The organism is Epibacterium sp. MM17-32 (assembly GCF_022348205.1).
Taxonomy (GTDB): domain Bacteria; phylum Pseudomonadota; class Alphaproteobacteria; order Rhodobacterales; family Rhodobacteraceae; genus Epibacterium.
This window is the reverse complement of sequence record NZ_JAKRFC010000017.1, coordinates 1-57,671: the sequence shown is the minus strand read 5'-3', so window position 1 is coordinate 57,671 and position 57,671 is coordinate 1. Positions and strand designations below refer to the sequence as shown.

General features: G+C 59.9%; 45 protein-coding genes and 6 pseudogenes (1 of these 51 running past the window's edge). 31 read left to right on the top strand and 20 right to left on the bottom strand.

What is annotated here, in order from left to right:
- Nucleotides 1–440 carry the 3' end of a DMT family transporter gene (locus tag MHM88_RS20130; protein ID WP_027246166.1) on the top strand. The gene continues 496 nt to the left of window position 1, outside the view, so the window shows 440 of its 936 coding nt (coding positions 497–936); the start codon falls outside the window, past its left edge; it ends in the stop codon at nucleotides 438–440.
- Between the two features lie 184 nt (nucleotides 441–624).
- Nucleotides 625–1,725 (top strand): annotated as a pseudogene (locus tag MHM88_RS20125) (IS3 family transposase).
- A 34-nt stretch (nucleotides 1,726–1,759) separates the two neighbouring features.
- Here MHM88_RS20125 and MHM88_RS20120 read toward each other — a convergent pair.
- Nucleotides 1,760–1,864 (bottom strand): annotated as a pseudogene (locus MHM88_RS20120) (transposase); the annotation flags it as partial.
- A 292-nt stretch (nucleotides 1,865–2,156) separates the two neighbouring features.
- Here MHM88_RS20120 and MHM88_RS20115 point away from each other — a divergent pair.
- The 5 genes and pseudogenes from MHM88_RS20115 (at nucleotide 2,157) to MHM88_RS20095 (ending at nucleotide 6,809) form a co-directional block, all read left to right on the top strand.
- Entirely contained in the window at nucleotides 2,157–2,981 is an 825-nt protein-coding gene (locus MHM88_RS20115; RefSeq protein WP_232237207.1) for a universal stress protein, read from the top strand.
- 265 nt (nucleotides 2,982–3,246) lie between these two features.
- A pseudogene (locus MHM88_RS20110) lies at nucleotides 3,247–3,401 on the top strand (integrase core domain-containing protein); the annotation flags it as partial.
- A gap of 71 nt (nucleotides 3,402–3,472) precedes the next feature.
- Nucleotides 3,473–4,376: pseudogene (locus tag MHM88_RS20105) on the top strand (IS3 family transposase); the annotation flags it as partial.
- Nucleotides 4,377–4,421: 45 nt separating this feature from the next.
- Nucleotides 4,422–5,132, top strand: coding sequence for an IS6 family transposase (locus MHM88_RS20100; protein WP_008335478.1), 711 nt, complete (start codon nucleotides 4,422–4,424; stop codon nucleotides 5,130–5,132).
- Nucleotides 5,133–5,369: 237 nt separating this feature from the next.
- Nucleotides 5,370–6,809 carry a hypothetical protein gene (locus MHM88_RS20095; RefSeq protein ID WP_239368551.1) on the top strand — a complete coding sequence of 480 codons (1,440 nt, stop codon included), beginning with the start codon at nucleotides 5,370–5,372 and terminating at the stop codon, nucleotides 6,807–6,809.
- Between the two features lie 560 nt (nucleotides 6,810–7,369).
- On the opposite strand, the gene phnE is transcribed toward MHM88_RS20095, so the two are convergent.
- The 3 genes from phnE to phnC are packed head-to-tail and all read right to left on the bottom strand — an operon-like array spanning nucleotide 7,370 to nucleotide 9,900.
- Complete coding sequence (gene phnE / locus MHM88_RS20090) at nucleotides 7,370–8,188, bottom strand: phosphonate ABC transporter, permease protein PhnE (RefSeq protein WP_057821745.1); 819 nt, start codon at nucleotides 8,186–8,188, stop codon at nucleotides 7,370–7,372.
- A 22-nt stretch (nucleotides 8,189–8,210) separates the two neighbouring features.
- Nucleotides 8,211–9,086 carry a phosphate/phosphite/phosphonate ABC transporter substrate-binding protein gene (gene phnD, locus MHM88_RS20085; protein ID WP_057821746.1) on the bottom strand — a complete coding sequence of 292 codons (876 nt, stop codon included), beginning with the start codon at nucleotides 9,084–9,086 and terminating at the stop codon, nucleotides 8,211–8,213.
- A 25-nt stretch (nucleotides 9,087–9,111) separates the two neighbouring features.
- Complete coding sequence (gene phnC, locus MHM88_RS20080; RefSeq protein ID WP_057821757.1) at nucleotides 9,112–9,900, bottom strand: phosphonate ABC transporter ATP-binding protein; 789 nt, start codon at nucleotides 9,898–9,900, stop codon at nucleotides 9,112–9,114.
- Nucleotides 9,901–10,033: 133 nt separating this feature from the next.
- Between phnC and MHM88_RS20075 the strand changes: the two genes are divergently transcribed.
- Nucleotides 10,034–11,032, top strand: a complete 999-nt coding sequence (locus tag MHM88_RS20075) for an NAD(P)-dependent oxidoreductase (RefSeq protein WP_057821748.1) — start codon at nucleotides 10,034–10,036, stop codon at nucleotides 11,030–11,032.
- Nucleotides 11,033–11,037: 5 nt separating this feature from the next.
- Nucleotides 11,038–11,901, top strand: a complete 864-nt coding sequence (locus tag MHM88_RS20070) for a LysR family transcriptional regulator (RefSeq protein WP_074940723.1) — start codon at nucleotides 11,038–11,040, stop codon at nucleotides 11,899–11,901.
- A gap of 205 nt (nucleotides 11,902–12,106) precedes the next feature.
- Here the strand turns inward: MHM88_RS20070 and MHM88_RS20065 are convergent, their stop codons facing one another.
- A complete protein-coding gene (locus tag MHM88_RS20065; RefSeq protein WP_239368549.1) occupies nucleotides 12,107–15,004 on the bottom strand; it encodes a Tn3 family transposase in 2,898 nt (965 codons plus the stop codon).
- A gap of 125 nt (nucleotides 15,005–15,129) precedes the next feature.
- Between MHM88_RS20065 and MHM88_RS20060 the strand changes: the two genes are divergently transcribed.
- The 8 genes and pseudogenes from MHM88_RS20060 (at nucleotide 15,130) to MHM88_RS20025 (ending at nucleotide 23,929) form a co-directional block, all read left to right on the top strand.
- Entirely contained in the window at nucleotides 15,130–15,681 is a 552-nt protein-coding gene (locus MHM88_RS20060; RefSeq protein WP_057821753.1) for a recombinase family protein, read from the top strand.
- 243 nt (nucleotides 15,682–15,924) lie between these two features.
- On the top strand, nucleotides 15,925–16,683 hold the full coding sequence (locus tag MHM88_RS20055) for an electron transfer flavoprotein subunit beta/FixA family protein (protein ID WP_161353838.1): 759 nt from the start codon (nucleotides 15,925–15,927) through the stop codon (nucleotides 16,681–16,683).
- Nucleotides 16,683–17,609, top strand: a complete 927-nt coding sequence (locus MHM88_RS20050; protein ID WP_161353837.1) for an electron transfer flavoprotein subunit alpha/FixB family protein — start codon at nucleotides 16,683–16,685, stop codon at nucleotides 17,607–17,609. The genes MHM88_RS20055 and MHM88_RS20050 overlap by 1 nt, the downstream gene beginning before the upstream one ends.
- 14 nt (nucleotides 17,610–17,623) lie before the next feature.
- Nucleotides 17,624–19,408 (top strand): acyl-CoA dehydrogenase, encoded by a 1,785-nt coding sequence (locus MHM88_RS20045; protein ID WP_161353836.1) that lies wholly within the window; start codon nucleotides 17,624–17,626, stop codon nucleotides 19,406–19,408.
- Between the two features lie 10 nt (nucleotides 19,409–19,418).
- Nucleotides 19,419–21,053 (top strand): electron transfer flavoprotein-ubiquinone oxidoreductase, encoded by a 1,635-nt coding sequence (locus MHM88_RS20040; RefSeq protein ID WP_239368547.1) that lies wholly within the window; start codon nucleotides 19,419–19,421, stop codon nucleotides 21,051–21,053.
- Between the two features lie 23 nt (nucleotides 21,054–21,076).
- Nucleotides 21,077–21,525, top strand: a pseudogene (locus MHM88_RS20035) (MaoC family dehydratase).
- Nucleotides 21,526–21,580: 55 nt separating this feature from the next.
- On the top strand, nucleotides 21,581–21,889 hold the full coding sequence (locus MHM88_RS23240) for a hypothetical protein (RefSeq protein WP_370687519.1): 309 nt from the start codon (nucleotides 21,581–21,583) through the stop codon (nucleotides 21,887–21,889).
- A gap of 297 nt (nucleotides 21,890–22,186) precedes the next feature.
- A complete protein-coding gene (locus tag MHM88_RS20025) occupies nucleotides 22,187–23,929 on the top strand; it encodes an alpha/beta hydrolase (RefSeq protein ID WP_239368545.1) in 1,743 nt (580 codons plus the stop codon).
- A 314-nt stretch (nucleotides 23,930–24,243) separates the two neighbouring features.
- On the opposite strand, the gene MHM88_RS20020 is transcribed toward MHM88_RS20025, so the two are convergent.
- From MHM88_RS20020 to MHM88_RS19965, 12 genes are all read right to left on the bottom strand, one after another.
- A complete protein-coding gene (locus MHM88_RS20020) occupies nucleotides 24,244–24,855 on the bottom strand; it encodes a TetR/AcrR family transcriptional regulator (protein ID WP_170848854.1) in 612 nt (203 codons plus the stop codon).
- 62 nt (nucleotides 24,856–24,917) lie between these two features.
- The gene (locus MHM88_RS20015) at nucleotides 24,918–26,078 is read right to left on the bottom strand and encodes an ABC transporter substrate-binding protein (protein WP_239368543.1); all 1,161 of its coding nucleotides are present in this window, start codon (nucleotides 26,076–26,078) and stop codon (nucleotides 24,918–24,920) included.
- Between the two features lie 20 nt (nucleotides 26,079–26,098).
- Complete coding sequence (locus MHM88_RS20010) at nucleotides 26,099–27,937, bottom strand: long-chain fatty acid--CoA ligase (RefSeq protein ID WP_239368541.1); 1,839 nt, start codon at nucleotides 27,935–27,937, stop codon at nucleotides 26,099–26,101.
- A complete protein-coding gene (locus MHM88_RS20005) occupies nucleotides 27,934–28,704 on the bottom strand; it encodes an ABC transporter ATP-binding protein (protein ID WP_093455111.1) in 771 nt (256 codons plus the stop codon). The genes MHM88_RS20010 and MHM88_RS20005 overlap by 4 nt, the downstream gene beginning before the upstream one ends.
- Nucleotides 28,701–29,468, bottom strand: coding sequence for an ABC transporter ATP-binding protein (locus MHM88_RS20000; RefSeq protein WP_093455112.1), 768 nt, complete (start codon nucleotides 29,466–29,468; stop codon nucleotides 28,701–28,703). The genes MHM88_RS20005 and MHM88_RS20000 overlap by 4 nt, the downstream gene beginning before the upstream one ends.
- Nucleotides 29,465–30,544, bottom strand: coding sequence for a branched-chain amino acid ABC transporter permease (locus MHM88_RS19995; RefSeq protein ID WP_093455113.1), 1,080 nt, complete (start codon nucleotides 30,542–30,544; stop codon nucleotides 29,465–29,467). Before MHM88_RS19995 ends, MHM88_RS20000 begins: the two co-directional genes overlap by 4 nt.
- Before the next feature lie 4 nt (nucleotides 30,545–30,548).
- Complete coding sequence (locus MHM88_RS19990; RefSeq protein ID WP_093455114.1) at nucleotides 30,549–31,430, bottom strand: branched-chain amino acid ABC transporter permease; 882 nt, start codon at nucleotides 31,428–31,430, stop codon at nucleotides 30,549–30,551.
- Complete coding sequence (locus tag MHM88_RS19985; RefSeq protein ID WP_093455118.1) at nucleotides 31,427–32,542, bottom strand: CaiB/BaiF CoA-transferase family protein; 1,116 nt, start codon at nucleotides 32,540–32,542, stop codon at nucleotides 31,427–31,429. The genes MHM88_RS19990 and MHM88_RS19985 overlap by 4 nt, the downstream gene beginning before the upstream one ends.
- 4 nt (nucleotides 32,543–32,546) lie before the next feature.
- Nucleotides 32,547–33,320: an SDR family NAD(P)-dependent oxidoreductase gene (locus MHM88_RS19980; protein ID WP_093455115.1), complete on the bottom strand. Its 774-nt coding sequence runs from the start codon at nucleotides 33,318–33,320 to the stop codon at nucleotides 32,547–32,549.
- Nucleotides 33,321–33,331: 11 nt separating this feature from the next.
- Nucleotides 33,332–34,468: an acyl-CoA dehydrogenase family protein gene (locus MHM88_RS19975; RefSeq protein WP_093455116.1), complete on the bottom strand. Its 1,137-nt coding sequence runs from the start codon at nucleotides 34,466–34,468 to the stop codon at nucleotides 33,332–33,334.
- Between the two features lie 9 nt (nucleotides 34,469–34,477).
- Entirely contained in the window at nucleotides 34,478–35,716 is a 1,239-nt protein-coding gene (locus tag MHM88_RS19970) for a thiolase family protein (RefSeq protein ID WP_239368539.1), read from the bottom strand.
- Nucleotides 35,717–35,727: 11 nt separating this feature from the next.
- Nucleotides 35,728–36,525, bottom strand: coding sequence for an enoyl-CoA hydratase/isomerase family protein (locus tag MHM88_RS19965; RefSeq protein WP_239368537.1), 798 nt, complete (start codon nucleotides 36,523–36,525; stop codon nucleotides 35,728–35,730).
- Nucleotides 36,526–37,124: 599 nt separating this feature from the next.
- Here MHM88_RS19965 and MHM88_RS19960 point away from each other — a divergent pair.
- The 4 genes and pseudogenes from MHM88_RS19960 to MHM88_RS23235 all read left to right on the top strand — a co-directional run.
- Nucleotides 37,125–37,444: pseudogene (locus MHM88_RS19960) on the top strand (IS5/IS1182 family transposase); the annotation flags it as partial.
- 659 nt (nucleotides 37,445–38,103) lie between these two features.
- Nucleotides 38,104–39,549 carry a coniferyl aldehyde dehydrogenase gene (locus MHM88_RS19955; RefSeq protein WP_161353830.1) on the top strand — a complete coding sequence of 482 codons (1,446 nt, stop codon included), beginning with the start codon at nucleotides 38,104–38,106 and terminating at the stop codon, nucleotides 39,547–39,549.
- Nucleotides 39,550–39,584: 35 nt separating this feature from the next.
- Entirely contained in the window at nucleotides 39,585–41,195 is a 1,611-nt protein-coding gene (locus MHM88_RS19950) for a GMC family oxidoreductase (protein ID WP_239368535.1), read from the top strand.
- Nucleotides 41,196–41,250: 55 nt separating this feature from the next.
- The gene (locus MHM88_RS23235) at nucleotides 41,251–41,580 is read left to right on the top strand and encodes a TetR/AcrR family transcriptional regulator (RefSeq protein ID WP_367022248.1); all 330 of its coding nucleotides are present in this window, start codon (nucleotides 41,251–41,253) and stop codon (nucleotides 41,578–41,580) included.
- Nucleotides 41,581–41,635: 55 nt separating this feature from the next.
- On the opposite strand, the gene MHM88_RS19945 is transcribed toward MHM88_RS23235, so the two are convergent.
- Nucleotides 41,636–42,703 carry a hypothetical protein gene (locus MHM88_RS19945; protein ID WP_239368533.1) on the bottom strand — a complete coding sequence of 356 codons (1,068 nt, stop codon included), beginning with the start codon at nucleotides 42,701–42,703 and terminating at the stop codon, nucleotides 41,636–41,638.
- Nucleotides 42,704–43,002: 299 nt separating this feature from the next.
- Here MHM88_RS19945 and MHM88_RS19940 point away from each other — a divergent pair, with 299 nt between their 5' ends.
- The 9 genes from MHM88_RS19940 to MHM88_RS19900 all read left to right on the top strand — a co-directional run bounded on the left by MHM88_RS19940 (nucleotide 43,003) and on the right by MHM88_RS19900 (nucleotide 54,951).
- Nucleotides 43,003–45,174, top strand: a complete 2,172-nt coding sequence (locus tag MHM88_RS19940) for a ParB/RepB/Spo0J family partition protein (protein ID WP_239368531.1) — start codon at nucleotides 43,003–43,005, stop codon at nucleotides 45,172–45,174.
- Between the two features lie 126 nt (nucleotides 45,175–45,300).
- On the top strand, nucleotides 45,301–45,681 hold the full coding sequence (locus MHM88_RS19935; protein ID WP_239368529.1) for a DUF3768 domain-containing protein: 381 nt from the start codon (nucleotides 45,301–45,303) through the stop codon (nucleotides 45,679–45,681).
- Between the two features lie 115 nt (nucleotides 45,682–45,796).
- A complete protein-coding gene (locus MHM88_RS19930) occupies nucleotides 45,797–46,093 on the top strand; it encodes a hypothetical protein (protein ID WP_239368527.1) in 297 nt (98 codons plus the stop codon).
- Nucleotides 46,094–46,170: 77 nt separating this feature from the next.
- A complete protein-coding gene (locus MHM88_RS19925) occupies nucleotides 46,171–46,554 on the top strand; it encodes a DUF6878 family protein (RefSeq protein ID WP_239368525.1) in 384 nt (127 codons plus the stop codon).
- Nucleotide 46,555: 1 nt separating this feature from the next.
- A complete protein-coding gene (locus MHM88_RS19920) occupies nucleotides 46,556–47,032 on the top strand; it encodes a hypothetical protein (protein ID WP_239368523.1) in 477 nt (158 codons plus the stop codon).
- Nucleotides 47,033–47,136: 104 nt separating this feature from the next.
- Nucleotides 47,137–47,772 (top strand): hypothetical protein, encoded by a 636-nt coding sequence (locus MHM88_RS19915; RefSeq protein ID WP_239368521.1) that lies wholly within the window; start codon nucleotides 47,137–47,139, stop codon nucleotides 47,770–47,772.
- Nucleotides 47,773–48,284: 512 nt separating this feature from the next.
- Nucleotides 48,285–52,682: a strawberry notch-like NTP hydrolase domain-containing protein gene (locus tag MHM88_RS19910; protein WP_239368519.1), complete on the top strand. Its 4,398-nt coding sequence runs from the start codon at nucleotides 48,285–48,287 to the stop codon at nucleotides 52,680–52,682.
- Nucleotides 52,679–53,725 (top strand): toprim domain-containing protein, encoded by a 1,047-nt coding sequence (locus tag MHM88_RS19905; RefSeq protein ID WP_239368517.1) that lies wholly within the window; start codon nucleotides 52,679–52,681, stop codon nucleotides 53,723–53,725. Before MHM88_RS19910 ends, MHM88_RS19905 begins: the two co-directional genes overlap by 4 nt.
- 314 nt (nucleotides 53,726–54,039) lie before the next feature.
- Nucleotides 54,040–54,951, top strand: a complete 912-nt coding sequence (locus MHM88_RS19900; protein ID WP_239368515.1) for a DUF2493 domain-containing protein — start codon at nucleotides 54,040–54,042, stop codon at nucleotides 54,949–54,951.
- A gap of 15 nt (nucleotides 54,952–54,966) precedes the next feature.
- Here the strand turns inward: MHM88_RS19900 and MHM88_RS19895 are convergent, their stop codons facing one another.
- Together MHM88_RS19895 and MHM88_RS19890 are read right to left on the bottom strand one after the other, a co-directional pair.
- Nucleotides 54,967–55,536, bottom strand: coding sequence for a contact-dependent growth inhibition system immunity protein (locus MHM88_RS19895; protein ID WP_239368513.1), 570 nt, complete (start codon nucleotides 55,534–55,536; stop codon nucleotides 54,967–54,969).
- Nucleotides 55,533–57,107, bottom strand: a complete 1,575-nt coding sequence (locus MHM88_RS19890) for a phage minor head protein (protein WP_239368511.1) — start codon at nucleotides 57,105–57,107, stop codon at nucleotides 55,533–55,535. The genes MHM88_RS19895 and MHM88_RS19890 overlap by 4 nt, the downstream gene beginning before the upstream one ends.
- Before the next feature lie 350 nt (nucleotides 57,108–57,457).
- Here MHM88_RS19890 and MHM88_RS19885 point away from each other — a divergent pair.
- A partial coding sequence (locus MHM88_RS19885; RefSeq protein WP_239368510.1) for a DUF736 family protein occupies nucleotides 57,458–57,671 on the top strand: 214 nt, incomplete at its 3' end.

Here is a 57,671-nt window from a genome sequence, read left to right as displayed (position 1 = left end):
AGGGTCGGGTTTTGGCGCTTGGCTCTGCTGCGGGTTATGGTGGCTCCTTCGTAGCGCGCAAACTCGCGATGCAGACCTTGCCTGATCCGCTGGCCGGGGTGTTCATTGGTGCGTTGACGGGATTGGTATGGTTCGTTGGGTGGGGGCTTTTTCGATTGCGTGGCCGGGTAGGGCTTTCATGGAGGTTGCATAAGCCAAGCGGGTGGCAATTGCTGGCTGGTGGTGCGATGACAATCGGACAAGTCGCACTGTTTTTCTCGTTGATGTTCACCAGTGTGACCGTCGTTGCCATCATGTCATCTATCGAGATGTTCTTTGCAGCCTGGCTTGCTGGGCATATCTTCAAAACCGAAAGACGGCCTGGCCCCAGGTTCTACATTGCGGCTGCTCTGGCTGCGACGGGGGTCATCATCCTTGCGATTGCTCCGACGCTTGAGTGAACGCCGAGGGACGGTCAGCTATGTGAAAGGTTGCTGATCAGCTTGTCCATCGCCGCAAAGAAGACGGTAAGTTCGTCTTCGTCAAATCCCTGGGATGCTTGATTTGTTGCAAGGCGGGCCGCCTGCATTGATCCTCGCACACTGAAGTGGTCCGCCGTTATGTTTAGGAAAATGGAGGATCAGAATGGCTACGAAGAGACACAAGCCGGAAGAGAATGTCACGAAGCTGCGGCAGGTTGAAGTGCTTGTCGGGCAAGGCATGTCCCGGGTGGATGCGATCCGCAAGGTTCGCATTACAGAGCAGACTTATTATCGCTGGCGCAAGCAGTACGGGGGTATGGGAACCGACCGGCTCAGGGAACTGAAGCGCCTCCAGAAAGAGAACGAACGGTTGAGAAAACCCGTCTCGGATCTGACGTTGGACAAGCTGATCCTGGCGGAGGCGCCAAAGGAAAACTTCTGAGCCCCGCTCGCTGCCGTGCCTGCATCGATCACGTCCGCACCCGGTTCCATCTGTCAGAGAGACGCGCCTGCCGTGTCCTGGGGCAGCACCGATCCACACAGAGGAAAGTGCCGCATGGCCGTGCCGATGAGGAGCGTCTGGTCGCGGACATGATCGAACTGGCGCGGCAGTATGGCCGCTACGGCTATCGTCGGATCGCCGCTTTTCTGAGACATGCGGGCTGGGAGGCGAACGACAAGCGGGTCGAGCGCGTATGGCGGCGAGAGGGGCTGTAGGTGCCAATGAAGCAACCGAAGAAGGGACGGCTCTGGCTGAATGACGGATCCCGTGTCCGGCTGCGCCCTGAGTATCGCAACCACGTCTGGAGCTATGACTTTGTCCACTGCCGGACGCTCAACATCCTGGACGAGCATAGCCGGGAATGCCTAGCGATCAAGGTGAAGCGCAAGCTGAACTCGGATGACGTGATCGATGCCTTGAGCGACCTGTTCATCATGCGGGGTGTGCCGTCTTACATCCGGTCTGACAACGGCCCGGGGTTCGTGGCTCAGGCCGTTCAGGATTGGATCAGGGCCGCCGACGCCAAGACTGCCTACATCGCGCCCGGGTCACCTTGGGAGAACGGCTACTGCGAAAGCTTCAATGCCAGGTTCCGCGATGAACTGCTCACGGGAGAAGTCTTCTACGGCTTTCGGGAAGCGGAAATCCTGATCGAGCAATGGAGGAAACACTACAATACCAAACGACCACATAGTGCCTTGATATCGCCCACCCGCCCCGGAAACCATCGCTCTGATGGACCCGAGACCGGTCATGCACTAACAATCAAACCGGACCACGCAGGTGGGGCTGATCATGAACTGATCCCATGCTCTCGGCACACAACCGCCTTCGAAATGTCGCTCTCCTGCTTCTTCAGGATCGCGATGATCTGTTCTTCGTTGAACCGTGATCGCTTCATTCTTCCGTCTCCTTCGTTGGGACGGATTCTACCTCAAAACGGAGGAGGAAACGGGTCTCAGGTCAGACATTCCGTTCCTCGACGAGATTGAAGCGAACAAGAAAGGGTGATCAAGCATCCTGCACTCCTCATGAAGCGGAATGTAGGGCTTGTATCACCAGGGGACTGGGCAGCTTGCTTGCCCAGTCTTTTCTTTGTCGGGATGCAGGGCGTGTACTGTTCCTCATAAAATCATAGACTTCTAAGATTGTGATTGCTAGTTTGCCTATGAAGTTCGAATTGTGAGGATAAAATGAGCATCAAGAACATCCTTATTGCACATTCCGGTAGCGCAGGCTTCCCAAGCAGCGTTAAGCACGCGGCAAAAATCGCCGCAAAGCACGATGCATGGCTGACTTGTGTCTATGGGAACGCATCCTCGTATTTCGAGCATGTTCTTGGTTTGACAGAAGATCTTCTCGACAAGCTTGGCAGTGCAAGAAACGAGAAAATTGCAGCAGCACGTGATCTGTTCCAACAGGCGGCTGCCGAGGCAGGCCTTGCAGAGCGGTCCCGCTTTATTATGCCGAATGAGATTGGCAAAATGAACTTGCCAGAGCTGGCGCGAAATTTCGATTTTGTCGTTACCGGCTATCATTCCAACCTACCAACAGATGAGTTTCGGGTCGTCAGCCCGGATATGATCTCATTGCAGAGCGGCCGACCCGTTCTTGTGGTTCCGAATGGATATTCTACGGATCAGCTTGCATCGCATGCACTTGTCGCATGGGACGGAAAGCGTTCTGCGGCCCGGGCGCTCAACGATGCAATGACGATCCTCGAGGAAAAGCCGCGTCGGGTGACAATACTAAGTGTTGGGTCTAGCTTTCCGAAAATGCCGGAGGGGGCGGATATCTTGACGCATCTGAAGCGTCATAATGTCGACGCAGAGCATGTTATCCGTCCAAAAAGCAAGGGCGGTATCGCCGAGGTTATTCAAGAGACGGCCAGAGAACTGGACGCAAAGTTAATCGTGATGGGGGCGTACGAACATAGCAAGTTCTCTCAAGACCTTTTTGGTGGTGTCACGCATGAGGCAACGAGGACCAGTAAAGTTCCGGTTTTTATGTCTCACTAGTACCCTGGCGAGGTATGTTGAGGATTGGTGTCGCTTCCTGCCGGGAATAGTTGTCAAAACTTCGTGGCGGGGCATGGCAATATCAATCACCGCCAAAACGGGCTCGGCCTGTGCAATACTGTTACCGGCCATGGTCGGTCTGCCTTGCGGTGTAGTTTGTGCAAAACCACTGTAGGGACCTGAAACCCGGCTATGATCGCCTACTGCGCAATCTGTGGGCTCCGCAGGCAATCATAGCCTTCAATCAGCGCTATTCCGAAGGTGTAACGGAACGGAGTTCACCAGCCGGGCCATCCTGAGATGGGCCGACCACAATGCCATTCCCTGCACTACATTGACCCCGGCAAGCCACGACAGAATGCGTTCATCAAGTCATTCAACGGCAGCCTGCGTGACGAACTTCTGAATGAGGAGATATTCGACATGACCTGCCCCCCGCGAAATCCCTCACCGTGATGTAGAGTCTGCGCCAACTCTGAAGGAGCAGACACATGCGAAAGAGCCGTTTCACCGAGGCGCAAATCATTGGGATGATCAAAGAGCAGGAGGCCGGAATGCCGACGGTCGAGGTATGCCGCAGGCATGGCCTGAGCACCGCTACGTTCTACAAACTGAAGGCCAAGTATGGCGGGATGGAAGTGTCCGAGGCTGCAAGGCTGAAAGCGCTTGAGGATGAGAACGCCAAGCTCAAACGCCTGCTGGCGGACACCATGCTGGATAATGTCGTGTTGAAAGATCTTTTGGGAAAGAACTGACGACATTGATCAAGCGGTGAGAGGCAGCGCTCCGGGTGATGCGGGATCATGAGATCTCGCAGCGCCGGGCGTGTCGGCTGGTCGGTGTCGATCCCAAAACAGTTCGGCGTGAACGCCCGCCGGACTATGCCGAGATACGCAAGGAGATGCAGGAGATCGCCGGTAAGCGGCGCAGGTTCGGTTACCGCCGGATCGGCTTGCTGCTGGAGCGCAAGGGCATGACCATGAACCACAAGAGCTGTATCGCATCTACCGCGAGGAAGGGCTGTCCGTGAAAAGGCGGCGCGGTCGCAAGCGCGCACGTGGGACGAGGACGCCGATGCCGATCGCGGGACAACCCAATGCGCGGTGGTCCCTGGACTTCGTGTCCGACAGCTTCGGCACCTCGCGGAAGTTCCGGATTCTGGCGGTGATCGACGACTGCACGCGCGAGTGTTTGTGCCATGTAGCAGACACGAGCCTGTCCGGCGCACGGGGCGCCCGGGAGCTCAGCGCTCTGATCCGGATCTACGGTAAGCCCGGCTGCATTGTCAGTGACAATGGGACGGAGTTCACCAGTCGGGCCATGCTGAAGTGGGCAGATCAGAACGAGGTGCCGTGGCATTACATCGATCCGGGCAAGCCGCAGCAGAATGCGTGGCATTGCCAAGTTGATCACGGGGTTCCGTCGGGATAGGCGGTCATCATGAAAACCGTGCCGACAATTCGACGCCTGAAGGGCTTTCGTTTTCCCCGCGAGATCATCTCCTATGCCGTCTGGGCTTACCATCGGTTTGCGCTGAGCACGGCAGATGTCGAGGATCTGCTGGCCGAACGCGGCGTGATGGTCAGCCGGGAAACCGTCCGGAACTGGGTGAACCGGTTTGGCCGCCATTTCGCCGATTGCATCAAGCGCGACAGGCCGGGCGCCAGTGACAAATGGCACTTGGATGAAGTCGTTGTTCCGATCAATGGCGTGAAGTTCTGGCTTTGGCGGGCAGTCGACGCGAATGGGAATGTGCTCGACATTCTCGTGCAAAAGCAACGTAATGCAAAGGCCGCCAGCCGGTTCTTGAAGCGGCTGATCGACCGGTTTGGCGCGCCGCGGGTCGTGATCACCGACAAGCTGCGCAGTTACATCAGGCCGATCCGCAACCTCGTGGCGAATGCTGATCATCGGGCGCACAAGGGCTTGAACAACCGGATCGAAGGATCCCATCGGCCAACCCGCAAGCGAGAGAAACTCATGGGGCGGTTCAAGTCACCCGGACAGGCTCAGAGATTTCTGGACGCACATGACCAGATCAACATGTTCTTCCGTCCCCGCCGCTATCGTCTTACCGCCACATCGTACCGCCACGCCCGATCCGATGCCTTTGATCTTTGGAACGGCTACGCACTCGAGATGACCGCATGACGGGCGCGGAGCAGGCCGCATTCAGCCGGGTGCAAATAAGTTGGCAATGCCCGCGCTCGGAATACCCGTCACGGAAGCTGTGGGATAAGTCCGTCCGGGGAAAGGGGAACCTCGGCCTTAAGCCGATTTGTGCATCAGAGCCCTTGACACTAATAATTAGCTATCTATGTTTTTCCCGGCGATGGTTCCCCGGAAGAGGAGCCGGATTTCATCGCTGCATCAAACTGGAGGAAATTCATGTCACGGACAGCCAATTTGGTCGGCCCGCGTTCGCGGACCGGAATGGTGGTGCTTTGCCTCGCTCTGACCGCGGGCTTCGCCCCGCTCGCGTCGGCGCAGGAGCAGCCCGCCTTCAACGAACATGCGGGAACCCTGCCGGACGGGACGGCATGGCTGATCCGCGTGCCCGAGAACTGGAATGGTCGACTACTCAGGGATCTGGATTTCGCCAGCAACGTTTCGGTCGCGTCAGCGGTCCAGCGGTATGACGACCTGCTCGGTCGTGGCTATGCCTTCGCCGGGCTCGCCCGGCACCCGCTGCGCCTGTGGCAATACGATCCGCAGCGTGAAATCCTGAATCTACAAGCTGTTCAGGACATTTTCACGGACCTGGAGCGCGCTCCTGACATGGTGCTGCAATACGGCTGTTCTGGCGGAGGGCTCGACAGCCTCGCTTCGGCCGAGGATTACCCGGACAGGATCGACGGTGCCGCCGTGCTTGCCGCCCATACGCCGGTCTGGATCATGAGCAGTTTCCTGGATGGCTGGTTCGCCATGCAGACCCTGCTGGGCGAAAGCTATGAGGCCGCTGGGCACGGTCCGGCCAGCGATCTCGCCATCGTCGGCCTGCCCAATGCCGGAGCGGGTGGCGAGCGCAGCCTTGACGCGATCCGTGCGTCCTGGATGGCCGCCATCGAAACGGCGGGCGAAAGCCCGGAGGGCCGCGCGCGGCTGGCGCTTGCCTTCGCCATCGGACAGTGGTCGCCGTGGATGGTCGAGGGGACCGAACTACCCGACACCGCGGATGCCGGCGCCATGGCCGACATGATCGTGGCCTCGGCGCTGCGCATCGGCGGTAATGTTGGCGGGTCCTCGCGGCTTCTGTTCGAAAACGCCGCATCGGGGCAGCAACTTTCCGGGAACGAGGGGGTCGACTATGCCGCCTTCTACCAGAATGCCGCACCCGCGATGGCGCGGACGGTTGAGGCGCTCTACGAACAGGCCGGTTTGGACCTTCAGGCCGACATTGCCAGGATCGACGCCGCCCCCCGCATCGCGGCCTCGGATTATGCGCGCGATTTCTGGGCCGCAGACGGGCGCACGACGACCGGCGATCTGCAGGTTCCGGCGATCCGCATCCACATGCTGGGCGACTGGGCCATTCCCTACACGCTGATGGAAGGCTACGGCGCGCTGGTGCAGGAGCAGGGTACCGGCGATCTGTATCGGCAGTCGCTGGTCCAGGGCACGGGCCATTGCGAGTTCACGGCTGCCGAAAGCACGGCCATCGTCGAGACCCTGGTCGAACGGATCGAAACGGGCGCCTGGCCCGAGACATCGCCCGAGGCGCTGAACGCCGCAGCCGAGGCGCTGGAAACCGGGAGCGCCCCCCGGTTCATCGAACACGGTGATTGGCGCGTGGCAGCCTATAACCGGCCCTGGGTTCCGGCAGAATGAGCCGATGGGGAACTGGCGCTGCGCCGGTTCCCCCACAGGTCCGGTGGCGCAAGTCATTGGTGGACCGTCGCCAACGCGCAGTGGGCATCTCTGGCGAGGGCAAGTGTTCCCATGTCTGGACGACCCCTGCTGCGCAAGCTGGGAATTGACGCGCCTATGCCGAAAGCAGTCATGTCTACGGCCTTTGTGGTGCGGTCTAGCCGCTGGCCCAGATGAAGTCCGCGGATCGGGTCCCAATCAAAATTGCGCGCTTTCTGCGCCTTGACCCCCTGGGGTGTCCCGATCCCCGGTTCGACCGGTTTGTCATCTCTTCTCAGCTTCACGCATTCCGTCAGCGGTTCCGCGCTCAGGAGACAGGGGCCGCGTAGATCTCGTTGCGGCGCAGGAGCGCCCAAGCGGGGGTCGAGTCCGGCTGAGTGCAGAATAGGGCGCTAAGGGTTTTTAGCCCGGATTGCCAGCATAATGACCCTTCGCCGCGCCGTACACGAAGTGGTAAGACCGGACTCTGCTGCAGCTCGCAGCAGGCTGCCGAAGATCCGCTTTTCCCGGGTGACTGTGACTTACTGGAATCGTTTCCGTAGCATGTTGCTGAGTGCGTCAACGATTGTCACGGTGGCCAAGATGACGATCAGAACGGCCGACACCTGGGGATAGTCCAGCAGGCGCAGCGATCCGACGAGTTCGGTTCCGATCCCGCCTGCACCAACCATTCCCATGACGGTCGAGGCGCGGAAATTGTATTCCCACCGATACATTGTGACGTCAGCGAATTGCGGGAAGACCTGGGGCATTACACCATGGGAGATAACTTGAAGAGACGTGGCGCCAGAGGCTTCGGCGGCTTCGATGGGCGCGGGATGCGCGTGTTCGATGGCTTCGGCGAAGAACTTGCCGACCATGCCAATCGAATGCAGGCCCAGGGCCAGCACGCCCGGCAGCATTCCAAAGCCAACGGCGGCAACGAAGATGATGCCCATGATGAGTTCGGGGATGGAGCGTAGCGTGTTCAGCACGAGGCGCGCAGCCTGATAGGCCCATTTGTTCGGTGTCGTGTTCCGTGCCGCAAGAAAGCCGAGCGGGACCGACAGGACGACGGCCAGTGCGGTGCCGGCCACCGACATGGCGAGCGTTTCGATCATTGGCTCGACCCATTGACGCCAGCGGGTGAAATCGGGCGGCACCATTTCGGCGAAGAGCGTGCCGATAGCGGGCAGACCGTCGGCCAGCCGCCCGCCATCGAGCATTCCGGTCAGCCAGAGACAGAGGACAATGATCGCCACGATGCCTCCGATCTGGAGAAGGAGACGCCGCCGCCCTTTGCGATCCGCCGCAAGAATGGTGTCGGCGGTTTGGGGCGTATTGGTCTGGGCAAGGGTCATCGCGGCGTCTCCTCTTTTGGGATCAGTCGGTTTGCAGATTGCTGCGGATATCGCGGATGATGTCGTAATCGGCATCCGTGATCGCGGCGAAACCGTCCGCCTTGAATGGGCCAAGAACCGCATCGCCGACCTCGGTGCCGGGTTCAAGATCAAGAAAGGCGTTGCGGATGCTGTCCTGCAGCTCCTGCGTCATGTCGGTGCGCATGACCCATGGGTACTGCGGAATATCGGCGGAATATCCCAGGATCACCAGATTGTCGGGGTTCACCGTGCCGCGCTCGACGAGGCGTTCAAAGATTGGACGGCTCAGGCCACCGACCTGGGCGTTGCCAAGTTCGACGTTGCGGGCCACGGCGTCATGGGCGCCGGTGAAGTTTTCGTTATAATCCTCGCCAGTCGCGACGTCTTCAAGCAGCATCGTGTATTTCGGGGCGAAGTGGCTTGATGTCGATGCCTGATCGCCAAAGGCGACGTCCACGCCGGACCCTTCGATATCTGCGATGGAACTGATGCCCGCCTCCGCGTTAGCGATGAGGACTGCCTGATAGGTCGTGCTGCCACCGCTGATACGGGCCGCGAAGGGCTCGATATCTAGGTCGCTGCCGTCCATGCGATCCTTTGCGATCGTATAGGAAGCGGGGCCGAAATAGGCGACGTCGATGCGGCCAAACCGCATGGCTTCAATCATCGATGAATAGTCGGTTGTGACGATCAGATCGATGTCTCTGCCGAGCGTCTCTTCGAGATGCGCGGCAAGAGGTTCGTTGTCCTGGATCACGGTCGCCGCGTTTTCGTCGGGCAGAAGTGCCACGCGCAACGTATCAGGATCATGGTCACCGGCGGCGAAGGCGGCGCCAGCCAGCAGAGTCGCGGCGATGGCGTAGGTGGTCGATTTCATCTTTGGGTCTCCTATGATGATGAACTCAAGTCGCATCCTGCCCGGTCGATCCATAGATCTGGGTCAGGACAGTTTCGGAAAGCTGTGTGGGCGGGCCGTCGAAGACGATCTGCCCACCGGCGAGGCCGATGATCCGGTCCGCAAAAGCCTTGGCGTAATCGAGCTGGTGCAGACTGACGATCACCGGAATGCGGTCTTCCTTGCAGATCGAGCGCAGGACGTTCAGCACGCGCTCGGATGAGGCCGGATCGAGCGACGCTACAGGCTCGTCGGCGAGGATCATCTTCGGCTCTTGAGCCAGCGCACGCGCGATGCCGACGCGCTGCTGCTGGCCACCCGAGAGGCTGTCGCAGCGCGTCAGCGCTTTTTCGAAAAGGCCCACGCGTGTCAGGCACTCAAGGGCCAGCCGTCGTTCCTCTTCCGAGAAACCAACAAGGGTGCGCCAGAAGGAATGCCGCCCAAGCCGGGACAAGAGGACATTGTGCATTGCCCCCATCCGGCCGATAAGCTGGTGTTGCTGGAAGATCATCGCCGTATCGCGGCGATGCGCCCGGATGGATTGAGTCGCATCCAGCGTTCCGATCTCCCGTGACAGGACCGCCCCGGATGTGGGCCGCACGAGCAGATTCAAGGTGCGCAGCAAAGTGGATTTGCCCGCGCCTGAAGGACCCAGCAACACCGTCAATTCGCCGTCTTCGAAATCAACGGTCGTCGGCTGCAATGCGACCGTGCCGTTCGGATAGATCACTTCGACCTGGTCCAGGCACAGGATTGGTGCCGCATCCGTCTTCGTATCGCTCCGATCAAAAGCCATCTGCTGCTGTCCCATATCGACCGATTCCCCTTCGTCACCCATTCTGCTACGCGATCAAAGCAACAGAATTATTACATATTGCGATTACCCTCTTGCCTTGATAGCAATGCGAAAAAAGGGAGGGATGACCTCAATGCGCGAAAAAATCATTGTGCCGAACTGGATCGAGGACGAGACACTGGCCACCCTACGGATGGTCGGCGAGGTCATTTCGAATGACAGCACAGAGCCGTTATCGTTCGAACGGCTGAAAGAGGTTTGTGCGGACGCAACTGCACTGATGGCCTTCATGACGGAAGCGGTGGACCGCGCATTTCTCGAAGCCTGCCCGCATCTGAAGATCGTGGCGGGGGCACTGAAAGGCTTTGACAACATTGATGTCACTGCCTGCACGGATCATGGCGTGTTGGTCACGATCGTGCCCGATCTGCTGACCGAACCGACGGCGGAACTCACGCTTGGGCTGATGATCGCTCTGACCCGGAACATGCGGGACGGCGATACGCACATGCGGACGGGCACCTACGCTGGATGGCGCGCGCGCTTTTACGGGGGCACGTTGCAGGGCGCTGTGGTCGGCGTCATCGGCGCGGGGGCTGTCGGGCGCGAAACACTGCGACTGCTATCCGGCTTTCGGGGAACGCGGCTTTATCACGATGTGACGCCACTGGATCCGACAACCGAGAAAGCGCTGAGCGCGCGCAAGGCTGCGCTGGACGAAATCGTGGCCACATCGGATTTCGTTGTTCTGGCGGTTCCTTTGACCGAGGCGACGCTTGGGATGGTCGATGCCGCATTTATCTCCCGCATGAAACCAGGGGCCTGCCTGATAAATCCTGCGCGCGGCAGCCTGGTCAATGAAGCCGACGTCGCATCCGCGCTCGAAACCGGCCATCTGGGTGGATACGCTGCCGACACCTATGAGATGGAAGACTGGGCCAGGCCCGACCGTCCACAGCACGTCCACCCCGCCCTGTTGGCTTCGGAGAAAACCGTTCTGACACCGCATATCGGATCGGCTGTGGTTGAGGTGCGGCGCGCCATCGCAGCCTCGGCGGCGGACAGCATTATCACAACACTCAAAGGCGACCTACCCGAGACAGCGCTGAACCCCCAAGTCCTGAAAGGATAAGTGTGATGCTGAACCTGAGCCTTGTGCGGAGCTTTGTCGGTCTTGTCGAAGCGGGTAGTTTCCATGGCGCTGCGACCCGCTTGAAGATCGCACAACCGACAATTTCCCAGCATTTGCAAAAGCTTGAAGAGGATTTAGGCGTTCCACTGATCGAGCGTAGTCATGCTGGCAGCCGTCCGACACGGCATGGCGAACGCTTCCTGCCTCATGCGCGCCATCTGTTGAAATCTGCTGCACGCGCCGAGACCATCGCGCGCGACGACAGTCTGATCGTTGGGTGCAGTGGCAATATCGCCAGCTACTATATGGCCAAGGCGTTCAAAGGGTTTCTGGACGCGGAGGACTGGCGAGGCCGGTGGGAAATCACCTCGGCACCCAATCCCCGCATCGCCGAGATGCTACTGAGCCGGGAGATCGACATTGCGGCAATGGAATGGCCCCTTTCACACCCGGATGTCGCGGCAGAGCGGTGGCGCAGCGCGGAGATGATCGTGATCCTGCCCACCGACCATCCTTGGGCGGGCCGCCGCGAGATCACCGTCGAGGAGTTCCTCACACTTGAAATGATCGGCGGGGAAAGTGGATCCGGCACCGGCACGCTCCTGCGCGATGTGTTGGGCGACAGGGCCGGCGAACTGCGCACGCGCGCGAATGTCGGATCGACCGAAGCCGTCAAACAGGCTGTCATGTCCGGCTTGGGTGCTTCTATCATTCTCGCCGAAGCTGTAACCCATGAAATTGATACCGGCGCACTGATCGGTATTTCCATCAAAGGAATGGCGATGAAGAAGACATTCTTCACAGCCCGCCTGAAGACGATCAGAGACGACGAAATCGCAACAAAGCTGTCCCGCTTTCTAACTGGCTAGGACCGATCCGCAAACTGGCGCACGACTACATTTGATCTATGTAATGCAAAGCAATCACTCGGTGGCGGTTGGTCAGCACGGATCTTGATCCTGCCCGTTTCACTGAAGCCACCATCCATGCAGATCTCAGCATTGGTCAAAGTGGGCTTGGAGTCAGATTTCGCTGGCTGCTGATGAATGACCGGTGTTGTCGCTGCACGAGGTTTCATGGGTTTTCCATCATCCGCCTCCACCGATATTCACCTGTGAGGATAATATGTGCCCATCCGAGGGGCGAGATATGTGAGAGAAGATATGCGGGTGTATCGAGCCCAGCATTTTGTCGCGCGGCGACCGCAAAACCGAGTTGCTTGGTGTTCCAATAGATGATGATGGCGGTGAGCAGGTTCAGCCCTGCGATGCGGAAATGCTGGCCCTCAGTTGTACGGTCGCGGATTTCGCCTTGGCGACCGATCCGCAGTGCGTTCTTCAGGGCATGATGTGCTTCTCCTTTGTTGAGGCCAATCTGTGCGCGGCGCTGCATATCGGTATCAAGTAGCCAATCAATGATAAACAGCGTCCGCTCGATACGTCCGATTTCACGAAGGGCAATGGCCAGATCATGTTGCCGTGGCCGTGCTGCCAGTTTCTTCAGAAGCTGGCTCGGTTGCATTCTCCCGGAGAGCATCGTCGCGATGCAGCGCAACACGTCCGGCCAGTTGGCGATAATCGTGTTTTCGCGGATGCGGTCACCGGCCAGGCCTTTTAGTTCGTTCGGGACCCCATGACGATCAAAGACATGCAGCCGCTTTGAAGGTAAGTCCTTGATGCGCGGGATGAACCGGTAGCCGAGCAACGAGGTGGCCGCAAAGACGAGGTCTGTGAAGCCGCCCGTATCTGCGTATTGTTCTTTGATCCGTTTGCCGCTCGGGTTCATTAGCAGACCGTCCAGAATGTACGGTGCCTCGTTCACTGTAGCTGGGATCACCTGTGTGGCGAAGGGGCCATATTGATCTGATACATGGGTATAGGCTTTCAGGCCGGGCTCATGGCCGTACTTCGCATTGATCAGATTCATCGCCTCGCCCTGGCGTGTGGTGGGAAAGAACTGACCGTCACTGGAAGCGGTTTCACCAGCACCCCAGTATTTTGCCATTGGCAACCACGCCTGCGCCTCGATCACCATAGCCAGTGCCCGATTGATGGCCTCACTTTCCACGTGCCAGTTTGAGAGCCGGGCCAATTGCTTAAAGTTATGGGTACTGCTCGCCCCGGCCATTTTGCTGAGTCCAAGATTCAGACCCTCTGCGAGAACAACATTCAGCATGCCAAGCCTGTCTTTGCACGGTGCCCCGGTACGCAGATGGGTGAAGGCGTCAATGAACCCTGTGTCATTGGCCACCTCCGTGAGCATATCTGTGATCCGCACTTCTGGCAGGCGACGATAGAGGTCCAGGATCAGGCTATCGGCTTCAGCGGGAACGTCAGCTTCAAGGCGTTCGACGCGCAATCGCCCATCCTCGATGATCCCGCCTGGGAGGGCGCCGTTCCTGACTGCCTTGGCAAGCCTGTGCAGCCCGTCGTCCAGCCGTTGTTTTCGATCTGCAAGCCAGACTTCCGGCTTCAATGGCATCGACAATCCCATAGTCTGCGCGGCCTCGACCGGAACCAGAGCCTGTTTCAGGTCGCTGTAGCGGCGAGAATGAGCAAGCCAGACATCACCGGATCTGAAGGCCTCACGCAGATGGAACAGCACCGCGACAACCCAGAGACGGTCCCGGTTCGTTTCGGGGTCGCTGAGATGCCCTCGCCATTTTGATCGGGGCTGAAGAAATGGCGCAGAGCGGCTTGGAATATCTTGCCTGTCGCGGATCACATCGGCCGCCGCAAGCAAAGGCTGAGCCACACTGGCCCCTGTGATGTCCAATGTTGCCAGCATTCGGGGGGCATAGAGCTTGAACCGATGATACCCCTGCTCGACATAAGCCAGTGCACCCGCCTTGACGGTCTTACTGAGTGACCTTGCTGTTGCAACGAGGTTTTCCAGAGCATCCCAGCCACAAGATGCATCCACGGCACCGGCGATAGCCACCTCATCTCCCTTGGCGATCAACAATGTCGTGCCCAGAGTCTCAAACCCGGCCAGGGTCGCCGCGATCTCCGATTGCGCCGCGGTAACACGGGCATCGCAAATCCTCTTTGCCTCCCGCCAGATTGAGCCAACGATCCGGTCATGTGTTTCGACAACGGTATCTGCGATGGCAGCCGACCACTCAACGACGCAGGTGGCAAGGATGGCCAGTCGTCGATCACTGGTGATGTCCCGCAATCCATCCGTAAAGTAACGTTCCCCCTGGCGGCGAAGGCGTGTGACCCGATGTGCGGGAATGTCGTCCAGGATTGTTGGCGACAACGCGATCCCCTGCAGGAATTCCAGCCGGTCGAGCTGGCGGTTGATATCGGCAGAGTTCTTGCCCACCTCGAATTGTCGCAACCAGATGAAGCGGCTGATCCGGCTATCAGCGTCTTCATTGAGCAAACCGTTAAGTTTGGCTTTCATTTCGAGGTCGAGACGTGCCGCAATGCGAGCCTCGATCCGTTGTTCGGCCGCAACCAATGCGTCAGCACAGTGTCGTTCTATGACCGACAGGCCGGGCAGGACAACCTGTCGCCTGCGGCATTCCTCCACAAACCCGCGAACCAAACCCTCACTCGATTGAGCCGCCTCGGCGTGCTGGTCCAACCACCTCTGCATTTTCTTGGCATGTTTGCCAGCAAACATCTTGTAACCGTACATCTTACGCAGTGAGCCGAGATGTTCTCGTCGTGTCTTCTCACGGGCGGCATATTGCAACAGGTCATCTGGTTTCAGTCCAATTTGAGCGGCTATGAACCGGGACACAGGTTCCGGTATAACTTCGCCAGCCTTCAGCAAACGGCCCGGAAACCGAAAGGCACAAAGCTGAAGCGCAAAGCCGATTTGGTTTTCTGGTCGCCGCCGTGTGCGGATATGTTCAATGTCCTCATCATCCAGGGTGTAATGCCGCAGCAACGCCATCTCCTCTGTAGGGAGATCAAAAAGTGCCGCGCGTTGTCGCGCGGTCAGAACCGCTCGATGTGCCATCGGATTGTTCTTTCGTTAGGAGATGTGGTCTTTGAAAGTAGACATATTGAGACATCACGCTTGCCATGTCTTTTTCAATGTCTCAATATGGTTGTCGCATGAACCCTTAATATATTCGAGACCCCATGGCCAAAGTCGGATATGCCCGCGTCAGTTCAGTCGGACAATCTCTAAACGTGCAGCGTGAAAAACTGAGCGACTGTGACAAACTGTTCGAAGAAAAGCGCAGCGGCACCACCGATGCCCGCCCTCAGCTCAAGCAATGTCTGAATTATGTCCGTGAAGGCGACCAGCTGATTGTAACGCGCATCGACCGACTGGCCCGATCCACTTTGCACCTATGTCAGGTCGCGGAGACGCTGCGCGAAAAGGGCGTCGATCTTGTCGTCCTCGACCAGAACATCGACACATCCGATGCAACTGGTCGTCTGTTGTTCAACATGCTGGGTGCTATCGGCCAATTCGAGACTGAGATCCGGGCCGAACGGCAAATGGACGGAATCAAGAAGGCGAAAGATCGCGGCGTTCAGTTCGGCAAACGGCCTGCGCTCACCAATGATCAGATCGCAGAGCTCCGCGAAAAACGCGCTCAAGGTAAGCTGATCAAAGACCTCATGGCTGAATACAGCCTCTCTAAGGCCACCATCTATCGCTATCTCACCGAAAACGCGGCCTGAGCTCGACTACAGAAGCCCAATCCAGGCTTAACGCCCTATTCTGCACTCAGCCGGACTCGACCCCAAAAAGGCGAGCCACAAAATCAGCTGCATTTGGCAAGTTGAAAACACATTAAACCGGGTTTTCGAAGATGGCAGTGACGTGGTGAACAATCTCTGGAACCTGAACGAAACTACCAAGTGAAGTCGCGTTTCCCATCGGACACTTCCCGATGGCCGAACATCAAAAAAAGGAGCCTCATAATGAAGGTGCTGGTGCCTGTCAAACGCGTGATCGACTATAACGTGAAGGTTCGCGTCAAAGCGGGCGGATCGGGCGTTGATCTCGCCAACGTGAAAATGTCGATGAATCCGTTTGACGAAATTGCCGTCGAGGAGGCGATCCGACTGAAAGAGGCCGGCAAAGCCGAAGAGATCATTGCGGTCTCGGTCGGCGTAAAGCAGGCGCAGGAAACGCTGCGGACAGCTTTGGCCATGGGGGCCGACCGGGCGATCCTGATTGTCGCCGCCGACGATGTGCATACCGACATCGAACCCCTCGCCGTGGCGAAGCTGCTGAAAGCGGTGATCGACGAAGAACAGCCAGGTATCGTTCTGTGCGGTAAACAGGCCATCGACAATGACATGAACGCCACCGGGCAGATGCTTGCGGCGCTCACGGGTTGGGCACAGGCGACGTTCGCCTCCAAACTGGAGATCGACGGCGACAGCGCCAACGTGACCCGCGAAGTCGACGGCGGATTGCAAACTATCAAGGTCAAAATGCCGGCCATCGTCACCGTCGACCTGCGCCTGAACGAACCGCGCTATGCCTCGCTGCCGAATATCATGAAGGCCAAGAAAAAGCCGTTGGACGAAAAAACCGCCGCCGATTACGGCGTCGAAGTCGCCCCGCGCCTGGAAATCGTCAGCACGGCCGAACCCGAGGCCCGCGCCGCTGGGATCATCGTCGGCTCGGTCGACGAACTGGTCGAGAAACTCAAAGAAGCGGGGGCTGTGTAATGGCTGTTCTTCTCCTTGCCGAAGTGAACAATGGCGAATTGTCGCTGGACGCCACCGCCAAGGCCGTGACCGCCGCCAAGGCCCTGGGTGACGTGACCGCGCTCTGTGCCGGGGGCTCTGCCGCCGCCGCGGGCGAAGCCGCCGCCAAGATCGACGGCGTGTCCAGAGTGCTGGTCGCCGAAGACGCAAGCCTCGGCCACCGCCTGGCGGAATCCACCGCTGCGCTGATCGTGTCGCTGGCCGGTGATTACGAGCATATCGTTGCGCCCGCCACCACCGACGCCAAGAACGTGATGCCGCGTGTTGCCGCACTGCTGGACGTGATGGTGATCTCAGATGCCTCGGGCGTGGTTGACGGCAACACGTTCGAACGCCCGATCTATGCCGGCAATGCCGTGCAGACGGTCCGCTCGAACGATGCCAAAAAGGTCGTCACCTTCCGCACCTCGACCTTTGATGCGGCCGGTGACGGTGGTTCGGCCCCGATCGAAACCATCTCGGCGGGTGACAATCCCGGCCTCAGCGAATGGGTCGAGGACAAGGTCGCCGAAAGCGATCGACCTGAACTGACCTCGGCAGGCGTCGTGGTCTCGGGTGGCCGCGGTGTCGGTTCCGAAGAGGACTTCAAACTGATCGAAGCCCTCGCGGACAAGCTAGGCGCCGCTGTCGGCGCGTCGCGCGCGGCGGTCGATTCGGGCTATGCCCCCAACGACTGGCAGGTCGGCCAGACCGGCAAGGTCGTGGCCCCGGACCTCTATGTTGCGGTCGGCATCTCGGGTGCGATCCAGCACCTCGCCGGCATGAAGGACTCCAAGGTCATCGTTGCCATCAACAAGGACGAAGAGGCCCCGATCTTCCAGGTCGCGGATTTCGGACTGGTCGCCGACCTGTTCACCGCCGTGCCGGAATTGATCGAAAAGCTCTGATCTGGAGTCAGAAAATGACCTATACCGCCCCCCTTCAGGACATGCGTTTCGTTCTGCGCAAGCTTTGTGATCTCGACGCGATCAGCCAGTTGCCTGGCCTTGAAGAGGCAACGCCGGATATGGTGGACGCGATCCTCGAGGAAGCCGCCAAATATGCCGGCCTAGAACTGTCGCCGCTCAGCCGGTCCGGCGACCTCGCCGGTCTGGGTTTTGAAGATCGCCGGGTGACCATGCCCGAAGGCTGGAAAACCGTCTACGACATGCTGGTCGAGATGGGCTGGAACAGCCCGTCGGCAAGCCCCGAATACGGTGGCATGGGTCTGCCCTTCGTGGTCAATGCCTGCATCCAGGAGATGTTCCACGGCGCCAACATGGCATTCCAGCTCTGCCCGATGCTGACCCAGGGCGCGATCGAGGCGCTTGAATGCTATGCTTCGGACACCTTGAAAGAGACCTACCTGCCCAAACTGGTGAGCGGCGAATGGACCGGAACCATGAACTTGACAGAACCGCAGGCAGGGTCTGATCTGGCCGCGATACGGTCAAAGGCGGTGCCCGAGGGCGATTGCTACCGGATCAGCGGCCAGAAGATCTTCATAACTTACGGCGAGCATGACCTTACTGACAACATCATCCACCTCGTGCTGGCCCGACTGCCTGATGCTCCGGCGGGCGTCAAAGGCATCTCGCTCTTCGTTGTACCGAAGGTGATGCCAGATGGCGCTCCCAATGACGTGCACTGCGTTTCGATTGAGCACAAGCTGGGTATTCATGCCAGCCCGACATGCACGTTGTCATTTGGAGATAGCGGTGGCGCCGTCGGTTACCTTGTGGGCGAGGTCAACCGTGGACTGGAGTATATGTTCGCGATGATGAACAACGCCCGGCTCAATGTGGGAATCCAGGGCATCGGCGTTGCCGAACATGCCTGCCAGGACGCGGCGGCGTATGCAGCCGACCGCCGGCAGGGCAAGGTTGACGGGGTCGAGGGGTCGGCCGCAATCATTCACCATCCAGATGTTCGCCGCATGCTGGGTATCATGAAGAGCCGCACCGAAGCCGCCCGCATTCTCGCCTACCGCGCCGCGGCGGCGCTGGATTTTGCGCATCGCGCCGTCGACCCCGAGGCCCGGGACCGTGCACAGCGCCGGGTTGATCTACTGATCCCGGTTGTCAAAGGCTGTTCGACCGAGATGTCGATCCAGACCGCCTCGCTTGGCATTCAGGTTCATGGTGGCATGGGCTATATCGAGGAAACCGGTGTAGCACAGCACCTGCGCGACGCCCGGATCACCACGATCTACGAGGGTACCACGGGCATTCAGGCACTCGACCTGACCGGGCGCAAGATCCTGCGCGACCGCGGTGCGGCGGTTCAGGAAATCATCGACGACATGCGATTGAGCGCGGCGGAACTTGCCTGCGAGAGCAGCCCGCACGGTGATTGGACGCTCTTGTCGCGCAGCGTTTCGCACGCTGCCGATACGGTGGAAACCGCTACAAGATGGCTGCTTGATGCGGGTAAGGAAACCGCACATACGCAGGCCGCGTCGGCAATGAACGTGCTAGAGCTCTTCGGCCTTTCGCTGGGCGCCTGGGCCTTGGGCGATGCGGCGCTTGCTGCCGCTGGGGAACCTGCCGCGGGTGGCCAATCCGACCATGCCGGCGCCAAGATCCGGCTGGCGGAATTCTATGCGCAGCAAGTCTTCCCCGAGGCGCTGGCACGGCTGAGCGCGGCGACGGATGGTGCGTCGAGCGTTCTGGCGCTGGCACCCTCTGATCTGCACAGCGTTGCGTGAGGTCATTGAGATGTCTGGATCTGCACGAGAAACGATAGAATATGATGTGGTGATCGTCGGCGCGGGGCCTGCGGGTCTGAGCGCCGCGGTCCGTCTCAAGCAGCTCGACAGTTCGCTTGACGTGGTGGTGCTGGAAAAGGGTTCGGAAGTGGGGGCGCATATCCTGTCCGGCGCAGTACTCGATCCCTCGGGGCTCGAGGCGCTGATCCCCGACTGGAAGGAAAAGGGCGCGCCGCTAAACGTCCCGGTGACCTCCGACAAGTTCTACATGCTGGGCGAGGCCGGTCAGATCCGGGTGCCGGGGTTTCCGATGCCGCCGCTGATGAACAACCACGGCAACTACATCGTCAGCATGGCCAATGTCTGTCGCTGGATGGCCGAGCAGGCCGAGGAGCTGGGCGTCGAGGTTTTCCCCGGCATGGCCTGTTCCGAGCTGGTTTATGACGAAAACGGCGGCGTGAAGGGTGTTGTGGCCGGTGAGTTCGGCAAGGAAGCCGATGGCACACCGGGGCCGGCCTATGAGCCCGGCATGGAGCTGCACGGCAAGTACGTGTTTCTGTCCGAGGGCGTGCGCGGGTCACTGGCCAAGGAAGTGATTGCCAAATACGACCTGTCGAAGGGCAAGGAGCCGCAGAAATTCGGCATCGGCATGAAAGAGATCTGGGAGATCGACCCGGACAAGCACAACGAGGGTGAGGTGACCCACACCATGGGCTGGCCGCTGGGAGGCAATGCCGGGGGCGGGTCGTTCATCTATCACCTCGAGAACAACCAGGTCTATGTCGGGTTCGTGGTGCACCTGAACTACAAGAACCCGCATCTCTTCCCCTATATGGAATTCCAGCGCTTCAAGCATCACCCGATGGTGGCCGAACTGCTGGAAGGCGGCAAACGCGTGGCTTACGGCGCGCGGGCGATCTCTGAGGGCGGGTTCCAGTCGATGCCCAAGATGGTGGCGCCGGGTGTGGCGCTGCTGGGCTGTTCGGTGGGCATGGTCAACGTGCCGCGGATCAAGGGCAACCATAATGCGATGCTGAGCGGCAAGGCCGCCGCCGAGGCCGCGCATGCCGCCATTGAAGGCGGACGTTCCAGCGATGAATTGAGCGACTACGAGACCGAAGTCCGCACCGGCCCCATCGGCAAGGACCTCAAGAAAGTGCGTAATGTCAAGCCGCTCTGGTCCAAGTATGGCCTGCTGGCCAGCCTGACGCTGGGCGGGTTCGACATGTGGACCAACACGCTGGGCTTCAGCCTGTTTGGTACGCTCAAACACGGCAAGACCGACGCCGCCGCGACCGAGCAGGCCAGCACGCACAAGCCCATCGAGTACCCCAAGCCCGATGGCACGCTCAGCTTTGACCGGCTGACCAATGTCAGCTTCTCGATGACCAATCACGAGGAAAGCCAGCCTGCGCATCTGCAGCTGAAAGACCCCAACGTGCCGATGTCCGTGAACATGCCGAAATATGCCGAACCGGCACAGCGGTACTGTCCTGCGGGCGTGTACGAGGTGGTTGAAGACAAATTTGTCATCAACTTCCAGAACTGTGTGCACTGCAAGACCTGCGACATCAAGGACCCCAGCCAGAACATTAACTGGGTCACGCCGCAGGGGGGCGACGGGCCGAACTATCCCAACATGTAACGCAATATCAGGAGAACCGGACTATGAACGAGCTGAACGGATATGACATCGAGGATCTCGAACCGGGCATGATCGCCACGTTTTCGAAAACCATTACCGATGCCGACATCATTCTTTTTGCGGGTGCGTCCGGCGACAACAACGCGATTCACATCAACGATGAATTCGCTAAGACCCCCCGTTCAATGGCCGTATCGCGCATGGATTTCTGACCGCCAGCACCATTTTAGCAGCGATTGCCAACAAACTGCCTGGGCCAGGAACAATCTATATTTCGCAGGCGATGAATTTCGTGGCGCCTGTGCGTCCGGGTGACACGGTTCATGCTGAAGTGGTTGTCAAGGAAATCATGCGAGGGCGCTGCCGCGCCGTCCTGCAAACGACCTGCCGCGTACGGGACCAGGTCGTCGTGGATGGCGAGGCAACGGTCAAATTGACGTCCAGCGCCAAACGGGCCGCCAAGGCCGCTTAACGCGGTGCCGGTAGTGCCGACGTTTCCTGATTCAGTCACCCAGACGGAGACACCTGTGACCGAACGTCCCATCAGCCGCTATTCGGTTCCCGACGTGAATGCGCTTCCCGAGGATCCGAAATCCATGATCCTCGGCATTCAGAAAAAGGGCGGGGGTTATTCCGAATGTGTTTCTGGCCTTTGCGCACCGACCCGCGGACTGCGCGCGTTCATGGCCTATCATGATGCATTGATGGAGAAAGAAAGCGGATTGTCTCAGGCCGACCGCGAAATGATCGTTGTGGCAACCTCCAATGACAATAGCCGCCTGTATTGCCGATTGCTCACGGGGCGATTCTCCGGATCCGCGTCAGGAACCCGATGATTGCAGACCAGGTCGCCACGAATTGTCGCAAAGCGAATATTACACCCCGGCAGGTGGCAATGCTCGATTTCGCGTTAAAAGTGTTCGATAATGCAGTTGCGATCGATGAGTTCGATTTCGAAACCCTACATGGGCACGGTTTCAACGATGAGGATATCTGGGACATCGAGGCATCACGGCGTTCGTCGGGTTGTCCAACAGGATGGCGAATGTCACCTCGATGCGCCCGAATGACGAATTCTACATGATGGGACGCGGATGATGACGCAACAGACAAATTCGACAGACAGCGCTGACATGGCAGAGGCCGCAACGGAAATGCAGGATCTGACGCTGCGCACGATGGCAGTTTTGTCACAGCTCCACGAGCGCGCCCTCAAGAAAGCCAGCGGGTCGGAGTATTCCCTGATGGACACCCAAACGCTTGCCAAAGCCTATGGAACTTTCTGGGGCGACATGCTGCAGAACCCGGGAAAGTTGTTTGATGCACAGATGAAAGCGGGCACGGCAATCTTGTCCTCCTGGCAGGCGATGTTGCGCGACACCGGGGAAGAGGGCAGCGTGCAGGACCGCCGTTTCAGTGACCCCAATTGGGACAAGGACCCGGTATCGCGCATCTATCGCGACATGTTCCTGGCGGTCGAAGACGCGACCAATGACCTGTTGGAAAAGCTTCCAAAAGACTTCAGGGATCATATGCGCGTCAGTTTCTACACCCGGCAGATGCTGAGTGCTCTGTCGCCCAGCAACTACCTGCTGACAAGCGCTCCGGCGCGCAAGATGTTCATCGAAACCGACGGCACGAGTTTCCGAAAGGGGCTGTCCAACATGCTCGACGATCTCGAGCGCGGCGAGGGGCGTCTGGACATCGCTACCAACGATTCAACGGCTTTCCAGGTGGGCGAAAACCTTGGTACGACCGAAGGTGAGGTCGTATTCCAGAACGACCTGATGCAACTGATCCAGTACCATCCGCGCACTCCGGAACAGCATAGCGTGCCAATCCTGTTTGTCCCAGCCTGGATCAACAAGTTCTACATTCTGGACATGCAGCCAAAGAACAGCCTGGTGCGCTACATGCTGGATCGAGGACATTCCGTGTTCGTGATATCCTGGGTTAATCCAACCAGCGAACACGCGGACAAAGATTTTGCCGACTACATGACCCTCGGCCCGCTGGCCGCTCTTGATGCCATTCGCGACATCACCGGAGAAGAAAAGGCCAATATCCTCGGCTTCTGCATCGGCGGCATCCTGGTGACGGCGACGCTGGCTTACCTCGCAGGCATTGGTGATGACCGGGTCAATAGCGCCACAACACTGGCCACCATGGTCGATTTCAAGGACGTGGGAGAAATCGGCGTCTTCATTGATGAGAACCGGCTGGAAGTTCTGCGCGCGCATATGGAAGAGAAAGGTTATCTTGAAGCCTATCACCTGCAGGACATGTTTTCGATGCTGCGCGAGAACGACCTGATCTGGTCGTTCTTCGAGGCGAATTACCTGCGCGGCAGGAAACCTCGCGCTTTCGACCTTCTGTATTGGAACTCGGATTCCACCCGTTTACCGGCGGCGATGCTGCTTTGGTATCTCAAAGAGATCTATCTCGAGAACCGGCTTCGCCAGCCCGGCGGATTGGAAATGAACGGCATCAAGATCGACCTGAGCAAAATAGAAACGCCGGTTTTCGTACTTGCCACGTCCGAGGATCACATCGCCCCCTGGACCTCGATTTATCCAGCGACGCAGATACTCGGCGGCGAGGTTGAATTTGTCCTTGGCGGCTCGGGCCATATTGCCGGAGTCATCAACCCCCCGACCGAACGTGCCAAATACGGTTTCAGAAAAAGCGACACCTATCCGCCAGAACCAGCGAATTTTCTGACCAAGGCCACGGAAATGCCGGGGTCGTGGTGGCCCTACTGGGCGGACTGGCTCGAGGCCAAAGACGGCAAGACCGTCAAGCCTCGAAAGCCCGTCAACCGCGGAAAGTACAAATCCATCGAGCCGGCACCGGGAAGCTACGTTCGGGCGAATTGAGACCGCGTTCCATGACAGGGATATGTGGTCGTTCGGTACTGCCGGAAATCGCCGCGAAACCTGAACGCCATCCCTCGTGAAGCGGAACGACCGGAAATCCTATCCCTATTGAACCAAGCATCAAACGTCTTGCATTCCTCGGCATAATCAAATGGCCGGTAGCGGATACTCCTGTGCATATGTGGGCAGGGCAACGATCTTCGTCAGATTTCACCGAATGAATTGCCCCCCAATCAACCGGCATTCCGAAATCCCGACTGTGACTGGTCTGGTTGTATGCCGAAATTGAGCGCAAAAACACAGCATTGGGTGCGCTAGGCTCGTATTCCATCGCTGACAAGTTCAAGGATCTGGTTGGCAATAACCTCAGGAGGTTCCGAACCGTCAGGGTTGTACCACTCCGGCATCTGGTTGAAGGCCGAGAACAGCACCTGCGCCAGTCTTTTTGTTGAACTTTGGCGGATCGATTTGTCTTCAATGCCGGCCTTGATGATCTCTTCAAGGAAATCCTGACCATCGCGCAGGGTCTGGCGCAGTTTGTCCTGGTTTCTGCCCGTGAGGTTGCGGCGCGCCTCGCGCATCAATGAGGAACCGAAATCACTCACAACCAATGCGGCGTAAGAACGAAAAAACACGCGCAACCTGTCAAGGCCGTTGCCAGTTGATACCTGGGCCGCGTCAAAGCAAAGCTTGACCCCTTCCAGCGACACCAATGAGCACTGCATCAGGATGTCTTCCTTGTTGCGGGCGTAGTAATAGAGTGCAGGCTTGGTCAGATCGAGTTCGGCGGCGATATCATCGAGCGAGGTTTTCTTGTAACCGACTGTCGAAAACAGTCTCGCCGCAACGTCCAACACGGCACGGCGCTTCAGTTCCTGCTGCTCTTCGACGTCTTTTGTCTTTCTATGCCACTGGATTGCAGGCACATGACCCTCGCTTGAAATTGTGCGCCGGGCGAGAATTCTTCCCGCCCGGCATCTTACCAAGTTTAGTAGTCGAGGCCCCGGGCTGCAACTGTCCAGGCGCCGTTTTCAACCTTGGCCAGGATCAGCGTTTCCACCCCCTGGTGATCTTCGGGGCCAAAGCTGATTGTTTGGCCGCCGATCGGATCGACATAGCCATTGATCGCCTCGATCGCAGCCAAGAAGCCTTCGGTGGTCAGTTCGGGGCCTGCCGCTTCAAGCGCCTCGGCCAGCAAATCGATGAAAATATAGCCCAACTGCGCCTGCGGCTCCATTTTTGTCCCATAGGTCTCTGCATAGCTTTCCAGGATGCGTTTGGCCTCGCCTTCCGAGGTCGCGACATCGGCGAAGACGAAGGGCGAAACCAGATAGAGCCCTTCCATTGCACCGTCTGCCGCCTTGGCCACAGCATCCATGTAGGGGACCATGCCCGTGACGAAGATCGGTTCGAAACCGAGCTTCTTCGAGGTGGCAACGGTCAAGATCGTGTCCTTGACGCTGCCGGCGTTGAAGACGATGTCGCAGCCTGCATTCTTCAAGGTCGTGACCGAAGACACCATGTCGGTCTCTGTGGCCGCATGCTCGGTTTTTGCAACGATCTCCATGCCGTATTCATGTAGCTGCTGTTCGACGCCAAGCGTCATCGACTCGCCCGCCTCGTTGGCGATCTGCGACACGCAGGGAGTCACAAACCCGCCATTGTCATGGAAATAGGCTACCGCCGCACGGAACTGCTCGGTATAGTTGCGAAAAAAGGCGTATTTCATCGGGTGCAGCGGCTCTGCCATCTCGGGCGCCGCGGTCATGGGAAACAGGTTGGGAACGCCGGCGTCCAATTGCTGCGGCATGACCGCGAGGTTCATCGGTGTTCCCAGCGCGCCGACCATAGCAAAGACCCTGTCGCGGCGCAGCAGTTTGTTGGCAGCCTGAATGGCGCGCGGCACCTGATACTGCGTGTCCTCGATCACGATCTCAAGCTGGCGACCGTGAATGCCGCCCGCGGCGTTGATCTCGTCCACGCGCATGCGCAGTCCGTTGGCTTCAGGTACGCCCCAGACAGCCAGCGGGCCGCTGAGATCGGTATAGCTGCCAAGCGTGATCTTATCGTCGGTCACGCCCTGCGGACCAGCAATGGCCGCACCGGTGACCAACGCGGAGAGCGCCAGTGCAGTTGCAAAATTCTTCATGATTTCCTCCCTTTCAAGTTTCAGTACATAGTTTCAATGAGGTCTTTGTATTTACGCTCGACCTCGTTGCGTTTTAGCTTCATCGTCGGCGTGAGCTCCTCGTCCTCAGCCGTCAGAAGCACATCGATCAGTCGGAACTTCTTCACTTGTTCCACCGGCGAGAATCCGGCATTCGCACGGTCCACTTCTTCGCCGATCAACTCGATGATCGGCTCACTTTCGCAGAGCGATTTGTAGTTCGAGAACGGTATGCGCTTGTCCTGGGCGTATTTCTCGACTGGTTCCTGGTCGATCATGATCAGCACGGTCAGGTACTTACGCTTGTCGCCGATGATCACGGCATCCGAGATGTAGGGCGAGAATTTCAGTTCGTTCTCCAGCTGCGACGGCGTGATGTTCTTGCCGCCGGCGGTGATGATGATGTCCTTCTTGCGGTCGAGAATGGTCAGATCGCCATTGTCGTCCATCTTGCCGACATCGCCAGTATGAACCCATCCATTCACCATGGTCTCGGCGGTCTTTTCCGGCTGGCTCAGGTAGCCAGAGAAGTTTGACCGCGCGCGTATCAGGATTTCGCCATCCTCGGCCAGTTTAACCTCTACGCCACGCATGGCCCGCCCGATCGAGCCGATTGGAGACTGGCCGGGCACGGTGGCGGTGACGATACCAACTTCGGTCTGGCCATAGGCTTCTTGCACCGAAACGCCAAGCGCGTTGAACCAACTGAGCAGCCGCGCCGAGATCGGTGCCGCGCCTGAGACGATCGTATGCGCCCGCGCCAGACCCAGTTCGACGCGGATGTTTCGCAGTACAAGGAAATCGAGCACTCTGTGCGCAAGGCCAAGGCTCAGCGGCACCTGTTTGCCCTCTGCCAATACCACCGCACGCCGTTCGGCCACTTTCAGCGCCACTTCATAGGCGAAGCGGCCAAAGGCTGTGGCTTCATTCATGATGAAACTGATGCGGGAATAGAACTTTTCCCACACCCGCGGCACCGCGAAGATGAAAGTCGGGGCCACCTCCTGAATATCGGCGTTAAAGGTCTCGCCGCTCTCGGCAATGTTGATGGTGATGCCATGCCGGATCGGGGTCGCGACCGAGATGATGCGCTCGGCGGCGTGGCACAGCGGCAGAAAAGTCAGGATCTCATCACCCGGGCCCAGCGCCATTTCCGGGTGGTTGTCGGCTTGCGCCAGAAAGAACCGGTGCGAGATCATCGCGCCTTTGGGCGCGCCGGTGGTGCCCGAGGTATAGATCAGCGTGGCGATATCCTCGCCGTTGCCGGCATCAATACGGGCTTCGAAGGCGGCATGCATGGCAGGGCCGCCATCGGCGGCAAGCTCGAGGAACGCTTCCCATCCCATGACTTTGTCGTGAGAAAATCGGCGCAGACCTTCCATGTCATAGACAATGACCTTTTCGATGCCGGGAACCTCGTCCTGTACCAGCAGGTATTTGTCGAGCTGTTCCTCGTCCTCGACGAACAACACCTTGGCGCCGCTGTCGTTGAGCTGATAGGCGACCTGTTTTTCCTGCAAGGTCGGGTAGAGCCCGTGGGTGACCGCGCCGATGCACTGGATGCCGAGATCGGAAAACACCCATTCCTTGTTGTCTTCGCTGATGATCGCCACGACGTCGCCGGCATCGACCCCCAAGGCCATCAGCGCACAACCTGCCTGACGGGACCGGTGATAGTAGTCGGTCCAGGTGTATTCTTCCCAGATGCCGAAATCCCTTTCGCGGATCGCGATCGCAGACCCGAATTTCCGGCAGTTCTGCCGAAACAGCTTGGGCAGTGTGTCGCAGCCGTCGATTTCAAAGACGGGCGGGGTCCAGTTTTGTGTAGAGATGTCGTTCATCGCCATGTCTTCCTTGCTTTCCAGCGGCGGTCGCCCCGCGCGCTGTCGGCCTTGATGCCAAGGTAAAATTCGCGGATATCGGCGCTGTTCATCAGCACGTCGCGTTCGCCTTCCATGACGATCCGCCCGGTTTCCAGCACATAGCCGAAATCGGCGGCCGGAAGCGCGACGCTGGCGTTCTGTTCCACCAGCAGCATCGTCATGCCTTCCTCGACATTGATCCGCTTGATGATTGCGAAAATCTCGGAAATCAGCCGGGGCGAGAGACCCAGCGACGGCTCATCCAGCAGCATCAGGCTGGGCCGTGCCATGAAGGCGCGTCCAAGGGCCACCATCTGCTGTTGCCCGCCCGACAGGTAGATCGCCTGCTTGTCGAGAAATTCGCGCAGGACCGGGAACCAGCCCAGCACCTTTTCGAAATCGCGCGCCACCTCGTCGCGGTCCTTGCGGCAATAGGCACCCATCATCAGGTTGTCTTTCACCGACAAAAGCGCAAACACTTCGCGTCCTTCGGGGCTATGGGCCACACCGGTGCGGGCAATCACATCCGGATCCAGGCCGGTAATGGCCTTACCCTTGAATGTGATCTCACCTTTGAACGGGTCGAGCGCCCCCGAGATGGTTTTCAGGATAGTGGTCTTGCCAGCGCCGTTCGATCCCATGACCGTGACCACGGTGCCTTCGCGCACCGAAAGGCTGACACCGCGGATCGCCATGACGCGGCCATACATGGTTTCGACATTGCGGACTTTCAGAACTTCGCTCATGCCGCTTCCCCCCCTAGATAGGCTGCCTGCACATCCGGGTCGTCCTGCACCTCCGAGGCGCTGCCGGTGGCCAGGAAGCGGCCTTCGTTGATTGCCAGAACCTTGTCCGAGACCTTGTTCACCAGCTTCATGTCGTGCTCGATCATCACCACGGTGATGCCCAGATCCTCGCGGATGTCTTCGATCACAAAGGCGGTGTCGTCGGTTTCCTCGGTGGTCAGCCCGCTGGAGGGCTCATCCAGCAACAGGATCTCGGGGCTGGCGACCAGCGCGCGCGCCATCTCGGTTTTCTTGCGCACGCCGTAAGGCAGGTCGGCGACGCGGGCGTGACGGTAGCCTTCGAGATCGAGAAACTCGATAACCTCTTCCGCCTTGCGGCGGTGCTCCAGTTCCTGGCGCAATTGGCCGGGCAGGAAGAACAGCTCGCTCAGCGGCGAGAACCGCCCATGCCGGAACCGGCCGATCAACAGGTTGTCCAGAAGTGAGGCATGCTCGAACAATTCGATGTTCTGGAAGGTGCGGGCGATGCCGTGGTTGATCACTTCGTGGGGCCTGGCCCCCAGCAGGCTTTCGCCACCAAAGCGGATATCGCCTTCCAGCGGGTCATAGATGCGGCAGATCAGGTTGAACACCGTGCTCTTGCCGGCACCATTGGGACCGATGATGGTGAATACCTTGCCCGGTTCCACCGAGAAGCTCAGGTTATCGACGGCTTTCAGCCCACCGAATGCCAGCGACACGTTTTCGACTTCAAGCCAGCTCATTTCAGACGCTCCGTCTTGAGGAAGGTCTTCTGACGTTGGAAGCTGCGGCGCTTGTACATCGGGAAGACGTTGAAATAGTGATGGATTTTGACCCAGCGGCCATAGAGCCCATCAGGTTCGAACAGGATGAAGCCAAGAAGGATCATCCCGAAGGCGAGGCTGTCGAACCCGCCGGATGTGGCTATGGCCCCGGGAAGCAGCACCTTGACCCAACTCAGGACGGTGGGCAGCAGCACGATGAAGAACGCGCCGAAGATGGCCCCGTGGATGGTGCCGATCCCACCGACAACGATCATAAGAAGCAGGCGAATGCTCTCACCCATGCCGAAAGTTTCCGGTGTAATGTAGTAGAACGCATGCGCCAGAAGCCCACCAGCCAGACCGGCGAACACCGCCGACAGGAAGAAGGCATAGGCTTTGTAGAAGGCCACATTCGTGCCCAGCGAACGGGCCGAAACTTCGCTGTCGCGGATCGCGATCAGGGCGCGGCCAGACCGTGTGCGCAACAGGTTGCGCGTCATCAGAATGGCGCCGACAAACAGGGCGAGATTTAACAGGTAGGTCTTCCAGCTCTGGTCGATGGCGATGCCGAAGATGTCGATGCCCGGAACCGGCAGGCCACGATGTCCGCCGGTAAAATCGCCGCCGCCGCCGATCAGCCGTTCGGTCACGATAGCAATCGAAAGCGTAGCGATGGCGAGATACAAGCCATGCATGCGCCCGCAGATGCGCCCGATGGCCAGCCCGACCAAACCAGTGATCAGCGCCGCCAGGGGCAGCGACAGGATCCACGGCACGCCGTAGCGGCTGAGCAGGATGGTATGAGCATAGGCGCCGATGGCAACAAAGGCGGCCTGCCCGAAACTCACTTGTCCCGAGAATCCGGTGAGGATCATCAGACCCAGGCCGGCGATGGCATAGATGTAGACAAACGACAATTCGTCCAGAAAGTAGCCGTCAAGGAACAGCGGGGCGGCAAGCGCGATACACAAGAACAGCAGATACCAGAAAGCCTGTGTGCGGTCGCGAAACAGGCGGATGTCCTGCTTGTAGGATTTGCGGAAAAGAACGCGCATGAGCCTATACCTTCTTTGCGTAGATTTGTGCCAGCAGCCCTTCGGGCCGGATCAGCAGCACGACGAACATGATCAGATAGGCGCCGATGCCCTTGAACGTCGGGAACATGATGTCGAAGAACGGCTCGGTCACGCCGATCAGCAAACAGCCCAGAACGGCGCCGGGGATCGATCCGAACCCGCCGACAATGGCGCCGGCAAAGGCTTTGAAGCCGACAAATCCCATCTGCGTCGAGACCAGCGTGACCGGGCCCAGGAGCAGGCCGGCGATGGCGCCGAAGATTGCGGACATGGCCCAGATGGACGAGGTCAGGCGCTTGACGGGGATGCCCATGTAAAAGGCCGCCAATTGGTTCAGGGACAAGGCCTGCATCGCCACGCCTTGGCGGGCATAGCGGAAGAAGGCGTAAAGCCCGCTGGCCACGATGGCGGTTACCAGGATCGCCAGAACGCTGGACCAGCCAATGATGACCGACCCAAGCGTCAGATTGCCCTCAACCGGGGCAGGCAGCGAATAGTTGCCAAAGCCCCATACAATCCCGGCCACGGCGCGCAGTGCAATTCCCAGCGCCAGCGTCAGGATAAAAACGGTGAACACCGGCTGCCCGGTGAGCCGCCGCACAACAAGCGCGTCGACCCCGTAACCGAACCCGCCCATGAACACGAGCGTCAGCAAGGCCCCCAGCCAATAAGGCAACCCCCAAAGCACGATGAACTGATAGCCTACAAAGGCCCCCAGCATCATGAACTCGCCCTGGGCGAAGTTCACCTGCTCGGTAGCCTTGTAGACCAGCACCAGGCCGATGGCGATCAGGCTGTAGAGACAGCCCTGTGACAGGCCGACCAGCAAAAGCTGTATGGCGTCGGCGAAACTCAGACCGGTCATATGGCGGCCCTCCAATGCTCTAGGATTTCGTTCATTTCGACGAAACCGGCGTCACCGGTTGTCGGAATGTCTGGCGGGGTTTGTGAGAATCGGGGGGCCGGGGCGGGCATTTCGATGCCGTCCACGGTGACAAAGCTCTCGCGTGCCCGGTTGTGCTGGTGTGTGGCAGCTTCGGCCAGTGGCACCACCGGCGCAAAGCAGGCATCGCTGCCTTCCAGCACCTCGCACCATTCGGCCTGTGTCCGGGTCAGGAACAGTTCGGTCAGGGCCTCGCGCATGGCCGGCTGCGCCTCGGGCGCATATTGGTCGGCAAAACGCGGATCATCGCTCAGCCCGGTCAGGCGCAGGAATTCGGTAAAGAACTGTGGCTCGACACAGCCGATGGATATGAACTTTCCGTCGGCGGTTTCGTAACAACGATACCACGCCACCCCGCCATTGATGAAATCGCCAGCGCGCTCGCCGCTCCAGGCCCCACCGGCCGCCAGCCCGTGTTGCATGGTCATCAAGAGGTTGACCCCATCGCACATGGCCGCGTCGACCACCTGACCCTCGCCGGTTGCGCGCGCATGGGTCAGGGCCGCGAGGATGCCGACATTCAGCATCATCGCGCCACCACCCTGATCGGCAATCAGGTTCATTGGCGCGGGCGGGGGCCGGTCGGCCTCGCCCAGCCCATGAACCGCGCCCGTGATCGCGGCATAGTTCAGATCATGCCCGGCAGCCTGTGCCAGCGGCCCGGTCTGTCCCCATCCGGTCATGCGGCCATAGACCAGCGCCGGATTGCGTGCCAGAACCGCCTCTGGAGCGAATCCGAGTTTCTCCATCTTGCCGGGGCGGAAGCCCTCGATCAGAATCTCGGCCCGCTCGATCAGCCCCCAGAGCTTTTCAGCATCATTTGCCTGCCGCAGATCGAGCACCAGACTGCGCCGCGAGCGATTGAACAGGTTGTGTTTCTCATCGATCGGCAAGGGGAAAGCCTGACCGGGGCGCGTGATCCGCACCACTTCGGCGCCCATGTCGGCCAGATGCATGGCCGCAAAGGGCGCAGGCCCGATCCCGGCCATTTCGATGACCCGAACACCTTTGAGGGGACCGTTGCGTGTCAGCATCTCGTCACCTCGCCCGCAGCCGCGTGGCGGCATCCAGACGCAGGGTCGCGCCGTTCATGTAGCTGTTTTCGATCAGAAAAGCGCAGGCATGGGCGAATTCTTCCATCCGGCCCACCCGCTTGGGGGCCTCGACGCTTTCTTCGAGCGAGGCGACGACCTCATCTCCGAGGCTCATCACCATCGGTGTGCCAAACAGTCCCGGCGCGATGGCGTTGATACGGATGCCTTTCGGCCCCAGCTCGCGCGCGGCAGGCAGGTTGAGCCCTATCACACCGGCCTTGGACGAGGCATAGGCAGTCTGCCCGATCTGGCCTTCATAGGCCGCCCCGGACGAGATGTTGACGATCACGCCACGCTCTTCCCCGTCTTCGGGCGGGTTTTCCAGCATCCGCGCGGCGGCCTGGCTCATCACGTTGAACGTGCCCACAAGGTTGATCTCGACCGTGCGGCGAAAGGCATCGAGAGACGCAGGTGCGCCCTCGCGGTCGACCACCTTCATCGGGCTGACCACACCGGCACAGTTGATGGCGACATGCAGCGCGCCAAAGCGGTCGACCACAGCCGAGATGGCCTCGGACACGTGCTCGTCGCTGGTCACATCCACCTGCCGGAACATGGCCCGGTCCGCGCCCAAACGGTCGGCCAGCGCGGTGCCCTGTTCCATGTCGCGGTCGAACATGGCCACCTGTGCACCCAGCCCGTGCAGGTATTCTGCCGTCGCAGCACCAAGTCCCGAGGCCCCGCCGGTCACGATAATGGTCTTGCCTTCTATCTTCATGACCTGGGCCCCTATTTGAACGCCGCCACACCGGTCAGGGACCGGGCGATCAGCAGTTTCTGAATCTCTGTGGTCCCGTCCGGGATCGGCCCGATGATGGCTTCGCGGGCCAGGCGTTCGACGATGAACTCGCGGGTCACGCCGTTGCCGCCATGGATCTGCACCGCCTGCCGCGTGGCGTTCACCGCGATCTCGGTGCCGTACCACTTGGCCATGGCGCATTCCGTGTCGCAGCGTTCATCGCGGTCGATCATGCCGGCGGCACGATGGGTCAGCAGGCGCGCGGCGTCGATCTCGGTTGCCATGGTGGCGATCTTGTCGGCAATCATCTGATGCCCGGCGATCTGCTTGCCATGCTGGTTGCGCTCTTGCGCGTAACGGATCGATTCCTCAAGCGCCCGGCGCGCCAGCGCGATGCCCCACATCGCCATATGCACCCGCGCGCGTTCGAACACGACCAGCGTCTGCTGCAACCCGCGCCCTTCGGCGCCGATGGTGTTCTCAACGGGCACCCGCACCTCATCGAGGAAGACCTGCGAGGTCGACTGTGCATTGAGGCCGATCTTGGGGATGTCGCGGGTTTCGAACCCGTGTTCCTTGCGGTCGACCAGGATATGCGTCAACCCCTCGCCGGTGTTGCAGGTGCAGATCAGGAAATCGGCGAAACGCCCGTTCGAAATCCAGGTCTTTTCGCCCGAAATCACCCAATCGCCGCCATCCTTGCGGGCGCGTGTCTTGACCGCCGCCACGTCCGAGCCGACACCCGGCTCAGAGATGCCGATGGCCACGGATGTCTCACCCGCCAGAAGCTGTGGGATATAGCGCGCGCGTTGTTCATCGGTTCCAAGGCGAAGCAAAAGGTCGGCGCCCACCACGTTGATCAGGATCGGCAACGCAATGTCCATCGCCGTGACGCCGACCTCTTCGAATAGCATCAGGTGCGTGGACCAATCGAGCCCCATGCCACCCGCCTCTTCGGGATGGGGGGCCGAGGTCAGGCCGAATTCGGACAGTTGCGTGAGGAACCCCTGGATCACCTCTTTTTCAAACGGCGCATCCTTGACCTTCAGGTATTCCGGTTCGATCTGGTCATCGAGGAAGCGACGCAGCATGTCGCAGGCCATTGTCTGTTCTTCGGTCTTGAACATCTCGCTCTCCTATCGTGCCAGAATCAGGACCGAGGCCACGGCCTCTTCGATCCCGATCAGCCCACCACCGTTCTCTGCAATTGCCACTTTTGCCCCTTCGACCTGGCGCGTGCCGCATTCGCCGCGCAGCTGGCTGACAAGCTCATAGACCTGCCCCAGACCGGTGGCGCCGATCGGGTGGCCCTTGCACTCCAGCCCACCCGACGGGTTGACCGGCACACGCCCGCCAATCGTGGTCTCGCCACGTTCGGAGGCTGCCGCGCCCTCACCAAAGGGAAAAAGACCAAGGTTTTCGATCTGGATCAGCTCGCCCACAGCAGTGGCGTCATGCACCTCGGCGACCGAGACGTCCTCGGGCCCAAGCCCGGCCTTCTCATAGGCGCGCCGGGCCGCCTTAGCGGTCAGATGGTTTTCAAAGTCGTCGCCATCCCGGTCCGAACCGGTCTGGATCACGCTGGCACGCAACTCGATGGCGCGGTCTAGGGAAATGCCGTGGCGCTTCATGCCCGCTTCGGTCATCAGAACCGCCGCTGCACCGCCATCACTCATCGGGGCGCACATCGGCAGGGTCAGCGGATAGGTGATCGGCGGCGCGCCCAGCACGTCGCCAACAGTGTAAGGATCGCGGAACTGCGCCTTGTCGTTTTCCACCGAATGCATGTGGTTCTTGGCCGCGATGGCCGCGAATTGCGCCTGTGTTGTCCCGAACAGGCGCATATGCGCGCGGGCAAAGGCAGCGTAGACGGCCATGAACACTGAATAGGGTTTTTCAGACTCGCTGCCCTCGGGCAGATCGATGCCATGTCCCAGCGCCAGCAGTTGTTTTTCATTCTCCTCGGCGGTCGCCAGTTCCCAGCCCGAGTCGAAAAAGCTGAACATCTTGGCTTTATCACCAGTCCACATCTTCTCGGCCCCGACGGCCAGCGCCACATTGCCTTCGCCTGCCTTCAGAAACTGGGCAGCCAGGTTCAGGGCGGTCGATCCGCTGGCACAGGCGTTTTCGACGTTCACAACCGGAATGCCCTCGATTCCCATATCGCGCAGGGCGATCTGGCCCGGGATCATCAACTGGCCTTCCAGATGCCGCTGGGTGGCGTTCGAGAAATAGGCGGCTTCGACCGCACCGGCGGAAATCCCGGCATCAGCCAGGGCCCCGGTGACGGCCTCGCGGGACAGCGACTTCACAGTCGCCCCGTCCAGGCGTCCCATGCGCGTCATCGCCACGCCGGTTATGTAAACCTTGTCCATCTTGGTCCTCATCAGTTTCCGGCAAAGACCGGTTTGCGTTTCTCGGAGAACGCCGCCAGCCCTTCGGCAGCGTCGTTTGATGTCAGGTGGTCGCGCAGAACCGACAATTCCCAGGCCAGAGCTTCGGCTTGCGACATCTCGACTGACGCGTTGGCGACCGCTTTCATGCGCGACAGAACCAGAGGACTTTTGTCAGCCAGTTCTCTTGCGAACGCGTCCAGACGAACCTCAAGCGCATCATCGGCAACCACTTCCTGCACAAGCCCCATGCGCAACCAATCGCGCGCCGGCAGACTGCGGCCGGAAAACAGCAGGTATTTGGCGTTCGGCAAGCCAATCCGAGAGGGCAGGACAGCAGCGCCTCCCGCCCCCGGAAAGACCCCAAAATTGGCATGCGCATCGCCGATCTTCGCGCTTTCTGCGGCGATCAGTACGTCGCAGCACATGGCCAGTTCCAGACCGCCAGCGACGGTCACGCCGTTCAGGCCACCAATGACGGGTTTGGGAAAATCGCGGAGAATCTGAAAAACCTCCGCTACGGCATCAAGGAAATCGCCGTCTTCGGATCGCTCCTGTGACAGACCCGCTTGCACCGCCTTGAGATCAGCGCCCGCACAGAACGCCCGGCCGCTGCCGGTGAGCACCACAACGCGCAGCTTTTTGTCACGAAGAATGCGCTCAAGTGCCGCCCCAAGCTCCAAAACCATGTCCCGCGAAAGAGCGTTCAACTCGGTGGGTCTGTTCAGGCGCAACCAGGCCGCCGATCCCCGCGTCTCCAAAATGACATTTACATGTTGTACATGTTGCATTTTCATACCTTTTGTACTTGGAAGAAACGCTCGAATGGGGGTTCATAAAACCTGTAAAAAACCGAGAATCAGAGTGACAGCTTTTTCGGGCGAGACTCGTTGTTCGCGAAGGAAATCTCACAGGAATTGCTGCCTGTCGGTAATCATGTGTGCTTGCGCTTCTGGAATGCCGAACAGGCAACACCGAACAAATTCAGTCGGCTACACATCGCAGATTTCTGACAGGTCCCGCTCCCGACAGCGGCAACGAACGTAGGAACGGAGTTGTTCGGACTCTGGGCCTCAGCGCCGGGCTCAATGATAGCTTTGGTGATGTAGGCCTGATCGCACCGAAGACTTTGCAGCACGCGATTAGGAATGCTGCGTTGGCAATAGCCAAAACCACACATGGCCCAGACGGCCTGCTCCCCGTTTGTCGAAGAAGTTTGCAGCGAAGGCGCTGCACGAAATCAAAACTTCTGGCATGGGCTGCGCGTAGGCTACCGCTTTGGCCTCTGGTCCGAGCGACGGCTTTGCGAAGAGGTTCATTTGAACCTTGCATACCGCTCGTTTCTTTAGGTGGGCATGTTTCGTCAACTCCATTTCTTGGGACTTCTCTGGATCCCGCCAGCCAATAGACGGCTGCGCGGAAAGGCCCGGCTTTCTTTGCCTGTTCTGACAACTATCTGATCGACACGGATCATGGGATCATCGTGGATGTCGATGCTTGGCGGTTGATCCGGCAGGCAGAAGTGGGCGCAATATCAAGATGATCGACCGGACGTCAGAGCGGGTCGGCCTGAAGCCAGATTGGGTGGCAGCGGACTCGGCATACGGGTATTCTGAGAACCTTGTCTGGCTGGCGCTCAAGCGCAAAATACTGCCTTTCATCCCTGTCTTTGACCACTCAAAGCGAACGGATGGAACCCGGTTGCGCACACCGGGCACATCCGGTCTGGCATTCCGATAACATCCGGTCAGTGATTCCGGTTTGATCCGGCCACGGATTCCGGGGCATCCGGTCACCCCGGACCCGGGCTGAGAGACGCCGCTGGGCGATCGTGCGGCGGGGTAGCCTTGTCTTCCGGCAGGAAGAGTTAAGAGCCCCAGAATGAACGATTGCCTATGCGGAAGATCGCCGAAGCCCTCAGGCTGAAGACCTCTGGCCTGGCAACGCGGAAGATCGCGTCGAGCCTGGGCCTTCTGATTCTCGGTTTTTTACAGGTTTTATGAACCCCCATTCGAGCGTTTCTTCCAAGGTGCTGTAATAGATAAGGAAATTTGATGTTGACAGCGCAGGCTTATTATTACTTACTGGTCAGTAAATAAAGGTATGAAAATGCAACATGTACAACATGTAAATGTCATTTTGGAGACGCGGGGATCGGTGGCCTGGTTGCGCCAGTGCGGCGCACGCCAGGTTGACGGCGCAAACGTGGCAATTGCCGAAAATGGTGGTGGGTTGATCGGGATCGAAGGGGCTGTGGCCTCGATTCTGATTCTGGCGCGATAGGAGAGCAGGATGTTCAAGACCGAAGAACAGACAATGGCCTGCGATATGCTGCGCCGCTTCCTCGAAATTGATACAAAGGACTAACCATGAATTCCTATGCCACGCCTATCGTCCCTGACACCTCCATCGACGATCTCAAGGCGCTTTTCACCTGCCAGAAAGCCGCCTCCAATGCCAACCCCTACCCGTCCTACGAAGAACGGTGCGGCAATGTCGAAAAGCTGCTGAAACTGACCGAGAAACACAAGCACGACATTTGTAATGTCATCGACAAGGATTTCGGCAACCGCTCGGTGCGCGAAACCACGCTGAGCGATTTGTTCCTTGTCATCCAGGGCGCCAAACATGCCCGCCGTCACCTGCGCAAATGGATGCGCCCGCGCCGGGTGGGCACAAGCCTGCATTCGCTGCCGGCCACATGCAAGGTGGTGCCGCAGCCCCTAGGAGTGATCGGCAATATCGCTCCCTGGAACTATCCCTATGCCATCGCGCTTCTTCCGGCGGTGCATGCGCTGGCCGCAGGCAACCGTATGATGATCAAGCCCAGCGAGGTCACGGTACATACAACCGAACTTCTGGGCAATCTCGTTTCCGACAATTTTGACGAGGACCTGTTGGCCGTCGTCACCGGCGGGGCCGAGCTGGGCAATGCCTTTGCCGAACTGCCTTTTGACCACCTGATCTTTACGGGGTCCACCGCCGTGGGGCGCAAGATCGCCCAGGCCGCGGCACCCAACCTGACGCCTGTCACGCTGGAACTGGGGGGCAAGAGCCCCGCGATCATCGACCATTCCTATAATCCGGCCAAGGCGGTCAGCTCGATCCTGCGCGGCAAGGTGCTGAACTGTGGCCAGACCTGTATCGGAGTGGACTACGTCTTTGTGCCCACCGAAAAGCTTGATGGGTTCGTCGGGGATATGAAGAAGGGCTTTACCAAGTTCTTTCCCAACCTCGATGGCAACGTAGACTACACCACGATCGTTTCGGACCGCCATTACGACCGGCTGCGCAATCTGGTCACCGATGCCCGTGACAAGGGGGCAAAGGTGGTGACGGTCAACCCCGATGGTGGCGAGGGCAATACCAACAACCGGATTCTGCCGCTGAATATAGTGATCAACCCCAGCGACGACATGGCAGTGATGCAGGAGGAAGTGTTCGGCCCGGTTCTGTCGATCAAGACCTATGACAGCCTGGATGAGGTCACGGGCTATATCAACAGCCATGACCGTCCGTTGGCGCTCTATTGGTTTGGCCATGACCGCGCCCGTGAAAAACACATGCTGCAAAACACCTGGGCCGGGGGGATGTGCGTCAACGAAACCCTGTTCCACGTGTTCCAGGAAAAGTTGCCCTTCGGCGGCATTGGGGCCAGCGGCATGGGCACCCATACCGGCAAGGCTGGGTTTGACAGTTTCAGCGCCCACAAGCCGGTCTTCCGGCAGGCGCGGCTGAACTCGGCCAACCTTCTGAATCCGCCCTACAGCAGGCTCACCGACACGCTCTTGGCGGTCATGAAGAAAATCGTCTGACACAGACACAAAAAATGGTAACAGGGAGAGTAACAATGGCAGATTATGTAGTCATTGGTGGAGGATCTTCGGGAGGAGTGGTTGCCGCGCGGCTATCCGAGGATCCGAACACTACCGTCACGCTTCTCGAGGCAGGGGGTCCGGGTAACTCGAAATTCGTTTCGATTCCCGGCATGTTCGCCGGGCTGATCCAGAACTACAAAATCAACAAGCTGAACTGGCGCTTCAACACCACGCCGCAGAAAAATCTTAACAACCGTGCGCTTTATAACCCGCGCGGCAAGATGCTGGGCGGTTCGTCCGGCATGAACGGCATGGTCTATATCCGTGGCGAATCCGGTGACTATGACCGCTGGTCCGAACTCGGCAACGAAGGCTGGAGCTATGACGAGGTGCTGCCCTATTTCCGAAAGGCCGAAAACAACGAACGCGGTGCGGATGACTATCACGGCGACAGCGGTCCCTTGCATGTCAGCAACGGCGATGCCTCGTTTGATTTCTACAACGCCTTCCTCTCCTCGGGCGAGAAGCTGGAATACCCCAAGACCCCGGATTTTAACGGCGCCAATCGCGAAGGGCTGGGCATCTACCAGTTCACCACCAAGAACGGCGAACGCGCCTCGGTCAAGTTCTGCTATCTCGACCCGATCACGGACCGCAAGAACTTGGATATCCAGGTTAAGGCCACGGTGCGCCGGATCGTCATGGAAGACGGGCGCGCGGTGGCCGTCGAATACGACCAGGGCGGCGAAACCAAGCGGGTCGGGGTGAACAAGGAGGTCATCGTCAGCGGCGGGGCCTTCGGCTCGCCGCAAGTCCTGATGCTCTCGGGCATCGGACCCCGGGCCGAGTTGGAGAAACATGGCATCAAGGTGCAGCATGAATTGCCCGGCGTGGGCGAAAACCTGCATGACCACCCGGACGTGATGTTCGTGTTCAAATCTAAGAAACGCACCGGAATTTCCCTTGGCCCACTGGGCACGCTCAAGAACCTTGGTGCCTTCTACCAGTATTTCACCAGGCGCAAAGGTTGGCTCGCCAATCCGCCCACAGCGGCGGGTGGCTTCCTGCGGTCCGAGCCGGGTAAGAACAACCCGGATTTCCAACTTCACATGGTGCCGTTGCCCTATCGCAACCATGCCCATGACTACATGTCGATGATCAAGTGGGGCTTTACCATGATTGTCAATATCGGTCACCCGCGCAGCCGGGGGCGTTTGACGCTCAAGAACGCCAACCCGGGGTCCGAGCCCAATATCGACCTGAACCTGCTGGATCACGCCGATGACCTGAAGGACATGCGCAATGCCTTCAAGGTGACGCAGGACATCCTGCACGGCTCACCGCTGAAGGATATGATCGCCAAGCCGCTTTACCCAAAGCGTTATCTCAATACCGATGCCGAGATCGACGACTACCTGCGCGCCGAGGTCAACCATGCGTATCACCCGGTCGGCACCTGCAAGATGGGCCGCGACGACATGGCCGTGGTCGATGCGCGGCTCAAGGTCAAGGGACTGGCCAATGTGCGTGTCGCCGATGCCTCAATCATGCCCGAGATCATCAACGGCAACACCAATGCCACCTGTATCATGATCGGTGAAAAAGCCGCCGACATGATTAAGGAGGACGCAGCCGCAACCTGATCAATTCGCCCGCAAGGCCAAGGATGCCGAGCATCAGCAGAAGCTGAAGCGCTGGGTGTTGCTGGATACGGCCGCGCACGAGTTCACCACCAAGAGGTATTCGGAAACGTCAATTGGCAAATTGGCCGACCTGCTCGATGTTTCCAAGCCTGCCCTCTGTTACTATGTGAAGAACAAGGAAGACATCCTGCTGCAGTGCACAATCGAATCTCCTTCTCGAAGGTGCGCAATAAAGCAACCGAACTCGTCCGTCACGTCCTGCAAGCGGATTCCGTCATACCGCGAGGTCGCCATGTCAGCGACGCGCAACAGATTGGCAGCTTTTGAGAAAGTCCATTTGACAGCCTCGTATCCGGTTTGCATTTGTAGCAACATCGCGGCATGACAATCTCTGTCATGCTGGCACATTGAAATTAACCAGCACACCCGGGAATCGACTTTCAGTTTTCGAGAGTCCATATCCTGAAGCGCCCCTGCCCTGTCACCTCGCGGATCAAACCGCTTTCTTCCATCCACGCCAGATTGCGTTGAATGGCGGCGCGACTGGCTCCGGTCACGGATTCAGCCATTGGTGCAGAGACCAATGGCCACTGAGAGAAAGCTTTACGCAAGGCGACCGGCGTGCGACCCGACAAATGCGCCATGTCGGACTCCGCCCGCGCCGCCCACCTTTCAGTATCGTCAAGTACTCGCATCGCCGATAAAATCGCGCTGTTCATTCCATCCAACCAGTGGGGCAAGCGTTCGAGTGGCAAGCCCGAGATACGCAGCCCCCCTGCCCCACCCATAGCGAGCGGTGCGAAGATGGCGCCGGTGCCATCGCTTGCCGCGATCCTGGACGCGGTGACGGCGGCTTCGATCTGGTCTCCCTGTTGTCCGAGGCCCGCGAGGCTCCAGAGATGAAAGCCCATGCAAGCCCGCGTGATTGGATGTAAGTCGACCGCAGCCGCCATGACGTCCAGCCACCCACCCGAGCGATCTTCGAAACGCTCGGCGCTGTCCTCAATAATCTCGGGATCGCGGCGATCCAGAAAGGCGGCCAGGTCAACCATCGGTCCGGGACCACCTGTCAGGCGCCGAACAGCCCATCCAACGCGTGCCAAGGCATTTGGGTCATCCTGTGCGCCTGACAACCGCATTGATACCCAGAGCGCCAAACGATCAGAACTCACCCGATCCCCGGAAAACCAGCTGAGGTCTGCCGCCTCGATCAAAGCGAGGCGGTGCCGCCAGCCTTCCGGGCCGCGCAGCAGTCGATCATCCAGAGCTCCTATGCGTCCAGACACGCGTGCCAGTCGCGCAGCGTGAACGCCTTCTGCCTTTGCCCAGTCGTCGATGACAGCAGTGTCTGGCGGTTCTGCCCGTGGCCCGGGAAGCAAATCATCCGGTTCTTCCTCGAGTGGCCCAGGCAGAAACCAGAGATCCTCTTCGTGAGCCTCTTCATCCTCCTCGATTGTGATGAAGGGGTCATCGAAATCATCAGTCAAAGCGTATGCTTGGGGCTTCATATGTGCAAAATACTAATATTATGCACATTACCCAAGTGATTTTGTGGCGGTTGCCGACGCTCTTTATATAGTACGCGCACGCGACTGCCGGCGGAACCTCTCAGATCGCGCTCAGCGAAAGGAAACCAAGGGATTGTGCACCAGCGCGACGAGAGAGCAATTACTTGCATTCGTTTATAAACGGTCGATTGGCGACGTGATCCGCATTTGTAAAGAGCCAGAGAACGGGGAGCCCGGGTGCCGGGCTTGAAAGGATAGAGAGAGTCTCATCTGGGTCCGGAGCGACAAGGACCCTGACCATGACCAAAACCTCAACCCGCCCGAAACCCACCACCTCAAAGAAGGCCGAAGCCGCCGGATCGGCAACGCCTGAGGGCGCTGCCGACATCCGCCTGATCCCGCTCAACCAGCTGGAGCCGAGTCCGCTCAACGTCCGCAAAGTAGCTGCGAGCGCCAGCGACGATGCCGAACTTCTTGCCAGCATTCGCGAGACCGGCATCAAACAGAACCTGGTGGTTCATGCGCTGTCTGAAACACGTTTTGCCGTCGATGCCGGCGGTCGCCGCCTCAAGGCGATGAAACAACTCGCCGAGGACGGTGTAATCCCCGCAGACCACCCTGTGCCCTGCCTCGTTGAAGACGAGCGAAACGCCGTCCTCACCTCCGCCACGGAAAACCTCCAGCGCGCGGCCATGCACCCCGCTGACCAATTCGAGTCCTTCGATAAGTTGATCGCCGAAGGTCGCAGTGAAGACGAGATCGCGCTCAAATTCGGTGTCTCCGTCGACCTGGTACGCCGTCGGTTGAAACTCGCCCGCGTAGCGCCCGAGATCATCGAGCAATTTCGCGCGGGCGACCTGACCCTCGAATGCGTGATGGCGTTTACGCTGACCGACGACCACGATCGGCAACTGGCGGTCTGGAACGCGGTGAAAGGCGGCTATCACATCCACCCGCAAAGCATCAAACGCCAACTGACCGAGACCGCGCATTCGGCGAACTCCGCTCTCGGGCGTTTTGTCGGCATCGAAGCCTATGAGGCGGCGGGCGGTGTTCTGCTGCGCGATCTCTTCGACGACCGCGCCAGCGCTCATATGGAAAACCCCGACCTTCTTGAGCGCCTCGCGATCGAGAAGCTCCAGGCTGCGGCCAAACCTTTTGAGGCGGCGTGGAAATGGGTCGAGGTGCATCTCTCGGTGGATTACGGTGCGTTTCGCAGTTTCGGACGGGTCTATCCGCAGGATGTCGAACCCGATCCGGATCTGCTTGCCGAGGAAGAGCGTCTCATCGCGCGCGAGGAAGAACTGGCGGCGCAGAATGACGGCGCGGATTGGACCGACGCCGAGACCGAAGAATACTACGCGATCGAGCCGCGCCTGCGCGAAATCGAGGCCCTGCAGCGTGAGCGGCAGCCTTATGCGGATGCAGATCGCACCATTGCGGGCGTGGTTTTGACCATCGGCCATGACGGCGCGCTGCGTGTCGAAAAAGGCCTGGTGCGGCCAGAAGATATCCCTGCTGCGGCAGTGCCGGGTGAGGATCGTGCTGATGGGGGTGATGCCCCCTCTCCTGCCCGCCCGCATGTGACGCCGCCGACCTCATCGTCGCCGGTGCCGACCTCCGATCCGGCCGCGACTTTGCGCAAAGCAGACGGGATTTCGGCAAGCCTCGCCGACGATCTGCGGGCGACGCGCCAGCACATCCTGCGGGCGCATCTGGCGACGGATTTCGAGGTGGCGTTCGATGCCATGCTCTATGCGCTGTGCGAGCAAACTCTGGGCCGGTCCTATAACAACGAGGCGCTCGATGTCTCGATCCGACCCTTCCAGGCGCAGAACCGCGAGGTGCTGCATGCGGACACCGTCGCCCAGAAGATGCTCGAGGCGCTGGAACAGGACCTCTCCACCGACTGGATGAAGCTGGAGAAGCCAGAGGACTTCCGGGCGATGTCGGCGTTGCCCATTGCCGACAAGCAAGCGCTTTTCGCCTGGGCAACGGGTCTCGCGGTCAAGCCGCAGCTTTCCTCCGACAATTGCCCCTCCCCGATCGTCGAGGAAATTGGGGCGCGGCTCGACGTCGATGTCGCGGCCTGTTGGCGTCCGACTGCCCAAAACTACTGGGGTCGGGTCAACAAGGAGCACGCGGTGGCAACCTCACGCAAGCTGATCGGTGACGACTACGCCGAGGATCGCAATCGCGAACGCAAAGGCGATATCGCGGCCGCAATGGAGCGGGCTTTCGCGGAATCGGCCAGCGAGACGGAAGGCTTCGACTCAGCGACGGCTGCAAAGACGAAGCGTTGGCTGCCCGACGGGATGGTGTTTGCCGGTGCGACGGAGGACGGTACCGACTTGGGCAACGATGCGCCCGAGGCCGAGGAAGGGGATGTGTCCGCCGAAGACTCTCTGACTGACGCCGAGAGCGATGAACCGTCGTCCCTGCCCACTTTCCTCAGCGAGGATGCTGCCTGACAAGCCGCGCACCAACCTGATCACGACATGAACCTTGGGCCGTCCTCACATCGAGGGCGGCCCCTTCCCGCTGACGGGTTTCACGCAGCCGGTGTCGGATCGGCTGGCCCGTCCCGGAGATATCCCATGACCACCACACTCGACCACGATCCCGTTCAGGAAGCCGAATTGATCGCCGGGCAGAATGATGCGTTTCGCCATTCCATCCTTGGAAATACGCCCGTCGCCGATGCACCGAAGGGCCAGTTCGTCATGACGCGCGGCGTTGCTGCACTTGGGCCGGACGCCCAGCTCGCGGTCACCCGCAGCGTGGCTACGTTTGACTCGTTCAACGCTGACAGCGATCCTCATGGCTGGCACGAGATGGGGGTCATCGACCTCGACGGGACCACGATCTGGTTCAAGATCGATTTGTACGACGCCGACTATCAATATGGCTCTCCCGAGCCATCCGATCCCGCGCAAACGCGCCGCGTGCTGACCCTGCTTCTGCCGTCGGAATACTGACGCCCCTCTTCACCAAGATCACCTCGGACCGTCCTTGCACAAAGGGCGGTCCTTTCGCGCTGACGGGTTCCAAGGGGCGCGATGATTGCGTTCTGCCCGCCGCAGGAGACCAGAGATGGCCAAAACACTCGACTATCAGATCACCCTCTATCCCGCACACCGCGACGGCGCCTTCGTCGTCACCCAGTTCCAGATGATGGCGAGCTACCCCGAAAAGCGCATCCAGGCCGCGGGAATGGACGACCTGATCGATCAAGTGACGCAGTTCGCCATGGAGCACGGCGAGAGCTGCAGTGCCTCGGTGCGCTGCCTCGCTCCGCGCAAACCGCCGGGGTTCAAGCGCGCGACCGAGAACCTCTATTTCAACCTCGTTGTTCGCACGACCGAGAAACGCGGCGAGGCTGCGGCCTGAAGCCCCTCATCAAACCTTCGGGGCGGCCTCGCGTAATGGTCGCCCTCCCCTTCCCTCAATTCCAAAGGACTAAGGACATGACACAAGCGAATGATTTCTACGCGCAAATGCTCGAATCCCAGAGACGGGCTGCCGAACAGCGGGTTGAGATCCGCGCGGCCCTTCTTGCCGAACTGCGTGCCCTCGGTGTGACGAGCATCGAGGTCCAATATGAGGGCTACGGCGATTCCGGTAATGTCGAAGATGTCGTCGTGAGCCCTGAAACGATCACCCTGACAAATGAGCTGCGGCGGCGCGTCGAGGACTTCGGCTGGAACTTCGCTTATGCGCTAAGCCCCGGCTTCGAGAACAACGAAGGTGGCTATGGCGAACTCACTTGGGCGCTCGAGACCGACAAGATCGATGTCAGCCACTCGAACCGCTATATCGAGACTGATACCACCGAACACGAGGGGCTCTGACATGGCGCATCCCCTTCACCACGCAGAAAGCTCGGCCCGAAAGTTTGGCGGCGTGCCAGATGACTATCAACACGTGCATGATTGGTTTGACTCATCAAAGGGGCACTTGGCGGTTTTCACGCATCGCGCACACCGGCACCACACGCTTGGGATCTTCGAGGCCGAGCGATTGTTTGGCCACAGTCTGACCAACAGCGCGGGCCGGGTCGTCCCGATCCGCTGGATTGGCGAACAACATGTGCGCGAAGACTGCCAAGGACGCATCCCGTCGCTGGCCGACTGGCTTGGACGCATTCAACCGGAACCGTGGATGGCCAACGGCCGGATCGACAACGACCCGACCCAGATCGTCGGCGATCCGCGTGCAGCCTGGACCCTCGCGGTTGCCAATCATCAGACCATTCTCGGCTTCGAGGAATGGCTGCTCAAGGTCTCGGTCGAGCACGTTCAGCATCGCCAGAACCGCGCCGCCGCCTGATCCGCAGGGCGGCGACCTCACCAACCAACTCATCCCAACCAGATCGACTCGCCTGCGCCCAATCGGCCTGGCGGGTCGTTTTCGTTTCAAGAAAGGACATCGACATGCACGACCCCGTCTATGAGGAGGCCTATTCCGGCCACACCATCAAGATTTTCCAAGACCTCGATCCCGAAAGCCCACGGGAGTGGTCCAACCTCGGCAGGCTAATCTGCTGGCATCGCCGATACCGGCTGGGTGACAGCCACCAGTTCGACAGCCCTGAAGCGTTCCTGCGCGACCTCGCGGGGGTCTCGGTGCAGATTGACCTCTCGCTGGACCAGTTGTGCGAGCGCGCCGAACGCAAGGCAATCATCTTGCCAGTGTTTCTCTATGATCATTCCGGTCTCGCGATGAACACCATCGGGTTTCATTGCCCGTGGGATTCGGGCCAGGTCGGTTACGTCTATGTGTTGCTTGAGGCGGTTCGGGAGGAGTTCGGTGCGAAACGCGTTACCAGGGCGCTGCGCGAAAAGACCGAAGACATCCTGCGCGCTGAAATCGTCAGCTACGACGCCTATCTCGGCGGCCGGGTCTATGGCTATGTAATCGAGCAGGACGGCGAGGAGATCGACGCCTGCTGGGGGTTCGTCGGCGACTACGAGACGGGCTGTTTGCCTGAGGCGCGTCACGCAGTGCCAGCACCGTCGCCTGGTCAAACACCCCAGTCCGCTGCCGCTCGAGCACAGGCTCACCCTTAGGGACCGGCACAGGTGGCACAAGCTCCCTTCTTTGCGCGAACCCCAATCGGCCTCGAGTTGCTGCAATGCAGAAAAATCATGGCCTGCCTATTGTGCGACTGCAGCAACGCCCTATCTTGAGTTTGCGATCGGTTCTCTCCTCCTCCCTGAACCGATCCGGAATAATCGGCGGCATCCACCTCCTCCCGGATGCCGCCTTTTTCTTGTTCAGAGCATTTCCTGAAGGCTATCCACGGTTTGTCGGTCGCCCCTCGGTCGAAGAGATCTTCCGTTTCGGATGCATAAGGCGAAACCGCCAAAAACTTGGGCGCGCTAGTAGTCCTTCAAGCTGGCAAGGGTTTCCGCGACAGCGCCCACAGCCCCATCCCCAGATTCTGGGGATAACTTTCCGAGGCTAAGCGGAGATCAGCAATGCCATGAAAGAGCGAGAGACAGGGTGGGAGGGGTAACCCCTCCCGGGTGAGAGAGTGCGCACGGGGCTCGGGGCCAACCCTCAAACCCGGAGATAGCCAATGAACGCTCACCCCCAGTCCGTCCCGCTTGCGACCCTTGCCGAGGCTCCTTCCCTGCCCGAGGCTGCAGGTTTTGCTCAGCACCTGATGCAGGCTGCGAAAACCCTCGTCCCCCTGTTCGAGGCCGGCAGATCCATCGACGCTGCCGTCCTCCGAACCGCGATGGAGGAGGCTTTCGGCGCCAGCGATACCAGCGGCGCTTGGGTCTGGAAAGACGCCTATGAGGCGGCCGAGGTTGCCCAGCTCCTGATGGTCGCCCGCTATGGCGCGCTGATGCAGCGCCAAGCCGCCGCGCCGCAGGCCTTCCTCTCCATGATCGAGCGTCTCGCCCGTTTGGCTCCGTCGCACACGCGACGTTCTGAGGACAGCGTGCGCCTGCAACAAATCTCAACCCCTTTGCCCCTTGCCGCCATTGTCGCGCAAGCGGCGGGTTTTCACGGGGGCGACCTGGTGCTCGAGCCTTCGGCGGGCACCGGCATGTTGGCGATCTTCGCCCGAATTGCGGGTGCGCGGTTGGCGCTCAACGAGCTTGCCGAAACCCGTCGCGCCTTGTTGGGACAGTTGTTTCCTGAGGCCGTTGTCTCAGACCACGATGCCGCCTCGATCGACGATCGCCTCGACCGCTCAGTTACGCCCTCGGTCATCGTGATGAACCCGCCGTTTTCTGTGGCCAACCATGTCGAAGGCCGGTTTCGGCAGTCGACCAGCCAGCATGTTCTTTCGGCTCTCGCCCGCGTTGCGCCGGGAGGGCGGCTAGTTGTCATTACTGGCGAGAGCTTTCGGCCTTCCACCAAGAGTTTCCAATCGACCTTTCAGCGGATCGGTCAGAGCGCCGACGTGGTCTTCTCCGCCGCCATCGACGGCAAGGTCTTCGCGCGGCATGGCACCACGATCGACACGCGGTTGACGGTGATCGACAAGCGCGAGGTTGGCGCTGGAGAAATCGCGCCGGTCGACGTCGAGGTTGCCTATCATCCCATCTGCGCGACAACGGGCGATCTTCTTTCCGCATTGCTCGCTCATTGCCCGGAACGCCGCAGCCCCCCGCCCTGCCCTACCAGTTCGGCCCTGTCTGTCCCGTCCCGTCCGACCCGCACCAACCTGCAGGCCCTCCGCAATGCCGCCCGCCAGGAAACCCGTGCCCTCGCCGAGGAACGGGCCAAACATCCCTTTGATGATGTCGTGACGGCCCCGCTCGAGTACCTACCGAAAGCCTGGAGCGAACCGGACGGCGCGCTGCAGGACACGGTTTACGAGGCTTACGATTTGCAGGCGATCTGGATCGACGGTGCGGCAGAGCATCCGACTGCGCTGGTGCAATCCTCTGCCATGGCCTCGGTGCCACCACCCGTGCCGACCTATCGTCCCATCCTGCCGAAGAGCCTCGTTCAGGACGGCCTTCTCTCCGCCCCGCAACTCGAAAGCGTTATCTATGCGGGCAATGCCCACGAGACGCTTCTCAAGGGCTGGTTCAGGCACAGCGAGATCGAGGGCCAGATGATGGCAGCGGCCGAGGGCGACGAAGGCGCCTTCCGCCTGCGCAAGGGCTGGTTCCTTGGCGATGGCACCGGCTGCGGCAAAGGGCGGCAGGTCGCGAGCATCATCCTCGACAATTGGTTACAGGGGCGCCGCCGTGCTGTCTGGGTCTCGAAAAGCGACAAGCTCATCGAAGATGCGCGCCGCGACTGGACGGCGCTCGGGGGACGTGAAAGCGATATCGTGCCGCTCTCGAAGTTCCGCCAGGGCGGCGACATCCGACTGCCCGAAGGCATCCTTTTCGTCACCTATGCCACGCTGCGCTCGGCCGAACGCGAGGGAAAAGCCTCCCGCCTCGACCAGGTCACGTCCTGGCTCGGTGCCGGGTTCGATGGGGTCATCGCTTTCGACGAAAGCCACGCCATGGCGAATGCCGCCGGCGAAAAGTCCGACCGCGGCGACAAGAAGGCCTCGCAGCAAGGTCTCGCTGGCCTCGCGCTGCAAAACGCGGTTCCCGATGCGCGCGTGCTTTACGTCTCGGCCACCGGCGCCACTGTGGTCGGCAACCTTGCCTATGCTTCGCGTCTCGGGCTTTGGGGCACAGGGGATTTCCCTTTCGTGACGCGGGCAGAGTTTGTCGCCGCGATGGAAGCCGGGGGCATCGCTGCCATGGAGATGATCTCGCGCGACCTGAAGGCGCTCGGGCTCTATCTCGCGCGATCCCTATCTTACGCCGAGGTCGAATACGAAATGCTGGTGCATGAGCTCTCACCCGCACAGATCGCGATCTATGACAGCTACGCCGATGCGTATCAGATCATCCACACCAACCTCGAGGCAGCCCTTCAAGCGTCTGGCATTTCCTCCGAGACCGGCACCTTGAACGCCCAAGCCAAATCCGCCGCTCGTTCGGCTTTCGAGAGCAACAAGCAGCGCTTTTTCAACCATCTCATCACCGCCATGAAATGCCCCTCGCTGATCCGCGCGATCGAGGCGGACCTGGCGGCAGGACATTCGGCAGTCATCCAGGTGGTCTCGACCAGCGAGGCGGTGATGGAACGCCGCCTTGAGGAAATTCCGCCCTCGGACTGGGACGATCTGCAGGTCGATTTTACGCCCCGCGAGAACATCATGGACTACCTGATGCATTCCTTCCCGACGCAACTCTTCGAGCCTTACACCGACGAGAACGGCGATCTGCGGTCGCGCCCTGCCCTCGATGGCGATGGCAATCCGATCATCTGCCGCGAGGCGGAGCGGCGGCGGGACGATCTGGTCGAGCATCTTGGGGCCCTCGCCCCGGTGCAAGGCGCGCTCGATCAGATCCTTTGGCATTTTGGAGGTGACGCGGTGGCCGAGGTCACAGGGCGCAAGCGACGCATCGTGAAGACGCGCGAAGGGCGGCTCAAGGTCGAAAATCGCCCGGCGTCCTCCAATCTCGGCGAGACGCAGGCCTTCATGGATGACGCCAAGCGCATCCTGATCTTCTCTGATGCCGGTGGCACCGGGCGCAGCTATCACGCCGATCTTGGGGCGAAGAACCAGCGCCTCCGGGTGCATTACCTTCTGGAGCCGGGCTGGAAGGCCGACAATGCGATCCAGGGGCTCGGGCGCACGAACCGCACCAATCAGGCGCAACCGCCGCTCTTCCGCCCCGTCGCGACCAATGTGAAAGGTGAGAAGCGGTTTCTCTCCACCATCGCCCGCCGCCTCGACACGCTCGGGGCCATCACCAAGGGGCAGCGCGAGACCGGGGGTCAGAACATGTTCCGCGCCGAGGACAACCTCGAGAGCCCCTATGCACGGGCGGCGCTGCGGCAGTTCTTCTACAAACTGCGCGCGGGCAAGATCGACGCCTGCTCCTACGCGAAGTTCCAGGAGATGACCGGTCTGACGCTCGATGAGGCGGATGGCACGATGAAGGAGAACCTGCCGCCGATCCAGCAGTTCCTGAACCGCTGCCTGGCACTCCGCATCGACATGCAGGACGCGATCTTCGAGGCCTTCGGTGGCTTTCTCTCGGCCATCATCGAGGACGCTCGCCAGGCAGGCACGCTCGATGTTGGGCTAGAGACCCTGCGCGCAGAGAAATTCGAGATCGTCGACCGGAAGGTGATCTTCGAGCACGAGGCGACGGGTGCGACGGCGACCGCGCTCACCGTCGAGCGCACAGATCGCAATGACCCGCTCACCCTGCCCCGGGTCAAAGCGATCTGCGCAAACATGGATGGCGCGACGCTCTGCTGGAACAAGATCTCCAAGCGCGCGGCGCTGATGGTCAAGGCGCCGGCCTTCATGGATGAGGATGGTATGCCGATCCTGCGGGTGAAACTTCTGCGGCCCATGGGAACCGAGATCCTCGCGTTCAGCGAATTTTCGACGTCGCACTGGGAGGGGGTCGATGACGCGATGTTCGAACATCTTTGGCAGACCGAGGTCGACGCTGTGCCGGAGTTCACCACCTCGAAGATCACGCTGATCTGCGGCCTCCTACTGCCGATCTGGGATCGGCTGCCCGCCGACAACATGCGCATCTACCGCCTGCAGACTGAGGACGGGGAGCGCGCCATTGGGCGTCTCGTCAGCCAGGAGCAGCTTCTCAATGTCTATGCGCGCCTTGGGCTCGACTGCCAGATCGAGATGTCGCCGCAGGAGGTGCTCGCGGCCGTGACGGAGGCCAGGACGCCCCTGAACCTCCTCGGCGGTTACCAGCTGCGCAGGTCGCTCGTTATGGGGCAGCCGAGGTGTGAGCTGATCGGCGCGTCAGGCGCGGCCCTGCCGGGGTTGAAGGCCATGGGCTGCTTCACAGAAGTGATCCAGTGGAAGACGCGGGTGTTCATCCCGGTGGAGGGCATTGACGTACTGGCGCGGGTGCTCGCCGAGCATCCGGTTGGGACCGGCGCAATGGATGCCGCCGCATGAACGCGCGGCGCAGCATTGCAGACCTCTCGGCCGATCTCGCGACCCGCGCCGAGAGTTTCTGCCTTCAGTATTTCTCCGAGGGACGCAAGCAGGGCAATTATTGGCAGGTCGGCGACACCTCGGGGGCCAAGGGGAAGAGCCTCGCGATCCGGCTACAGGCGGAAGGCGGGCGCAAGGCCGGGTCCTGGCAGGATTTCGCGACGGGTGAGTATGGCGACTTGATCGACCTGCTGCAGGAACGGCTTGGGTCCGTAACGCTTAAAGAAACGCTGAGGGAGGTCCGGTCCTTTCTCGGCGACGCCCCCTGCCCTGCCGTGCCTCGAGACACCCAAAACCGTGTGCAACCAGAGGCCGCCTTGAGCAAACGCATTGCGCGGGCGCGCAAACTCTTTGCCGCTGGCAAGCCGGTCCTTGGCACTTTGGCTGTGACCTATCTGCAGGGTCGCGGCATCTCGCGCTTCGGCCCTGCGCTGCGCTACCACCCGCGGGTCTTTCTGCGACAGGGCGAGGACGATCCCGATCCGCCGCAGAGGGCCCCTGCCCTGCTCGCAAAGATCACCGACAGTCACGGCCAGATCACCGGATGCGCGCGCACCTATCTCGACCCGTCCACAGGCAGCTTGGCCGCGATCGAGAGCCCGAAACGGATCCTGGGGCAACTGCATGGCCATGCCATCCGCTTCTGGTCCGGCGAGGCGCGCTCCGATCTCATCGTCGGCGAAGGTCTCGAGACCACCCTCTCTGTCGGCACGGCTCTGCCGGAGTTCGACCTCGCCTCCTGTCTTACTGCCACGCACCTCGGCCTCTTCATCCCGCCGCCGGGGATCAAGCGTATCTGGATCGCGCGGGACAATGACAAAGCTGGACGTAACGCATCAATGAGATTGCGTAACCAACTGGAATCGCTTGGAATTGCCTGTGGTGATCTCGTGCCGAGCATGGACGATTTCAACGACGATCTGCGAGCTTTTGGCAAGGATGCGCTGCGCCGGTCTCTTCTCAAGGCCATGAAGGCGCAAGGTCTGGAGATCGAGGACGGGTGAGCGCCTGTCTCCACTCGTGATGACTGAGGGGGCAAAGGTTCCGCGGGCTCGATCTGATTCCGTTTGGATAAGGGGAGCGATGGACCGGCGGGTCGGGGCCCAAGAAAGCTGAAAGAGGGGCCCCTCGCCCGGGCAGCAATGCGCCCCGCACCAGAAAATTCCCCTGCCCTTTCAGGGCATTCCTCGCGGGAACAATTTTCCGGCCCGGGTCACATTCTTCGCTGCGCTCCGATCCTGGCGGATGCGGCCCGGTCGCCGCCGGTCCTGTTATCGCCCCATCCAAATCGTGTCAGATCAATCAGAGGAACCAGACAATGCCCCATCAGACAGACATCCAAGAGGAAACCGGCGTGACCTCCGCCATCCTCGACCACCTCGCACTTCATGGCGCAACGCCGGGGCCCGGCGAGACCGATCATCGCCCCCTGCCCCAGCCGGACGAGGTCGAGCTCGCCATGGCGACGCTTTTCGACACCACCATCGGCCTCCTCACTGGCAGCCAGTTGGAAGACAATCTCGAAGAGATGCTCTGGTCCCTGACCTCGATCTTCCATCGAAGGCTGACCCATATCCAGAAGCTCCTTGACGACAACGAATTCGAGGTCCGGGAAAGTCTGGCCGTCCAGGACGGCTCCGAGGTCGCCTCGGTCGAGCTTGAGCGCCTTCAGATGATTGGGCTCAAGCTCTGGGATCACCGCGACGCCTTCGAGCAGATGCGTGATCTGGCCGTGGACCACTTCTCGGCCGCCACGGGTTCGCCCTGGCTGCCCCGGACAGGATCCAAGGTCTCCCATCGCGGCCTGACCTCCGCCGTGGTGGACAGCCGGGCCTACCTCTCGGCCAAGCGCCGCAAGGAGACCGAGGTGCACTGCCCCGAAGGCACGCGGATCGCGTTTTCGGGCGGGGACTATCAGGCCTACGACCTGATCTGGTCCGTCCTCGATGCCACCCTTGCGAAATACCCCGACATGGTGCTCTTGCACGGCGGCACGCCCAAGGGCGCCGAGATGATCGCTGCCCGTTGGGCAGATACCCGTGGCGTCACCCAAGTGGTCTTCAAACCCGACTGGAAGAGCCACGGCAAGGCCGCTCCCTTCAAACGCAACGACAAGATGCTCGATACGATGCCTCAGGGACTTATCGCTACCCCCGGTTCGGGCATCACCGAGAACATCGTCGACAAAGCCCGCAAGCTTGGAATCCGCATCAAGAGGATCGGGGCTTAGGCCCCGGTTCGTTTCTCAAGCGGAACGACTGACGTCCAAGGCATCCAGAATGGCCTTGCCGAGTGTTTCGTCCGACACGTCTTCCGGCAAGACAGGATCTTCATGGCCGCGAATGCCCTCCCAATGGCCCCGCCCGCGATAGCGCCATGGTGTGATTTCGATCTGACCATCCTGCAACCGTAGCGAAACATTGCCAGCGCCGTTGAAAAGCGCCTTCAAAGTCTTGACGCCAGCGCGTGCCTTGTTGGCCTCTTGTGCAGCCCTGATTTCGTCCGCTGTGGGAAACCGCATGACCGCATCCCACTCAGGGTGATCTGGCGCAATAAACCGGCTGGCCAATAGCGCCTTGCGCGCTTCGCGCCCGATATCATGCGCGTTCATCTCCGAAGGAAAGTAGTTTTCGTAGCCCTTGGGGTCGTAGCATCCCCCCCGATACACTGCTTGCGAGTTGATTTTTGTGAACTGGCGATAAGCCGTGACCTGAGCATCCTTAGACTCCTTGGCTGGCTTTGAGCGCTTTTTCCGCTCAGCCGCTTCAGCGCGCCTTTTCGCAATCCATTCTTCCGTAGTCAGGACTTTTCTCATCGGATACGGCTCACTTCTACGTCGATCCCCAAACTCTCAGCGTAGTCTATCGCGCGTTGAATTTGAGTAAACTGTTCGGGTGTCGTGTCATTTGGAATGGCGAGTTCAAGGCGTTTGAGGTCGATTTCGCCAGGGTTGATTGGAAACTCCTCTACGACATCACCATCAAACCTATCTATCTGATCAATATAGCGCTTCAATGCGCCGTAGATACGGCTGGGGCGGTCCAAATATCCCTGCGCGCGCGTGTCCAGCGTCTTTGCACTTGTCGCAATGCCTGTATCTCGGTTGAAGAAATCAAACGTCTTGAAGTTGTCAGGTGTTCTGTCTCCCAAATCCCCCGGCAGCTCCAAGTGATCTTCCCAAGGTCCGCCCTGTTCCTTGATCGGTCCGCCCCACTGGATACCGGGATTGTCGATTATGTCCCAGTCGGGATCGGATGGCAGACGACGGGCGTTTTCAGCCTCGTCCAATAGTTCGTCGCGCAAACGGTCGGGATCACTCGTATCACCGCTCCGCCCTCTGCGGCGCAACAACTTCGCGGCCAGCCCCGCAGGGGCCACGTTCAAAGCGATCAACGTATTCAGATAAGCCCGTTCCCGCGCAGCCTCTTCCACCTGAGCCAAGGTCGCGCGGCAACGGGCGTACTCGTCCATCACCATGCCGGGGCGGGTCTCAACAGCGTAGGCATATTCTGCGAACGCTTTCGCCGTTTCCGGGAAGTCACGCCAGAACGCCTTGATTTCCTCGACACGGTCTTCAACCGCTTGGCGCATTCCGTCCAATTCGGCCTGTTCTTCGTCTGAGAGCGTTCCAAACCGTTCGCGTGCCGACAGAACGCCCAATCTGGTGACCCATGCGAGGTTCTCAGGGATTTCACTCAGCGTTTGCCAAATGTCGGTCAGCGTGTCTTTGATGGCTTCCCAGACACCCGCATCCACTCCACGACCATGGGCGACCTGTGCCGCCGCGAAATCAGGCTCACATTTCGGCTCATTAAGGAGGTACGGTTCCGCAAAACACCGGCAGTTATAGGCTTGTCCGGGATGACCGGTTTCCGGCGGATTGTCCCAATCAAAGACCTTGTCATCATGTTCGGCATGTACATGGCGTACTTTGTCGTCGTCCCGGGACCGCCAGATGTACTGATCAATCCCAAGGGCGCGTTGCCTGCGTTCATTGATCAGCCCGGAGAATGACGTGATCAGGTTTTCTTCCATCGCACGGCGGACGGATTTGAAGCGGCTTGGCCGCTCGCCATGTTCGGCCCAGATCGTTTCCAGCCGCGCCGACCAGGCCTGAATCGCCGCGGCTTTGTCGCCGGAAACATCCGCCAAGTCGGCGGCGGATAGAGGGACTTGAAACCCATCGCGAGTGAACCGCAGCAGGAGGTCGCCGTTGATCTGATCGGCAAAGTCAAGATTCGTAGCAAACTGCTGCTGCAAAGCGGCGAGGCCGGGGATTTCCGCTTTGCGCGATAGCGGACGCGCGATCACGCCTTGCGTGCCTCTCGACAACACATAGCCGCCGCTCCCGCCTGACCTTAGAAATTGGGTAAATTTCGTTTCCATGAAACTCGCCGATTGACCTTCTTGAGGATAAGGCTGGGCGGTATTCCTTAATGCTGCGAAAACGGACCGAACGTCGCTCAAAAGTACCGGAGTCCCCCGGCAGTTCACTCACCTTCATTCGCGGCCGCCGCACTTCTCCCGGTGCCTGAGTTGCATGACATGCTGGTCACAGCTGTCGCCCCGTCCACAAAGGTTGTCGCCGATCTTTTTCCCCTGCCCCTGCGGGTCATTCCTCGCGGATCAAAAAGACCGGCGCCTGCCCCTCTCCGCTCACGCTTCGCCTTCGGTGTGTCCGGGCCTTGGCCAGCTGCAAGGTGACCATCATTGCAACGCAAACAAGGAGAAGAGCAATGACCACGAACTGCATCAAATTCACCAGCGCCGACATTGACACCGCCAAGGGCGTCGGCTCCATCTCGACCCTGACCTTCGACCTCGACATCACGGTCGAACCTGTCGCGAGCGCGAACCCGATGGCCCCCACGCACCGCGTCCTCGGCCGCTCCCCGCGCGGCAAGCTGGTCGAGTGCGGCGGCATCTGGAAGAAGCAGAACAAGGAGACCG

Bases quoted from the DNA above. Each gene is read 5' to 3' on its own strand.
- MHM88_RS20070 (WP_074940723.1), top strand. From the start codon at position 11,038: ATGCTGAACCTGAGCCTTGTGCGGAGCTTTGTCGGTCTTGTCGAAGCG.
- MHM88_RS19965 (WP_239368537.1), bottom strand. From the start codon at position 36,525: ATGCAACATGTACAACATGTAAATGTCATTTTGGAGACGCGGGGATCG.
- phnD (WP_057821746.1), bottom strand. From the start codon at position 9,086: ATGAAATCGACCACCTACGCCATCGCCGCGACTCTGCTGGCTGGCGCC.
- phnC (WP_057821757.1), bottom strand. From the start codon at position 9,900: ATGGCTTTTGATCGGAGCGATACGAAGACGGATGCGGCACCAATCCTG.
- MHM88_RS20115 (WP_232237207.1), top strand. From the start codon at position 2,157: ATGAGCATCAAGAACATCCTTATTGCACATTCCGGTAGCGCAGGCTTC.
- MHM88_RS19935 (WP_239368529.1), top strand. From the start codon at position 45,301: ATGACCACCACACTCGACCACGATCCCGTTCAGGAAGCCGAATTGATC.
- MHM88_RS19995 (WP_093455113.1), bottom strand. From the start codon at position 30,544: ATGCGCGTTCTTTTCCGCAAATCCTACAAGCAGGACATCCGCCTGTTT.
- MHM88_RS20005 (WP_093455111.1), bottom strand. From the start codon at position 28,704: ATGAGCGAAGTTCTGAAAGTCCGCAATGTCGAAACCATGTATGGCCGC.
- MHM88_RS19925 (WP_239368525.1), top strand. From the start codon at position 46,171: ATGACACAAGCGAATGATTTCTACGCGCAAATGCTCGAATCCCAGAGA.
- MHM88_RS19890 (WP_239368511.1), bottom strand. From the start codon at position 57,107: ATGGAAACGAAATTTACCCAATTTCTAAGGTCAGGCGGGAGCGGCGGC.
- MHM88_RS20100 (WP_008335478.1), top strand. From the start codon at position 4,422: ATGAAAACCGTGCCGACAATTCGACGCCTGAAGGGCTTTCGTTTTCCC.
- MHM88_RS20015 (WP_239368543.1), bottom strand. From the start codon at position 26,078: ATGAAGAATTTTGCAACTGCACTGGCGCTCTCCGCGTTGGTCACCGGT.
- MHM88_RS20025 (WP_239368545.1), top strand. From the start codon at position 22,187: ATGGCAGAGGCCGCAACGGAAATGCAGGATCTGACGCTGCGCACGATG.
- MHM88_RS19900 (WP_239368515.1), top strand. From the start codon at position 54,040: ATGCCCCATCAGACAGACATCCAAGAGGAAACCGGCGTGACCTCCGCC.
- MHM88_RS19985 (WP_093455118.1), bottom strand. From the start codon at position 32,542: ATGCTGACACGCAACGGTCCCCTCAAAGGTGTTCGGGTCATCGAAATG.
- MHM88_RS20055 (WP_161353838.1), top strand. From the start codon at position 15,925: ATGAAGGTGCTGGTGCCTGTCAAACGCGTGATCGACTATAACGTGAAG.
- MHM88_RS19910 (WP_239368519.1), top strand. From the start codon at position 48,285: ATGAACGCTCACCCCCAGTCCGTCCCGCTTGCGACCCTTGCCGAGGCT.
- MHM88_RS19895 (WP_239368513.1), bottom strand. From the start codon at position 55,536: ATGAGAAAAGTCCTGACTACGGAAGAATGGATTGCGAAAAGGCGCGCT.
- MHM88_RS19905 (WP_239368517.1), top strand. From the start codon at position 52,679: ATGAACGCGCGGCGCAGCATTGCAGACCTCTCGGCCGATCTCGCGACC.
- MHM88_RS20000 (WP_093455112.1), bottom strand. From the start codon at position 29,468: ATGAGCTGGCTTGAAGTCGAAAACGTGTCGCTGGCATTCGGTGGGCTG.
- MHM88_RS20040 (WP_239368547.1), top strand. From the start codon at position 19,419: ATGTCTGGATCTGCACGAGAAACGATAGAATATGATGTGGTGATCGTC.
- MHM88_RS19930 (WP_239368527.1), top strand. From the start codon at position 45,797: ATGGCCAAAACACTCGACTATCAGATCACCCTCTATCCCGCACACCGC.
- MHM88_RS19970 (WP_239368539.1), bottom strand. From the start codon at position 35,716: ATGGACAAGGTTTACATAACCGGCGTGGCGATGACGCGCATGGGACGC.
- MHM88_RS19940 (WP_239368531.1), top strand. From the start codon at position 43,003: ATGACCAAAACCTCAACCCGCCCGAAACCCACCACCTCAAAGAAGGCC.
- MHM88_RS20050 (WP_161353837.1), top strand. From the start codon at position 16,683: ATGGCTGTTCTTCTCCTTGCCGAAGTGAACAATGGCGAATTGTCGCTG.
- MHM88_RS20045 (WP_161353836.1), top strand. From the start codon at position 17,624: ATGACCTATACCGCCCCCCTTCAGGACATGCGTTTCGTTCTGCGCAAG.
- MHM88_RS19980 (WP_093455115.1), bottom strand. From the start codon at position 33,320: ATGAAGATAGAAGGCAAGACCATTATCGTGACCGGCGGGGCCTCGGGA.
- MHM88_RS20075 (WP_057821748.1), top strand. From the start codon at position 10,034: ATGCGCGAAAAAATCATTGTGCCGAACTGGATCGAGGACGAGACACTG.
- phnE (WP_057821745.1), bottom strand. From the start codon at position 8,188: ATGACCCTTGCCCAGACCAATACGCCCCAAACCGCCGACACCATTCTT.
- MHM88_RS19950 (WP_239368535.1), top strand. From the start codon at position 39,585: ATGGCAGATTATGTAGTCATTGGTGGAGGATCTTCGGGAGGAGTGGTT.
- MHM88_RS19945 (WP_239368533.1), bottom strand. From the start codon at position 42,703: ATGAAGCCCCAAGCATACGCTTTGACTGATGATTTCGATGACCCCTTC.
- MHM88_RS19920 (WP_239368523.1), top strand. From the start codon at position 46,556: ATGGCGCATCCCCTTCACCACGCAGAAAGCTCGGCCCGAAAGTTTGGC.
- MHM88_RS20010 (WP_239368541.1), bottom strand. From the start codon at position 27,937: ATGAACGACATCTCTACACAAAACTGGACCCCGCCCGTCTTTGAAATC.
- MHM88_RS19975 (WP_093455116.1), bottom strand. From the start codon at position 34,468: ATGTTCAAGACCGAAGAACAGACAATGGCCTGCGACATGCTGCGTCGC.
- MHM88_RS20095 (WP_239368551.1), top strand. From the start codon at position 5,370: ATGTCACGGACAGCCAATTTGGTCGGCCCGCGTTCGCGGACCGGAATG.
- MHM88_RS19915 (WP_239368521.1), top strand. From the start codon at position 47,137: ATGCACGACCCCGTCTATGAGGAGGCCTATTCCGGCCACACCATCAAG.
- MHM88_RS20065 (WP_239368549.1), bottom strand. From the start codon at position 15,004: ATGGCACATCGAGCGGTTCTGACCGCGCGACAACGCGCGGCACTTTTT.
- MHM88_RS19990 (WP_093455114.1), bottom strand. From the start codon at position 31,430: ATGACCGGTCTGAGTTTCGCCGACGCCATACAGCTTTTGCTGGTCGGC.
- MHM88_RS19955 (WP_161353830.1), top strand. From the start codon at position 38,104: ATGAATTCCTATGCCACGCCTATCGTCCCTGACACCTCCATCGACGAT.
- MHM88_RS20060 (WP_057821753.1), top strand. From the start codon at position 15,130: ATGGCCAAAGTCGGATATGCCCGCGTCAGTTCAGTCGGACAATCTCTA.